The organism is Streptomyces sp. NPDC050842, assembly GCF_044456565.1.
Taxonomy (GTDB): domain Bacteria; phylum Actinomycetota; class Actinomycetes; order Streptomycetales; family Streptomycetaceae; genus Streptomyces.
The window spans coordinates 113,784-170,300 of sequence record NZ_JBITGA010000004.1 but is presented as its reverse complement, the minus strand read 5'-3'; the positions used below and the strand labels follow the sequence as shown (position 1 = coordinate 170,300).

Annotated in this window: 56 protein-coding genes and 5 tRNA genes (1 of these 61 cut by a window edge); 48 read left to right on the top strand and 13 right to left on the bottom strand. The window is 71.2% G+C overall.

What is annotated here, in order from left to right; all coding sequences use genetic code 11:
* From gltX to ACIBG6_RS13895, 7 genes are all read left to right on the top strand, one after another.
* Positions 1-661, top strand: partial view of a glutamate--tRNA ligase gene (gene gltX, locus ACIBG6_RS13925; RefSeq protein WP_399222823.1) — the 3' end only. Its footprint begins 854 nt before the window's first position; 661 of the gene's 1,515 nt are visible here — the last part of the coding sequence; the start codon falls outside the window, past its left edge; the stop codon is at positions 659-661.
* A 116-nt stretch (positions 662-777) separates the two neighbouring features.
* Positions 778-1,500, top strand: coding sequence for an HAD family hydrolase (locus ACIBG6_RS13920; protein WP_399222822.1), 723 nt, complete (start codon positions 778-780; stop codon positions 1,498-1,500).
* Positions 1,501-1,593: 93 nt separating this feature from the next.
* Positions 1,594-1,665 (top strand) — tRNA-Gln (locus ACIBG6_RS13915).
* Positions 1,666-1,706: 41 nt separating this feature from the next.
* Positions 1,707-1,779, top strand: a tRNA-Glu gene (locus ACIBG6_RS13910).
* Between the two features lie 84 nt (positions 1,780-1,863).
* A tRNA-Glu gene (locus ACIBG6_RS13905) sits at positions 1,864-1,936 on the top strand.
* A 14-nt stretch (positions 1,937-1,950) separates the two neighbouring features.
* Positions 1,951-2,022, top strand: a tRNA-Gln gene (locus ACIBG6_RS13900).
* 42 nt (positions 2,023-2,064) lie between these two features.
* Positions 2,065-2,137, top strand: a tRNA-Glu gene (locus ACIBG6_RS13895).
* 169 nt (positions 2,138-2,306) lie between these two features.
* Here the strand turns inward: ACIBG6_RS13895 and ndgR are convergent.
* On the bottom strand, positions 2,307-3,023 hold the full coding sequence (gene ndgR / locus ACIBG6_RS13890) for an IclR family transcriptional regulator NdgR (RefSeq protein WP_017235973.1): 717 nt from the start codon (positions 3,021-3,023) through the stop codon (positions 2,307-2,309).
* 140 nt (positions 3,024-3,163) lie between these two features.
* Between ndgR and leuC the strand changes: the two genes are divergently transcribed.
* From leuC to ACIBG6_RS13870, 4 genes are all read left to right on the top strand, one after another.
* Positions 3,164-4,588 (top strand): 3-isopropylmalate dehydratase large subunit, encoded by a 1,425-nt coding sequence (gene leuC, locus ACIBG6_RS13885; RefSeq protein ID WP_399222820.1) that lies wholly within the window; start codon positions 3,164-3,166, stop codon positions 4,586-4,588.
* Between the two features lie 6 nt (positions 4,589-4,594).
* On the top strand, positions 4,595-5,188 hold the full coding sequence (gene leuD / locus ACIBG6_RS13880) for a 3-isopropylmalate dehydratase small subunit (RefSeq protein WP_399222819.1): 594 nt from the start codon (positions 4,595-4,597) through the stop codon (positions 5,186-5,188).
* A 104-nt stretch (positions 5,189-5,292) separates the two neighbouring features.
* Positions 5,293-5,520, top strand: a complete 228-nt coding sequence (locus tag ACIBG6_RS13875; protein WP_030325570.1) for a hypothetical protein — start codon at positions 5,293-5,295, stop codon at positions 5,518-5,520.
* Positions 5,521-5,663: 143 nt separating this feature from the next.
* Complete coding sequence (locus tag ACIBG6_RS13870; RefSeq protein ID WP_399222818.1) at positions 5,664-6,380, top strand: HU family DNA-binding protein; 717 nt, start codon at positions 5,664-5,666, stop codon at positions 6,378-6,380.
* An 87-nt stretch (positions 6,381-6,467) separates the two neighbouring features.
* Here the strand turns inward: ACIBG6_RS13870 and ACIBG6_RS13865 are convergent, their stop codons facing one another.
* Complete coding sequence (locus tag ACIBG6_RS13865; protein WP_024755919.1) at positions 6,468-6,677, bottom strand: hypothetical protein; 210 nt, start codon at positions 6,675-6,677, stop codon at positions 6,468-6,470.
* Positions 6,678-6,687: 10 nt separating this feature from the next.
* Positions 6,688-7,335 carry a 2-phospho-L-lactate guanylyltransferase gene (gene cofC, locus ACIBG6_RS13860; RefSeq protein ID WP_399222817.1) on the bottom strand — a complete coding sequence of 216 codons (648 nt, stop codon included), beginning with the start codon at positions 7,333-7,335 and terminating at the stop codon, positions 6,688-6,690.
* A 126-nt stretch (positions 7,336-7,461) separates the two neighbouring features.
* Between cofC and ACIBG6_RS13855 the strand changes: the two genes are divergently transcribed.
* The 3 genes from ACIBG6_RS13855 (at position 7,462) to ACIBG6_RS13845 (ending at position 10,428) form a co-directional block, all read left to right on the top strand.
* Positions 7,462-8,214, top strand: a complete 753-nt coding sequence (locus tag ACIBG6_RS13855; protein WP_399222816.1) for a lysophospholipid acyltransferase family protein — start codon at positions 7,462-7,464, stop codon at positions 8,212-8,214.
* Positions 8,211-9,212, top strand: a complete 1,002-nt coding sequence (locus ACIBG6_RS13850) for an NAD(P)H-dependent glycerol-3-phosphate dehydrogenase (RefSeq protein ID WP_399222815.1) — start codon at positions 8,211-8,213, stop codon at positions 9,210-9,212. The genes ACIBG6_RS13855 and ACIBG6_RS13850 overlap by 4 nt, the downstream gene beginning before the upstream one ends.
* Positions 9,213-9,288: 76 nt before the next feature.
* Complete coding sequence (locus ACIBG6_RS13845) at positions 9,289-10,428, top strand: D-alanine--D-alanine ligase family protein (protein WP_399222814.1); 1,140 nt, start codon at positions 9,289-9,291, stop codon at positions 10,426-10,428.
* A gap of 30 nt (positions 10,429-10,458) precedes the next feature.
* Here ACIBG6_RS13845 and ACIBG6_RS13840 read toward each other — a convergent pair whose 3' ends face one another.
* Together ACIBG6_RS13840 and ACIBG6_RS13835 are read right to left on the bottom strand one after the other, a co-directional pair.
* Positions 10,459-10,956, bottom strand: coding sequence for a DUF3515 domain-containing protein (locus ACIBG6_RS13840; protein WP_399222813.1), 498 nt, complete (start codon positions 10,954-10,956; stop codon positions 10,459-10,461).
* Between the two features lie 20 nt (positions 10,957-10,976).
* The gene (locus tag ACIBG6_RS13835) at positions 10,977-11,210 is read right to left on the bottom strand and encodes an Lrp/AsnC family transcriptional regulator (RefSeq protein WP_015036438.1); all 234 of its coding nucleotides are present in this window, start codon (positions 11,208-11,210) and stop codon (positions 10,977-10,979) included.
* A 233-nt stretch (positions 11,211-11,443) separates the two neighbouring features.
* On the opposite strand from ACIBG6_RS13835, the gene ACIBG6_RS13830 reads away from it, so the two are divergent.
* Complete coding sequence (locus tag ACIBG6_RS13830; RefSeq protein WP_317599510.1) at positions 11,444-12,406, top strand: thiamine-phosphate kinase; 963 nt, start codon at positions 11,444-11,446, stop codon at positions 12,404-12,406.
* A 35-nt stretch (positions 12,407-12,441) separates the two neighbouring features.
* A complete protein-coding gene (gene thiD / locus ACIBG6_RS13825; protein ID WP_399223351.1) occupies positions 12,442-13,245 on the top strand; it encodes a bifunctional hydroxymethylpyrimidine kinase/phosphomethylpyrimidine kinase in 804 nt (267 codons plus the stop codon).
* Positions 13,246-13,350: 105 nt separating this feature from the next.
* On the opposite strand, the gene rpmB is transcribed toward thiD, so the two are convergent.
* Complete coding sequence (gene rpmB / locus ACIBG6_RS13820; RefSeq protein WP_003957616.1) at positions 13,351-13,536, bottom strand: 50S ribosomal protein L28; 186 nt, start codon at positions 13,534-13,536, stop codon at positions 13,351-13,353.
* Positions 13,537-13,810: 274 nt separating this feature from the next.
* Between rpmB and ACIBG6_RS13815 the strand changes: the two genes are divergently transcribed.
* From ACIBG6_RS13815 to mutM, 9 genes are all read left to right on the top strand, one after another.
* Positions 13,811-15,445 carry a DAK2 domain-containing protein gene (locus tag ACIBG6_RS13815; RefSeq protein ID WP_399222812.1) on the top strand — a complete coding sequence of 545 codons (1,635 nt, stop codon included), beginning with the start codon at positions 13,811-13,813 and terminating at the stop codon, positions 15,443-15,445.
* 40 nt (positions 15,446-15,485) lie between these two features.
* Complete coding sequence (gene recG, locus ACIBG6_RS13810) at positions 15,486-17,702, top strand: ATP-dependent DNA helicase RecG (protein ID WP_399222811.1); 2,217 nt, start codon at positions 15,486-15,488, stop codon at positions 17,700-17,702.
* 67 nt (positions 17,703-17,769) lie between these two features.
* Complete coding sequence (gene rsmD, locus ACIBG6_RS13805) at positions 17,770-18,354, top strand: 16S rRNA (guanine(966)-N(2))-methyltransferase RsmD (protein WP_317599518.1); 585 nt, start codon at positions 17,770-17,772, stop codon at positions 18,352-18,354.
* 26 nt (positions 18,355-18,380) lie between these two features.
* Complete coding sequence (coaD, locus tag ACIBG6_RS13800; protein ID WP_314620756.1) at positions 18,381-18,860, top strand: pantetheine-phosphate adenylyltransferase; 480 nt, start codon at positions 18,381-18,383, stop codon at positions 18,858-18,860.
* A 110-nt stretch (positions 18,861-18,970) separates the two neighbouring features.
* Positions 18,971-20,029, top strand: a complete 1,059-nt coding sequence (locus tag ACIBG6_RS13795) for an ATP synthase F0 subunit B (protein WP_399222810.1) — start codon at positions 18,971-18,973, stop codon at positions 20,027-20,029.
* Between the two features lie 73 nt (positions 20,030-20,102).
* A complete protein-coding gene (locus ACIBG6_RS13790) occupies positions 20,103-20,810 on the top strand; it encodes a YceD family protein (protein WP_399223350.1) in 708 nt (235 codons plus the stop codon).
* A gap of 2 nt (positions 20,811-20,812) precedes the next feature.
* Entirely contained in the window at positions 20,813-20,986 is a 174-nt protein-coding gene (gene rpmF, locus ACIBG6_RS13785) for a 50S ribosomal protein L32 (RefSeq protein ID WP_015036448.1), read from the top strand.
* Positions 20,987-21,006: 20 nt separating this feature from the next.
* On the top strand, positions 21,007-21,819 hold the full coding sequence (rnc, locus tag ACIBG6_RS13780) for a ribonuclease III (RefSeq protein ID WP_399222809.1): 813 nt from the start codon (positions 21,007-21,009) through the stop codon (positions 21,817-21,819).
* 129 nt (positions 21,820-21,948) lie between these two features.
* Positions 21,949-22,809, top strand: a complete 861-nt coding sequence (gene mutM / locus ACIBG6_RS13775) for a bifunctional DNA-formamidopyrimidine glycosylase/DNA-(apurinic or apyrimidinic site) lyase (protein ID WP_399222808.1) — start codon at positions 21,949-21,951, stop codon at positions 22,807-22,809.
* 32 nt (positions 22,810-22,841) lie between these two features.
* Here the strand turns inward: mutM and ACIBG6_RS13770 are convergent, their stop codons facing one another.
* From ACIBG6_RS13770 to ACIBG6_RS13760, 3 genes are all read right to left on the bottom strand, one after another.
* Complete coding sequence (locus ACIBG6_RS13770) at positions 22,842-23,228, bottom strand: winged helix-turn-helix transcriptional regulator (RefSeq protein ID WP_399222807.1); 387 nt, start codon at positions 23,226-23,228, stop codon at positions 22,842-22,844.
* 81 nt (positions 23,229-23,309) lie between these two features.
* Positions 23,310-24,926: an MFS transporter gene (locus tag ACIBG6_RS13765; RefSeq protein ID WP_399222805.1), complete on the bottom strand. Its 1,617-nt coding sequence runs from the start codon at positions 24,924-24,926 to the stop codon at positions 23,310-23,312.
* A gap of 181 nt (positions 24,927-25,107) precedes the next feature.
* Positions 25,108-26,118 (bottom strand): CAP domain-containing protein, encoded by a 1,011-nt coding sequence (locus ACIBG6_RS13760; RefSeq protein WP_399222804.1) that lies wholly within the window; start codon positions 26,116-26,118, stop codon positions 25,108-25,110.
* Between the two features lie 201 nt (positions 26,119-26,319).
* Here ACIBG6_RS13760 and ACIBG6_RS13755 point away from each other — a divergent pair, with 201 nt between their 5' ends.
* The 4 genes from ACIBG6_RS13755 to ACIBG6_RS13740 all read left to right on the top strand — a co-directional run bounded on the left by ACIBG6_RS13755 (position 26,320) and on the right by ACIBG6_RS13740 (position 32,625).
* Complete coding sequence (locus ACIBG6_RS13755) at positions 26,320-26,601, top strand: acylphosphatase (protein ID WP_399222802.1); 282 nt, start codon at positions 26,320-26,322, stop codon at positions 26,599-26,601.
* 387 nt (positions 26,602-26,988) lie between these two features.
* Entirely contained in the window at positions 26,989-27,207 is a 219-nt protein-coding gene (locus ACIBG6_RS13750; protein WP_024755899.1) for a hypothetical protein, read from the top strand.
* Positions 27,208-27,449: 242 nt separating this feature from the next.
* Positions 27,450-31,010, top strand: coding sequence for a chromosome segregation protein SMC (smc, locus tag ACIBG6_RS13745; protein WP_399222800.1), 3,561 nt, complete (start codon positions 27,450-27,452; stop codon positions 31,008-31,010).
* 181 nt (positions 31,011-31,191) lie between these two features.
* On the top strand, positions 31,192-32,625 hold the full coding sequence (locus tag ACIBG6_RS13740) for a sugar porter family MFS transporter (RefSeq protein WP_399222799.1): 1,434 nt from the start codon (positions 31,192-31,194) through the stop codon (positions 32,623-32,625).
* Positions 32,626-32,673: 48 nt separating this feature from the next.
* Here ACIBG6_RS13740 and ACIBG6_RS13735 read toward each other — a convergent pair whose 3' ends face one another.
* Together ACIBG6_RS13735 and ACIBG6_RS13730 are read right to left on the bottom strand one after the other, a co-directional pair.
* On the bottom strand, positions 32,674-33,645 hold the full coding sequence (locus ACIBG6_RS13735) for an LLM class flavin-dependent oxidoreductase (protein ID WP_399222798.1): 972 nt from the start codon (positions 33,643-33,645) through the stop codon (positions 32,674-32,676).
* 57 nt (positions 33,646-33,702) lie between these two features.
* On the bottom strand, positions 33,703-35,178 hold the full coding sequence (locus ACIBG6_RS13730; RefSeq protein WP_399222796.1) for a cytosine permease: 1,476 nt from the start codon (positions 35,176-35,178) through the stop codon (positions 33,703-33,705).
* Positions 35,179-35,262: 84 nt separating this feature from the next.
* Here ACIBG6_RS13730 and ftsY point away from each other — a divergent pair, with 84 nt between their 5' ends.
* On the top strand, positions 35,263-36,489 hold the full coding sequence (gene ftsY / locus ACIBG6_RS13725; protein WP_399222795.1) for a signal recognition particle-docking protein FtsY: 1,227 nt from the start codon (positions 35,263-35,265) through the stop codon (positions 36,487-36,489).
* A 70-nt stretch (positions 36,490-36,559) separates the two neighbouring features.
* On the opposite strand, the gene ACIBG6_RS13720 is transcribed toward ftsY, so the two are convergent.
* Complete coding sequence (locus ACIBG6_RS13720; protein WP_399222794.1) at positions 36,560-37,213, bottom strand: bifunctional DNA primase/polymerase; 654 nt, start codon at positions 37,211-37,213, stop codon at positions 36,560-36,562.
* Between the two features lie 428 nt (positions 37,214-37,641).
* On the opposite strand from ACIBG6_RS13720, the gene ACIBG6_RS13715 reads away from it, so the two are divergent.
* From ACIBG6_RS13715 to ftsH, 6 genes are all read left to right on the top strand, one after another.
* On the top strand, positions 37,642-39,117 hold the full coding sequence (locus tag ACIBG6_RS13715; protein WP_399223349.1) for a hypothetical protein: 1,476 nt from the start codon (positions 37,642-37,644) through the stop codon (positions 39,115-39,117).
* Between the two features lie 343 nt (positions 39,118-39,460).
* A complete protein-coding gene (locus tag ACIBG6_RS13710; protein WP_329620966.1) occupies positions 39,461-40,807 on the top strand; it encodes an ammonium transporter in 1,347 nt (448 codons plus the stop codon).
* Positions 40,804-41,142, top strand: a complete 339-nt coding sequence (locus ACIBG6_RS13705; RefSeq protein ID WP_015036464.1) for a P-II family nitrogen regulator — start codon at positions 40,804-40,806, stop codon at positions 41,140-41,142. Before ACIBG6_RS13710 ends, ACIBG6_RS13705 begins: the two co-directional genes overlap by 4 nt.
* Positions 41,143-41,162: 20 nt before the next feature.
* The gene (locus ACIBG6_RS13700; protein ID WP_399222793.1) at positions 41,163-43,652 is read left to right on the top strand and encodes a [protein-PII] uridylyltransferase; all 2,490 of its coding nucleotides are present in this window, start codon (positions 41,163-41,165) and stop codon (positions 43,650-43,652) included.
* A 120-nt stretch (positions 43,653-43,772) separates the two neighbouring features.
* Positions 43,773-45,326, top strand: a complete 1,554-nt coding sequence (ffh, locus tag ACIBG6_RS13695) for a signal recognition particle protein (RefSeq protein WP_399222792.1) — start codon at positions 43,773-43,775, stop codon at positions 45,324-45,326.
* A 132-nt stretch (positions 45,327-45,458) separates the two neighbouring features.
* Positions 45,459-47,393 carry an ATP-dependent zinc metalloprotease FtsH gene (ftsH, locus tag ACIBG6_RS13690; protein ID WP_399222791.1) on the top strand — a complete coding sequence of 645 codons (1,935 nt, stop codon included), beginning with the start codon at positions 45,459-45,461 and terminating at the stop codon, positions 47,391-47,393.
* A gap of 15 nt (positions 47,394-47,408) precedes the next feature.
* Here the strand turns inward: ftsH and ACIBG6_RS13685 are convergent, their stop codons facing one another.
* A complete protein-coding gene (locus ACIBG6_RS13685; RefSeq protein ID WP_399222790.1) occupies positions 47,409-48,146 on the bottom strand; it encodes a class I SAM-dependent methyltransferase in 738 nt (245 codons plus the stop codon).
* A 389-nt stretch (positions 48,147-48,535) separates the two neighbouring features.
* Between ACIBG6_RS13685 and ACIBG6_RS13680 the strand changes: the two genes are divergently transcribed.
* From ACIBG6_RS13680 to ACIBG6_RS13625, 12 genes are all read left to right on the top strand, one after another.
* Positions 48,536-49,129, top strand: a complete 594-nt coding sequence (locus ACIBG6_RS13680) for a hypothetical protein (protein WP_030551033.1) — start codon at positions 48,536-48,538, stop codon at positions 49,127-49,129.
* A gap of 178 nt (positions 49,130-49,307) precedes the next feature.
* Positions 49,308-49,751: a 30S ribosomal protein S16 gene (rpsP, locus tag ACIBG6_RS13675; RefSeq protein WP_317602091.1), complete on the top strand. Its 444-nt coding sequence runs from the start codon at positions 49,308-49,310 to the stop codon at positions 49,749-49,751.
* Between the two features lie 2 nt (positions 49,752-49,753).
* A complete protein-coding gene (locus tag ACIBG6_RS13670; protein ID WP_030206382.1) occupies positions 49,754-49,993 on the top strand; it encodes an RNA-binding protein in 240 nt (79 codons plus the stop codon).
* Positions 49,994-50,109: 116 nt separating this feature from the next.
* Positions 50,110-50,676 (top strand): ribosome maturation factor RimM, encoded by a 567-nt coding sequence (rimM, locus tag ACIBG6_RS13665; RefSeq protein ID WP_399222789.1) that lies wholly within the window; start codon positions 50,110-50,112, stop codon positions 50,674-50,676.
* A complete protein-coding gene (gene trmD / locus ACIBG6_RS13660; protein ID WP_399222788.1) occupies positions 50,673-51,494 on the top strand; it encodes a tRNA (guanosine(37)-N1)-methyltransferase TrmD in 822 nt (273 codons plus the stop codon). The genes rimM and trmD overlap by 4 nt, the downstream gene beginning before the upstream one ends.
* A 127-nt stretch (positions 51,495-51,621) precedes the next feature.
* Positions 51,622-51,972 (top strand): 50S ribosomal protein L19, encoded by a 351-nt coding sequence (gene rplS / locus ACIBG6_RS13655; protein ID WP_189510914.1) that lies wholly within the window; start codon positions 51,622-51,624, stop codon positions 51,970-51,972.
* A 68-nt stretch (positions 51,973-52,040) separates the two neighbouring features.
* The gene (lepB, locus tag ACIBG6_RS13650; protein ID WP_399222787.1) at positions 52,041-52,796 is read left to right on the top strand and encodes a signal peptidase I; all 756 of its coding nucleotides are present in this window, start codon (positions 52,041-52,043) and stop codon (positions 52,794-52,796) included.
* Positions 52,789-53,739: a signal peptidase I gene (lepB, locus tag ACIBG6_RS13645; protein ID WP_399222786.1), complete on the top strand. Its 951-nt coding sequence runs from the start codon at positions 52,789-52,791 to the stop codon at positions 53,737-53,739. Before lepB (ACIBG6_RS13650) ends, lepB (ACIBG6_RS13645) begins: the two co-directional genes overlap by 8 nt.
* A gap of 67 nt (positions 53,740-53,806) precedes the next feature.
* Entirely contained in the window at positions 53,807-54,661 is an 855-nt protein-coding gene (gene lepB / locus ACIBG6_RS13640; RefSeq protein ID WP_399223348.1) for a signal peptidase I, read from the top strand.
* Between the two features lie 53 nt (positions 54,662-54,714).
* A complete protein-coding gene (gene lepB, locus ACIBG6_RS13635; RefSeq protein ID WP_399222785.1) occupies positions 54,715-55,539 on the top strand; it encodes a signal peptidase I in 825 nt (274 codons plus the stop codon).
* Positions 55,536-56,111: an NUDIX hydrolase gene (locus tag ACIBG6_RS13630; RefSeq protein WP_399222784.1), complete on the top strand. Its 576-nt coding sequence runs from the start codon at positions 55,536-55,538 to the stop codon at positions 56,109-56,111. Before lepB (ACIBG6_RS13635) ends, ACIBG6_RS13630 begins: the two co-directional genes overlap by 4 nt.
* A gap of 55 nt (positions 56,112-56,166) precedes the next feature.
* Positions 56,167-56,475 carry a DUF2469 domain-containing protein gene (locus tag ACIBG6_RS13625; protein WP_005311352.1) on the top strand — a complete coding sequence of 103 codons (309 nt, stop codon included), beginning with the start codon at positions 56,167-56,169 and terminating at the stop codon, positions 56,473-56,475.
* Positions 56,476-56,517 lie beyond the last annotated feature (42 nt).

The window sequence follows — 56,517 nt, the reverse complement described above, 5'->3', positions numbered from 1 at the left end:
GCGCGGCTTCCTCCGCGAGGGCCTGCTGAACTACCTGTCCCTCCTGGGCTGGTCGTTCTCCGCGGACCAGGACATCTTCACCATCGAGCAGATGGTGTCGAAGTTCGACATCGCCGACGTCAACGCCAACCCGGCGCGCTTCGACCTCAAGAAGGCCGAGTCGATCAACGCGGACCACATCCGCATGCTGGACGTGAAGGCCTTCGCCGAGGCCTGCGAGCCCTGGCTCCAGGCCCCGCACGCCGACTGGGCGCCCGAGGACTTCGACCGCGCCGCCTGGGAGGCCATCGCGCCGCACGCCCAGACCCGTATCACCGTCCTCTCGGACATCACGGCCAACGTCGACTTCCTCTTCCTCCAGGAGCCGGTCTTCGACCAGCCCTCGTGGGACAAGGCGATGAAGGGCGAGCCGGCCGCGCTGCTCACCACGGCCCGCGAGAAGCTCGTGGACGCCGACTGGAGCGACCCCGAGTCCCTCAAGAACGCCGTCCTGACCGCCGGCGAGGCCCACGGCCTCAAGCTCGGCAAGGCCCAGGCCCCGGTCCGCGTCGCCGTCACCGGTCGCACGGTCGGCCTTCCCCTCTTCGAGTCCCTGGAGATCCTGGGCAAGGAGAAGTCCCTGGCGCGCATCGACGCCGCGCTGGCGAAGCTCGCCGGCTGAGCCGCGTACATCCGTCCCCGGGGGCGGCGACCGGAACTCCGGTCGCCGCCCCCAGGGCGTTTCCCGGCCCGGACGAAACAGCCGCGCGGGACGGGGCGCGGCGGTACGGTCGTGGCATGAGCATCCGCGCCGTCCTGTGGGACGTGGACGACACGATCTTCGACTACGAGGGTGCCGACCGCGCCGGCATGCGCGGGCACCTGGCGACCGAAGGCCTGCTCGACGGGTACGACTCCGTCGACCAGGCCCTGGAGCGCTGGAAGGAACTCACGGAACTCCACTGGCGCCGCTTCGAGATCGAGGGCGGCGACTTCCAGGACCAGCGGCGGGCCCGGGTCCGGGACTTCCTCGGGGCGCCGGAGCTCACCGCCGCCGGGGCCGACGACTGGTTCGACCGGTACGTCGTCCACTACCAGGCGGCCTGGGAGCTCTTCCCCGACACCCTGCCCGTCCTCGACCTGCTCGCGGACGACTACCGGCACGCGGTCCTGTCGAACTCCAGCATCCACGCCCAGGAACCCAAGCTCCGCGCCCTGGGCGTCCGCGACCGTTTCGAGGCCGTCCTGTGCGCCGCCGAGCTCGGTGTCGCCAAACCGGCCGCCGAGGCCTTCCACGCCGCCTGCACGGCCCTCGGCCTGGCCCCGGAGGAGATCGCGTACGTCGGGGACCAGCCCGACACCGACGCGCGGGGCGCGGTGGAGGCGGGGCTCCTGGGCATCTGGCTGGACCGCGCGGACATCGGCGGCCGGCCCGAGCTGCGACGGATCACGGACCTCCGCCAGCTCCCCGCCCTGCTCGGCGGGGATACCCGTTTTGGAGCACCGTCCACCTTCGGGTAATGTTCTTTCTGCGCCGAGGGGAACAAGCCGAAAGGCAAGAACCCGGAAAGCGCAAGCCGAGTAAGGTCCTCCCTGGTGGGGACGTTGCCCCGGTGGCCTATGGTGTAATTGGCAGCACGACGGTTTCTGGTTCCGTTAGTCTTGGTTCGAGTCCAGGTAGGCCAGCTCGCAGAGCTCATCTGCAACTCGTGGATGGCATCCACAAAGCCCCCGTTGTGTAGCGGCCTAGCACGCCGCCCTCTCAAGGCGGTAGCGCCGGTTCGAATCCGGTCGGGGGTACAGATCCATCCTGCGGAACACTTGGGTAGCTCCCGGTGAATCCGCGGTGACATCACCCGGCTCATGCCGGGTGGGATCGCTAGGGCCCCCGTTGTGTAGCGGCCTAGCACGCCGCCCTCTCAAGGCGGTAGCGCCGGTTCGAATCCGGTCGGGGGTACGGTGTAACCACCATGGCCTATGGTGTAATTGGCAACACTACGGTTTCTGGTACCGTCATTCTTGGTTCGAGTCCAGGTAGGCCAGCTCGCAGAGCTCATCTGCACCCGCGGATCTGATCCGCAAAAGGCCCCCGTTGTGTAGCGGCCTAGCACGCCGCCCTCTCAAGGCGGTAGCGCCGGTTCGAATCCGGTCGGGGGTACAGAACGAGGAAGCCCTTCCCTTCGGGGGAGGGCTTCTTCGCTGTTCGCGCGCGACTGTCACGCAGGAGAAGCGTGCACAACTCCGGCCCACCGCTGCGGCGTTGAAGCGGTGGGCCGAGGTTGTTCGGGCGGGGCGGCGGGAGAAGGCTGCCAGGAGGGACGGAAGCGTCAGCCGTTGCGGCGGAGCGCCTCGGAGAGACGGGCGGCGGCGTCGATGACCGCTTGGGCGTGCATACGGCCCGGGTGGCGCGTCAGACGCTCGATCGGACCCGAGACCGACACGGCGGCCACGACGCGGTTCGAAGGGCCGCGTACGGGCGCGGAGACGGACGCGACGCCCGGCTCCCGCTCACCGATCGACTGGGCCCAGCCGCGGCGCCGTACGCCCGACAGGGCCGTCGCCGTGAAGCGGGCGCCCTGGAGGCCGCGGTGCAGCCGCTCGGGCTCCTCCCAGGCCATCAGGATCTGCGCCGACGAGCCGGCCTTCATCGTCAGCGTCGAGCCGACCGGGACGGTGTCCCGCAGGCCCGAGAGCCGCTCGGCCGCCGCCACGCAGATGCGCATGTCACCCTGGCGCCGGTAGAGCTGCGCGCTCTCGCCGGTGACATCGCGCAGATGCGTCAGCACGGGACCGGCGGTCGCGAGCAGGCGGTCCTCGCCGGCCGCGGCCGCGAGCTCCGAGAGGCGCGGTCCGAGGATGAACCGGCCCTGCATGTCACGCGCCACCATCCGGTGGTGTTCCAGTGCCACGGCGAGTCGATGTGCCGTGGGTCGTGCGAGTCCCGTCGCCGCGACCAGTCCTGCGAGGGTGGCCGGACCGGACTCCAGGGCGCTCAGGACAAGGGCTGCCTTGTCGAGAACGCCTACGCCGCTAGAGTTGTCCATGCAACGATATTCGCGTCTCACTCTGTGAAACGCAAGTTCAATTTTCCGAGGACCTTGGCACTCTGGAGATGCGGCCGCACAACGGCCCGCGAAACGGGTCTCTAGTTGTGCCGGCGTAGACGTCGGCCGGAGGGAAAGCGATGGGTAGGACACTCGCGGAGAAGGTCTGGGACGACCATGTCGTCCGGCGCGCCGAGGGCGAGCCCGACCTCCTCTTCATCGATCTGCACCTGCTGCACGAGGTGACCAGCCCGCAGGCCTTCGACGGCCTCCGCCAGAACGGCCGGCAGGTGCGGCGCCTCGACCTCACCATCGCCACCGAGGACCACAACACCCCGACCCTCGACATCGACAAGCCCATCGCCGACCCCGTCTCCCGCGCCCAGCTGGAGACCCTGCGGAAGAACTGCGCCGAGTTCGGCGTCCGGCTGCACCCGCTGGGCGACGTCGAGCAGGGCGTCGTCCACGTCGTCGGACCGCAGCTGGGCCTGACCCAGCCGGGCACGACCGTGGTCTGCGGCGACTCGCACACCTCCACGCACGGCGCCTTCGGCGCGCTGGCGTTCGGCATCGGCACCAGCCAGGTCGAGCACGTGCTCGCCACCCAGACGCTGCCGCTGGCCCGCCCGAAGACCATGGCCATCACGATCGACGGCGAACTGCCCGAGGACGTCACCGCCAAGGACCTGATCCTCGCGATCATCGCGAAGATCGGCACCGGCGGCGGCCAGGGCTACATCCTGGAGTACCGCGGCTCCGCCATCGAGAAGCTCTCGATGGAGTCCCGGATGACCATCTGCAACATGTCGATCGAGGCCGGCGCCCGCGCGGGCATGATCGCCCCCGACGAGACCACCTTCGCCTACCTGGAGGGTCGTGCCCACGCCCCCGAGGGCGAGGACTGGGACGCCGCCGTCGCGTACTGGAAGACGCTGAAGTCCGACGAGGACGCCGTCTTCGACGCCGAGGTCGTCATCGACGCCGCCTCGCTGGCGCCGTTCGTCACCTGGGGCACCAACCCCGGCCAGGGTGCGCCGCTTTCGGCGAACGTCCCCGACCCGGCTTCGTACGAAGACGCTTCGGAGCGCCACGCCGCCGAAAAGGCCCTGGAGTACATGGGGTTGACCGCCGGGCAGCCGCTGCGCGACATCAAGGTCGACACCGTCTTCGTAGGCTCCTGCACCAATGGCCGCATCGAGGACCTGCGCAACGCCGCCGGACTGCTCCAGGGCCGTCAGGTCGCCGACGGCGTCCGCATGCTGGTCGTCCCCGGCTCCGTCCGGGTCGCCCTGCAGGCCGTGGAGGAGGGCCTGGACAAGGTCTTCAAGGAGGCCGGCGCCGAATGGCGGCACGCGGGCTGTTCGATGTGTCTGGGCATGAACCCCGACCAACTGGCCCCCGGTGAGCGCTCCGCGTCCACCTCCAACCGCAACTTCGAGGGCCGGCAGGGCAAGGGCGGCCGGACCCATCTGGTCTCGCCCCAGGTCGCCGCCGCCACCGCCGTCCTGGGCCACCTGGCCTCCCCGGCCGATCTGTCCGACGCCACCACCACCGCGGGGGTCTGAGGAACCATGGAAGCTTTCACCAAGCACACCGGCCGGGCCGTCCCGCTGCGCCGCAGCAACGTCGACACCGACCAGATCATCCCGGCGCACTGGCTCAAGAAGGTCACCCGCGACGGCTTCGAGGACGGCCTCTTCGAGGCCTGGCGCAAGGACTCCGAGTTCATCCTCAACCGCCCCGAGCGGCAGGGCGCCTCGGTCCTGGTGGCCGGCCCCGACTTCGGCACCGGCTCCTCCCGTGAGCACGCCGTCTGGGCGCTCCAGAACTACGGCTTCCAGACGGTCATCTCCGCCCGGTTCGCCGACATCTTCCGCGGCAACTCGCTGAAGAACGGCCTGCTCACCGTCGTCCTGCCGCAGGAGACGGTGGACGCCCTCTGGGAGCTGACCGAGGCCGACCCGACCGCCGAGATCACGGTCGACCTGGAGCAGCGCAAGGTCCTGGCCGCCGGGATCGACGCGGACTTCGAGCTCGACGAGAACGCCCGCTGGCGTCTGCTGAACGGACTCGACGACATCAGCCTCACCCTTCAGAACGAAGCCGACATCGCGGCCTACGAGGCGGCACGACCGGCCCATAAGCCCCGTACAATTACGGTCTGAGCAGCGCTTTTCCAAGACTGCGCCCCCCACCGCCTGGTGGGGGGCGCAGTCGCTTGTTGGGACCCTGTCGGGCGACAACTCGCCCTAGATGGCACAATCGGTGCATGGAACGCGACAGCCAACTCGAGCTCTACGAGTCAGTCGCCGCCCGATTGAAGGAAGCGCACACAAGAGTGCGCTCACTGCAAGTCCCGGAGGGCGTAAGGATGGCGCTGTCCCGGAAGCTGCTGGTCGTGACGGCCGCGGCGAAGCACGATCTCAAGGACGCGGCAACGCGTCTGGACCGGTTGATGAAGGACCTCGACGAGGGCCGATTCCCAGAGGACGACTGACACCAGGAACTCCGCGACGGGTCTTTTGCGTTGCGGCACTAGGGTGATTAGCCCGTTTCGTGTTTGATTTGCGGTATATACATGCCTAACGTGCGAAAAAGCTTGAACACTTTCGTTCTGGCAATGTCTCCGAAGGGGAAGACGTGAACAAGGCGCAGCTCGTAGAAGCGATTGCCGACAAGATGGGCGGTCGCCAGCAGGCCGCCGAAGCCGTCGACCACGTGCTCGACGCCATCGTGCGTGCCGTGGTCGGTGGCGACCGGGTCTCGGTCACGGGCTTCGGCTCGTTCGAGAAGGTCGACCGTCCGGCCCGCTACGCCCGCAACCCGCAGACGGGCGAGCGCGTCCGGGTCAAGAAGACCTCGGTTCCGCGCTTCCGCGCGGGTCAGGGCTTCAAGGACCTGGTCAGCGGCTCGAAGAAGCTCCCCAAGGGTGGCGAGGTCTCCGTCAAGAAGGCCCCCAAGGGCAGCCTCACCGGTGGTGCCGCCGCCGCGACCGTGAAGAAGGCCGCGGCGAAGAAGGCCACCACCGCCAAGAAGGCCGCCGCGAAGAAGGCGACCCCGGCGAAGAAGGCCACGACGGCCGCCGCGAAGAAGGCGACCCCGGCCAAGAAGACCACCACCACCACCACCGCGGCGGCGAAGAAGACCACCGCGGCGGCGAAGAAGGCCTCGACGGCGGCGAAGAAGACCACGACCGCCGCCGCGAAGAAGACCACCACGGCCGCGGCGAAGAAGGCCGTCAAGGCCACGGCCAAGAAGACCGCGCCGGCCGCGAAGAAGGCCACGGCGACGAAGGCGCCCGCGAAGAAGACCACGGCGCGCAAGACGACCGCCAAGAAGGCTGCCGCCAAGAAGTAGGACGAGCGGTACCACCCGCCGGGCCGGGCTCCCCATCCAGGAGCCCGGCCCGCGGCGCGTTCGCGTGGAAGGCCAGAAGGCCAGAGGTCAGAAGGTCTGGAGCGTCACCAGCGTGATCCGCAGGCCGGCCCCGGACGTCCCCGGCTCCGCCTCGATCCGCACCCGCTGCCCCGGCCGGAGCAGTCGCAGCCCGCCCGCGTCGAAGGCCTCCGCCCCGAAATCCACCGGGGTGCCGTCGTCGAGCAGCACACTTCCGCTGCGGGTCTCGGAGTCGTACGTGAACGCGGTCGCCTGCATGGACCGCAGCCTATCCGGCCGCCGGCAGCCACTGGGCGGCCGTCCGCGGGCCGAGCCCCAGCGCCCGGGCCTCCGCCAGATCCTCGCCGGTGTCCACGTCCCGGCGTACGGAATCCACCCCGGTCAGCCGGATTTCCACCGCACCCGACGACAAATGGCGCAGTCTCGACGCGCCCCCGAATGCCGGTTCCAATTCCACCCCCGGACCCGCCGAGAGGAATGTCGTACCTATTTCGGCGGCATCCGCGAGAAATGCCCTCGGAAATTTCCGGGCGGTGTCCAGGACCCGGGCCAGCTCCGCGGTCCGCAGTGCCGGCAGATCGGCGTTGAGCGCCGCCACCCGCGCGTGCGGCCGCCGCTCCCGTATCGCGCCGACCCCGTACTCCAGCGCCGCGTTGAGCCCCGCCGCCGGCAGGTCGGGCACGATCCGCGCCCCCAGGGCCGCGAGGGCGGCCCGGGCCGTCGGATCGTCCGTGACGACCACCACATCCCGTACGCGCGCGCAGTTCAGCGCCGCCCCCACCGTGTCCTGGGCGAACGCCAGGGCGAGCCGGGGGCGCAGCAGGGCTCCCGTCGCCGCGGCCAGTCTGCTCTTCGCCAGGGCAAGGGGTTTCAGGGGTAAGACGAGGCACCAGCCGTCGTCCGCGTCACTGTTCATCGGGGCCCATTCTGTCCCGCCCGCGCGGTCCGGCGGAGGCCCCGGGGCGTACCGTGTCCTCGACAGACCAGGAGCACGGGGCGACACTTGACCCCCTGCCAGCCAGTCCCGGAGAAAGGTGTCCGAGTGCCCCGCCGCAGAATCGGCTTCTGGTACCGCCTCGCGGCGGTCATCGCCAAACCCCCCTTGGTGGTTCTGTTCAAGAGGGACTGGCGCGGTATGGAGCACATTCCGGCCGACGGTGGATTCATCACCGTGGTCAACCACAACTCGTACCTGGACCCGCTGTCGTACGCGCATTACCAGTACAACACCGGCCGGGTCCCGCGCCTTCTCGCCAAGGCGGGCCTCTTCAAGAGCCCCTTCGTCGGCATGATGCTGCGCAACACCGGCCAGATCCCCGTCTACCGCGAGACCACCAACGCGCTGGACGCCTTCCGGGCCGCCGTCGACGCGATCGAGCGCGGCGAGTGCGTCGCCTTCTATCCCGAGGGCACCCTGACCCGCGACCCCGACATGTGGCCCATGGCGGGCAAGACCGGCGCCGCCCGCGTCGCGCTCCTCACCAAGGTCCCGGTCATCCCGGTGGCCCAGTGGGGCGCCAACCTCGCGATGCCGCCGTACGCCAAGGACAAGAAGCTCAGCCTGTTCCCCCGCAAGACGCTGACCGTGCAGGCCGGTCCGCCCGTCGACCTCTCCCGTTTCGACGGCCTGGAGGCGACGCCCGAGGTGCTCCGCGAGGCCACCGAGGCGATCATGGCCGCCATCACCTCCCTCCTGGAGGAGGTCCGCGGCGAGAAGGCGCCCGACGAACCGTACGACCACCGCAAGGCCCGCCTCGAACAGCGACGCAAGGCCGCCGAGGGAGGCACCAAGTGACCAAGGCAGCCGTCTTCGGCAACGGATCCTGGGGCACCGCGTTCGCCATGGTGCTCGCCGACGCGGGCTGCGAGGTGAGCCTCTGGGGCCGCCGCGCGGAGCTCGCGAAGGAGATCAACACCACCCGGGTCAACCCCGACTACCTTCCGGGCATCGAACTCCCGAGGGCGATCACGGCCACCGCGGACCCGGCCGAGGCCGCCCACGACGCCGACTTCACCGTCCTCGTCGTCCCCTCGCAGACCCTGCGCGGCAACCTCGCCGCCTGGAAGCCGCTGCTCGCCCCCGACACCGTCCTCGTCTCCCTCATGAAGGGCGTCGAACTCGGCACCGCCGAGCGGATGAGCGAGGTCGTCATGGAGGTCGCGGACGTGCCCGCCGAGCGCGTGGCCGTCCTCACCGGACCCAACCTGGCCCTGGAGATCGCCTCCCGGCAGCCCGCCGCCGCCGTCGTCGCCTGCGTCGACGAGTCGGTCGCGCAGCGGTTCCAGGCGGCCTGCATGACCCCGTACTTCCGCCCGTACACGCACACCGACGTCGTCGGCTGCGAGCTCGGCGGCGCGGTCAAGAACGTCATCGGACTCGCCGTCGGCATCGCCAACGGCATGGGACTCGGCGACAACTCGAAGGCCACGCTCATCACCCGCGGCCTCGCCGAGACCACCCGCCTCGGCCTCGCCATGGGCGCCGACCCGCTCACCTTCTCCGGCCTCGCGGGCCTCGGCGACCTGGTGGCGACCTGCTCCTCGCCGCTCTCCCGGAACAACACCTTCGGCACCAACCTGGGCCGCGGGATGACCCTCCAGGAGACCATCGCGGCCACCAAGCAGACCGCCGAGGGCGTCAAGTCCTGTGAGTCCGTGCTCGATCTGGCCCGCCGCCACGGCGTCGACATGCCGATCACCGAGACCGTCGTCTCGATCGTCCACGAGGGCAAGCCGCCGGTCGTCGCCCTCAAGGAGCTGATGTCCCGCAGCGCGAAGTCCGAGCGCCGCTGACGGACGGGTGACGGACGCGCGCGGGGGGAGCGGGGCGCTCAGCCGTTCGGGAGCCGCAAGGTACGCTCATCGCGATATGAGCGAGAACACCCAGAGCCCCCGCAAGCCGCGCGTGGCCGTCGTCTTCGGCGGTCGCAGCTCCGAGCACGCCATCTCCGTCGTCACGGCGGGCGCCGTCCTGAGCGCCATCGACCGGGACAAGTACGACGTGCTGCCCATCGGCATCACGACGGACGGGCGCTGGGCGCTCACCGCCGACGCCCCCGAGCGCATGGCCATCGCCGACCGCGCCCTGCCGAACGTCGCCGACCTGGCCGAGTCCACGGAAGGCGGCGTCGTCCTCTCCGTCGACCCCGCGAACCGCGAGGTCGTCCTCAGCGAGCCCGGCTCCGTCCCGCGGGCCCTCGGCGAGGTCGACGTGGTCTTCCCGATGCTGCACGGCCCGTACGGCGAGGACGGCACCCTCCAGGGCCTCCTGGAGCTCTCCGGCGTCCCCTACGTCGGCGCGGGCGTCCTCGCCTCCGCCGTCGGCCAGGACAAGGAGTACATGAAGCGCGTCTTCGTCTCCTTCGGCCTCCCGGTCGGCCCGTACGAGGTCATCCGCCCGCGCGAGTGGGACCAGAACCCGGCCGCCGCCCGCAAGAAGATCGTCGAGTTCGCCGCCGAGCACGGCTGGCCGCTCTTCGTGAAGCCGGCACGCGGCGGCTCGTCCATGGGCATCACCAAGGTCGACGACCTCTCGGGCCTCGACGAGGCCATCGAGGAGGCCCGCCGCCACGACCCCAAGATCCTCGTCGAGTCGCTCCTGCGCGGCCGCGAGATCGAGTGCGGCGTCCTGGAGTTCGAGGACGGCCCGCGCGCCAGCGTGCCGGCCGAGATCCCGCCCGTCACCGACCACGACTTCTACGACTTCGAGGCCAAGTACATCGACTCGGCCTCCGGCATCGTGCCCGCCCCGATCGGCGACGAGGCCACCGCCGAGATCCAGCGCCTGGCCGTCGCCGCGTACGAGGCGGTCTCCTGCGAGGGACTGGTCCGCGCCGACTTCTTCCTCACGGAGGACGGCGAGTTCGTGATCAACGAGATCAACACGATGCCCGGCTTCACGCCCATCTCCATGTACCCGCGGATGTGGCAGGAGAGCGGCGTGAGCTACCCCGAGCTCGTCGACCGGCTGATCCAGGCCGCGCTGACCCGCTCCACGGGCCTGCGCTAGCCGTACCGGACCGTGAGATCCGGAGTGCGCCTAGACGCACTCCGGATCGAGGCCGCAGGGGATCGCCTTCTCCACGGAGGCGGCGAGATCGGCGAGCGGTGTGGCGTCGTGCTGATACCGCTCGTCCAGCGTCACCTCGACGTACGTCTCCCGGTACACCGACGTGAAACGGGGTCCGCCGCCCTCCGGACGCTCCAGCATCCAGTTCACGCCGTTCGCCTCGACGGCCTGGGAGTTCGGATCGCTCATCTTTTCGGGCCGGGGGACCCCGCAGCGCAGTACGATCGCACCGTCACCCCACCCGGCGGTCAGCTCGGAGCCCGGCTCAGGATCGCTCCGCTCAAGACCCGCCACGGTGTCGGGCAGCTCCTTCTCCAGCGCCCGGCAGAGGCTCGCCTCCGCCGCCGGGGGGTGGGGAACCGCCACGGACGCCCCGGCGTCCGTCCAGGAGCAGCCGGTGGCGGCCAGCAGCAGGACGGCTGCCGTGACGGCGGCGGGCAGGCCGAAGGGCCGGTGGGAAGACTTCACCGGCCAAGCGTAGACGGGGGCTACAGATGAACGACCGGGCAGGTGAGGGTGCGCGTGATGCCGTCCACTTGCTGGACCTTGGCGACCACCATGCGGCCCAACTCGTCCACCGTGTCCGCCTGCGCGCGCACGATCACGTCGTAGGGTCCGGTCACGTCTTCGGCCTGGAGCACCCCCGGGATCTTGGAGATGGTGTCGGCGACGGTCGACGCCTTGCCCACCTCGGTCTGGATGAGGATGTACGCCTGTACCACGGAACCTCCAGGGCGACCACGAGGATCTTGTGGGAGAAAGGGACGCCACGGTACCGCGTCGCCGCGGGCCACGGGGAGACCCGCGCGTCCCGGGGCACTCGCGTTGTGGCGTACGCACGACAGAAGTTGACGGTCTACTTGACGGTACCCAGCACGGTGACGGCCCGCGACCCGCGGCGCGCCCAGGCACGCCCCCGCCCGCCGGCCGGCACGAAGACACGAGGTGAGACGCGGTGAAGGGCACAGTCGGAGAGCTGGGCGAGTTCGGGCTCATCAGAGAGCTCACGTCCCGGCTCACCTCCACCCCGGCGGTACGGATCGGGCCCGGCGACGACGCCGCGGTCGTCTCCGCACCCGACCGGCGCGTGGTGGCCAGCACGGACATCCTCCTCGAAGGACGTCACTTCCGCCGCGACTGGTCGACGGCGTACGACGTCGGCCGCAAGGCCGCCGCGCAGAACCTCGCGGACATCGCCGCCATGGGCGCGGTCCCCACCGCGCTCCTCCTCGGCCTCGTCGTCCCCGCCGAACTGCCCGCCACCTGGCCCGTCGAACTCATGGACGGATTGCGCGACGAATGTCAGGTCGCGGGCGCGGCCGTCGTCGGCGGCGACGTCGTCCGGGGCGACACCATCACCATCGCCATCACCGCCCTCGGCGACCTCCGCAACCACGACCCGGTGACCCGGGGCGGGGCCCAGCCCGGCGACGTCGTCGCCTACACGGGCTGGCTCGGCTGGTCCGCCGCCGGATACGCCGTGCTCTCCCGCGGCTTCCGCTCGCCCCGCGCCTTCGTCGAGGCCCACCGCAGGCCCGAGCCGCCGTACCACGCGGGCCCCGCCGCCGCGGGACTCGGCGCCACCGCCATGTGCGACGTCAGCGACGGCCTCATCGCCGACCTCGGCCACATCGCCGAGGCCAGCAAGGTCCGCATCGACCTGCGCTCCGGGCTCATCGACATCCCCACCCAGATGAACGACATCGGCCAGGCCGTCGGCGTCGACCCCATGCAGTGGGTGCTCACCGGGGGAGAGGACCACGCCATCGTGGCCACCTTCCCGCCGGACGTGAAGCTCCCCGCCCGCTGGAAGGTCATCGGCGAGGTCCTGAACCCCTCGGCGCTGCCGCAGGTCACCGTGGACGGAGCCCCCTGGCACAGCACGGGCGGCTGGGACCACTTCGGGGAGACGGAGTGACGCCCTCCGGGCAGCCCCCGCTCGGGCCTCCGCTCGTGCCCCCGCTCGGGCCTCCGCTCGTCCTCACCGTCGCCGGATCCGACTCCGGCGGCGGCGCCGGCATCCAGGCCGACCTGAAGACGATGCTCGCGCTCGGCGTCCACGGCATGAGCGTGCTCACCGCCGTCACCGCCCAGAACTCGCGGGGCGTCCAAGGCGCGTGGGAGCTGCCCGAGGAGGCCGTACGGGCCCAGTACCGGGCCGTCGTCGACGACATCGGCGTCCAGGCGGTGAAGACGGGCATGCTGGCCTCCGCCGGGCTCGTCGAGACGGTGGCCGAACTCCTCGCCGGGACGGCGGCGCCCGTGGTCGTGGACCCGGTCGGCGTCTCCAAGCACGGGGACTCGCTGCTCGCCGCCTCGGCCCTGGAATCCGTCCGGACGAAGCTGCTGCCGGTCGCGACCGTCGCCACGCCCAACCTGGACGAGGTGGCGCAGCTCACAGGCGTCCACGTCGTGTACGAGGGCGACATGCGGGTGGCCGCCGAGGCGATCCTGTCGTACGGGGCGGACTGGGCCCTGATCAAGGGCGGGCACCTGCCCACGGGCCAGGAGGCCGTGGACCTGCTCACGGACGGCACCGAGGAACACTGGCTGCGTGCGCCCCGGCACGACAACCGGCACACGCACGGCACGGGCTGCACGCTCGCCTCGGCGGTGGCCTCGGGGCTCGCCAAGGGCCTGGCGGTGCCGGAGGCGGTACGGCAGGCCAAGGAGTACGTGACCGGGGCCATCGCCGCCGGATTCGCCCTGGGCACGGGCATAGGCCCGGTCGACCACGGCTGGCGGTTCAGGAAGTAGCCGGCTCTCCGGAAAGGATTCCGGGTACGGCAAAAGGCCGGTTCACCTAGGTGAACCGGCCTTTCAAGGCAACCGCAGGGGCTGCGCTACGACGGAACGTCGCGATTAGCGCGAGACCTTGCCGGCCTTGATGCACGAGGTGCAGACGTTGAGCCGCTTCGGCGTCCGACCGACCACGGCACGCACGCGCTGGATGTTCGGGTTCCAGCGACGGGACGTACGGCGGTGCGAGTGCGAAATGTTGTTGCCGAAGCCCGGCCCCTTGCCGCAGACGTCGCAGTTGGCAGCCACGGGTCACTCCAAAGACTTCAGATTTACAGTGAAATCCGGCGCACCGGAATCAGGAGTCTGAAGTGGCTTGCCGGGGGATGGCCCGGTGTGAACCGGGCAACCGAAGCAGCATACAACGCCTGCTTCGGTGGAACGAAACTACCATGGTCTGCGCCGACCTCGCCCCGGGCCCAGGTCACTGGGGGTCCCCCCTGCTCGAGCGAAGCCGAGAGCTTGGGGGAAGGACACCCCGGGTCTACCCTGCGGTGAGCTCACCGCCGAAGGAGGACCCCTGTTGTCGCGAGCCCTTCAGCCTTCCGAGGAGCTCGTCGAGCTCGACGCCGAAGCGCTCCGGACCTGGTCCGCGCGGGCGCTTGACGCCCTCGGGCGGGAGCGCGAGGAGATCGACGCGATCAACGTCTACCCGGTCGCGGACGGGGACACCGGCACCAACCTGTACCTGACGGCGGAAGCCGCCCACCAGGCCGTCGAAGCCGTCTTCTCCGCCGCCGAACCCGACGCCGCCGAGACCGTACGGGCCATGGCGCACGGGGCCCTGCTCGGCGCCCGCGGCAACTCCGGGACCATCCTCGCCCAGCTGCTGCGCGGCATGGCGGCCGTCCTCGCCGAGGGACGTGACGGTGATCACCTCGCCCGCGCCCTGGCGGAGGCCGCCGACGCGGCCCGCCGGGCCGTCGCCCACCCCGTCGAGGGCACGATCCTCACGGTGGCCTCCGCCGCCGCACGGGCCTGCACCGGCGGCGGCGGACTCGCGGAAGTGGCCGGAAGCGCCTACGAGGGCGCCACGACCGCCCTGGCGACCACCCGGGGCCAACTGGACGTCCTCACCCGCGCCGGGGTCGTGGACGCCGGCGGACAGGGCCTGGTGACCGTCCTCGGAGCGCTCGTGGAGACCGTGACCGGCCGGACGCCGGACCGCCCGGAGACGGCGCCGCACGGCGTGGTCGTACCGGCCCGGCCCGCCGCGCCCGACGAATGCGGCACCGAGGACGGACCCGCGTACGAGGTGATCTACCTCCTGGAGGCCGAGGACGCGGCCGTGGACCTGCTGCGGTCCCGCCTCGACGCACTGGGGGACTCCCTGGTCGTCGTCGGCGGCGACGGACTGTGGAACGTCCACGTGCACACCGACGACGCCGGAGCCGCCGTCGAGGTCGGCATCGAGGCGGGCCGGCCCCACCGGATCCGCGTCACCCACTTCGCGAGCGCCGCGCCGGAGACGGACGCGGACGCGCGCGGGGCGCGGGCCCAGCGCGCGGTGGTCGCCGTCGTCCCCGGCGAGGGCCTGGCCGGACTGTGCGCCGAGGCGGGCGCCACCACCGTCCAGACGCGGCCCGGCGAACAGCCCGCGGGGGACGAACTCGTCGACGCGATCCGACGGGCCCACGCCCGCGAGGTCGTCCTCCTGCCCAACGACACCGAACTCCGCCAGACCGCCGCCGCCGCGGCCGAACGGGTCAGGGCGGAGGGCATCCGCGTCGCCCTCATCCCGACCCGGGCCGCCGTCCAGGGCATCGCCGCCCTCGCCGTCCACGAACCGGACCGCCGCTTCGACGAGGACGTCGTCGCCATGACCGCCGCCGCCGGTGCCACCCGCTACGCCGAACTCGCCGTCGCGGAGCGCCAGTCCTTCACCTCGGCCGGCGTCTGCCAGGCCGGCGACGTCCTCGGCCTCATCGAGGGCGACGTCGCCGTCATCGGCCAGGACCTCACCGACACGGCCCGCACGGTCCTCGACCGCATGCTGTCGGCGGGCGGCGAACTCGTCACCCTGATCGTCGCCGACGACACCCCGCCCGACCTCGCCGCCGCCCTCGAACGCCACGTCCGCAGCGGCTACCTGGCCGTCGACACGACCACGTACCACGCGGGCGAAGGAGCCCCGCCGCTGCTCATCGGAGTGGAATGACCCGGGTGGGACACCCCGACTGTCGGTGGCGTGGTGTGCAATGGAACGCGTGCCCGCGCTCGACGAACCACTCAAGAAGTCCCTCGGCCCCGCCACCGCCAAGGTCATGGCCGAGGCACTCGACCTGCACACGGTCGGTGACCTGCTCCACCACTACCCCCGCCGGTACGCCGAGCGGGGGGAGCTGACCACACTCTCCGACCTGCCGCTCGACGAACACGTCACGGTCGTCGCGCAGGTCGCCGACGCCCGCGTGCTCACCTTCAACGGCTCCAAGGGACGCGGCCAGCGCCTCGAAGTGACCATCACGGACGGCAGCGGCCGCCTCCAACTGGTCTTCTTCGGCAAGGGCGTGCACAAGCCGCACAAGGACCTGCTGCCCGGCACCCGCGCGATGTTCTCCGGCAAGGTCTCGCTCTTCAACCGGCGCCTCCAGCTCGCCCATCCCGCGTACGAACTCCTCCGCGGCGACGGCGACGGCGACGAGACCACCGCGAGCGCCGACACGGTGGCCGGCTGGGCCGGGGCCCTCATCCCGATCTACCCGGCCACCACCAAACTGGAGTCCTGGAAGATCGCCAAGGCCGTCGACGCCGTCCTGCCGCACGCCGAGGACGCCGCCGACCCCCTGCCGCCCGCCCTGCGCGAGGGCCGCGGCCTCGCCGAGCTGCCCGAAGCCCTGCGGAAGATCCACCGTCCCCGTACCAAGGCGGACGTCGCCGACGCCCGCGACCGGCTCAAGTGGGACGAGGCCTTCGTCCTCCAGGTCGCCCTCGCCCGCCGGCGGCACGCCGACACCCAACTCCCCGCCGTCGCCCGGCGCCCCGTCCCCGGCGCCATCCTCGACGCCTTCGACGCCAAGCTGCCCTTCACCCTCACCGACGGCCAGCAGAAGGTCTCCCGCGAGATCTTCGACGACCTCGCCACCGAACACCCCATGCACCGCCTCCTCCAGGGAGAGGTCGGATCGGGCAAGACGATGGTGGCCCTGCGCGCCATGCTCGCCGTCGTCGACGCCGGGGGACAGGCCGCGATGCTCGCCCCCACCGAGGTCCTCGCCCAGCAGCACCACCGCTCGATCACCGAGATGATGGGCGAGCTCGCCGAGGGAGGCATGCTCGGCGGCGCCGACCGCGCCACCAAGGTCGTCCTGCTCACCGGCTCCATGGGCACCGCCGCCCGTCGGCAGGCCCTCCTCGACCTCGTCACCGGCGAGGCGGGGATCGTCATCGGCACGCACGCGCTGATCGAGGACAAGGTCCAGTTCCACGACCTCGGCCTGGTCGTCGTCGACGAACAGCACCGCTTCGGCGTCGAACAGCGCGACGCCCTGCGCGGCAAGGGCAAGCAGCCGCCCCACCTGCTCGTGATGACCGCCACCCCCATCCCGCGCACCGTCGCCATGACCGTCTTCGGCGACCTGGAGACCTCCGTCCTCGACCAGCTCCCCGCCGGACGCTCCCCGATCGCCACCCACGTCGTCCCCGCCGCCGACAAGCCGCACTTCCTCGCCCGCGCCTGGGAGCGGGTGCGCGAGGAGGTCGAGAACGGCCACCAGGCGTACGTCGTCTGCCCCCGGATCGGCGACGAGGAGGACCAGAAGAAGAAGTCCAAGTCGTCCGCCGAGGACGAGGCCGAGAAGCGCCCGCCGCTCGCCGTCCTGGAGGTCGCCGAGAAGCTCCGTACCGGCCCCCTCACCGGCCTGCGGATCGCCGTCCTGCACGGCAGGATGCACCCCGACGACAAGGACGACGTCATGCGCCGCTTCGCCGCCGGCGACCTCGACGTCCTCGTCGCCACCACCGTCATCGAGGTCGGCGTCAACGTCCCCAACGCCACCGCCATGGTGATCATGGACGGCGACCGCTTCGGCGTCTCCCAGCTCCACCAGCTCCGCGGCCGCGTCGGCCGCGGCTCCGCCCCCGGCCTCTGCCTCCTCGTCACCGAGATGCCCGAGGCCAGCCCCGCCCGGCAGCGCCTCGGCGCCGTCGCCGCCACCCTCGACGGCTTCGAGCTCTCCCGCATCGACCTCGAACAGCGCCGCGAGGGAGACGTCCTCGGCCAGGCCCAGTCCGGCGTCCGCTCCTCCCTGAAGGTGCTCACCGTCATCGACGACGAGGAGGTCATCGCCGCCGCCCGCGAGGAGGCCACCACCCTCGTCCTCGCCGACCCGGACCTCACCGCCCACCCCGGACTGCGCACCGCCCTCGAAGCCCTGCTCGACAAGGACCGGGAGGAATACCTGGAGAAGGGCTGACCCCGGGGCGGCGGCAACCGCCATAAGCTGTTGCGAACGCAATGGCTTACGGAGAACGAGGACACCGATGACCCGCGTGATCGCCGGCACCGCCGGCGGACGCCGACTTGCCGTGCCCCCCGGCACCGGCACCCGCCCCACCTCCGACCGGGCGCGCGAAGGCCTCTTCTCCACCTGGGAGGCGTTCCTCGGCACCCTGGACGGGACCCGGGTCGCCGACCTGTACGCGGGCTCCGGCGCCGTCGGGCTCGAAGCGCTGTCCCGGGGCGCGGTCCACGCGCTCCTCGTCGAGGCCGAGCCCCGCGCCGCGAAGACGATCCGCGAGAACATCAGGACACTGGGCCTGCCCGGCGCCGAGCTCCGGACCGGCAAAGCGGAGCAGATCGTCACGGGACCGGCCCCGGCCGACCCGTACGACTTGGTGTTCCTCGACCCTCCGTACGCCGTCGCGGACGACGATCTTCGGGAGATCCTCCTCACACTCCGCTCGGAGGGCTGGCTCACGGACGATGCCCTCGTCACCGTGGAGCGCAGCACCCGAGGCGGGGAGTTCGGCTGGCCGGCCGGATTCGAGCCACTGCGGGCCCGTCGTTACGGCGAGGGAACGTTTTGGTACGGTCGCGCCGCCTCTACGTGCGAAGACGCACCATGACCGGACCGGAGAGCGAGGGACTCACGTTGCGCCGCGCCGTCTGTCCGGGGTCATTCGACCCCATCACCAACGGACATCTCGACATCATCGCCCGCGCCTCCAAGCTGTACGACGTCGTACACGTCGCGGTGATGATCAACCAGTCCAAGCAGGGACTGTTCACGGTCGACGAGCGGATCGAGCTGATCCGCGAGGTCACCGCCGACTTCGGCAACGTCGAGGTGGAGTCCTTCCACGGACTGCTCGTCGACTTCTGCAAGCAGCGGGACATCCCCGCCATCGTCAAGGGCCTGCGTGCGGTCAGCGACTTCGACTACGAGTTGCAGATGGCGCAGATGAACATCGGGCTCTCGGGCGTGGAGACCCTCTTCGTCCCCACCAACCCGACGTACAGCTTCCTCTCCTCCTCGCTGGTCAAGGAGGTGGCGGCCTGGGGCGGCGACGTCTCCCACCTGGTCCCGCCGCAGGTCCTCGGCCGGCTGACCGAGCGCCTCGCGCGGAAGTGACACGCGGCCACCTCCACTGACGCTCCGTCACCTGGTGTCGGACGGGAGCCGACTGCCCTTACAGTCGTCCCGTCCGTCTCCATCCAGCTGTAGAGAGTGGCGAGCACCCGGTGGACGTGCAGAAGAAGCTCGACGAGATCGTCGCGACCGTTCAGGGCGCCCGTTCCATGCCCATGTCGGCATCCTGCGTGGTCAACCGCGCCGAGCTGCTCTCCCTGCTCGAAGAGGTACGGGACGCCCTGCCCGGCTCCCTGGCCCAGGCCCAGGAGCTGATCGGCGGCCGGGAGCAGATGGTCGAGCAGGCCCGTCAGGAGGCCGAGCGGATCATCGAGGCCGCCCACGCCGAGCGCGGCTCGATCGTCTCCGACACCCAGGTCGCCCGGGAGTCTCAGGGCGAGGCCGACCGGATCCTCGCCGAGGCCCGCCGCGAGGCCGAGGAGGTCCGCGCCGAGGCCGACGACTACGTCGACTCCAAGCTCGCGAACTTCGAGGTCGTCCTCAACAAGACGATCGGCTCCGTCGACCGGGGCCGCGAGAAGCTCCTCGGCCGCGGCCCGGGCCTCGACCAGGACGGTTACGCGGACGAGGACGCCCCCGAGTACAGCGCGGACCCGCAGACCCTGATCAGCCGGGCCGACGAGTACGTGGACGCCAAGCTGGGCGCCTTCGAGGCGGTCCTCAGCAAGACCCTGGAGGCCGTCGGCCGCGGCCGTCAGAAGCTGCACGGCCGGATCGCCACCGACGACCTCGGCGAGCACATGGCCGCCCAGGACGGTCTCGGCGGCACGGTGCACACGAGCGACGCCGACTACCTCGCCGGGCTCGCGGAGCTCGCCGACCCCCAGCCGGTCCCGGTCCCCGCACAGGCCCCCGCGCAGATCCCGGCCCAGCAGCAGCCCGACCCCTACGCGTACCAGCAGCACCAGCAGCCGCAGCAGGACCCGGCGTACGGCTACCAGCAGCAGCCGGACCCGTACGGGTACCAGCAGCAGCCCGACCCGTACGCGTACCAGGGTCAGTACGGCTACGAGCAGCAGCAGCCGCAGCAGCACCAGTACCAGCCCCAGGCCCCGCAGCAGCAGCCGGCCGCCGCGCTCGACGAGACCAGTTTCTTCGACACGAGCATGATCGACCTGGAGCAGTTGCGCCGGTACGAACAGGGGCAGTAAGGGGCACGGGGCCCGGATTGGGCCCTGAGCGAAGCGTCCAGTATCCTGGCTCTTCGGTCGCGCGTATTCCGCGATCCTTGCTGCCCACTTCTGGCAGCCCCCTCACGATTCGAAAGCAGGAAGAGCCCTGAGCGCGCGCCTCGACCACCGCAACCCCCTCGTGTTCGACACACACGAGCTGGGGCGGCGTCCTGGCTCCCTCCAGCGGCTCTCGCGTTCCGTCGAGGCCCCCACGGTCCTCGGCGTCGAAGGGGTCATCGGAGTGCCCGAGGGCGCTCCCGTGGAAATCGATCTCCGTCTTGAGTCGGTCATGGAAGGGGTGCTTGTCACAGGCACCGCCCGTGCATCGGCCGAGGGGGAGTGCGTAAGGTGTCTGGAGCCCGTCGAGCTTGATCTCGACGTGGACTTCCAGGAGATGTTCTCGTACCCCGACTCCGACGACCGGGGCCGCTCCAAGGCGGCCGCGGACGACGAAGCCGAGGAAGACGAGAGCATGACCCCCCTCGAGGACGGCATGTTCGACCTCGAACCCATGCTGCGTGATGCGGTGGTGCTCGCACTGCCGATGCAGCCGGTGTGCCGGGAGGACTGTGAGGGTCTGTGCTCCGAATGCGGAGCCAACCTGAACGAGAACCCGGGCCACCACCATGATGCCGTCGACGCCCGTTGGGCGGCATTGCAGGGACTCGCCGGTTCGCTGGGAACCGATGAGAAGGACAACATGAGCGGCAAAGCCTCTGACGGGGACGTCCGAAGCGCCGCCGAGAAGCAGGAGAAGTAGCCGTGGCTGTTCCGAAGCGGAAGATGTCGCGCAGCAACACGCGCCACCGCCGGTCGCAGTGGAAGGCTGCGGTCCCCACCCTGGTTTCGTGTGAGCGTTGCCAGGAGCCGAAGCTGCAGCACATCGCGTGCCCGAGCTGCGGCACCTACAACAAGCGCCAGGTCCTCTCGGTCTGATTGGGCTGGTGAGAGGCGCAATGTCTGAGTCCCGCAAGACGGACGACAAGACGGACCATGCCTCGTCCCACACGCTTCTGGAAGGGCGGCTCGGCTATCGGCTCGAGTCCGCCCTTCTGGTGCGTGCACTGACTCACCGTTCGTTCGCGTACGAGAACGGCGGTCTGCCCACCAACGAGCGGCTGGAGTTCCTCGGGGACTCCGTGCTCGGCCTGGTGGTCACGGACACGCTGTACACCACCCACCCCGACCTGCCCGAAGGCCAGCTGGCCAAACTGCGGGCCGCGGTGGTCAACTCACGTGCACTTGCGGAGGTCGGTCGCGGCCTCGAACTCGGCTCCTTCATCCGGCTCGGCCGGGGCGAAGAGGGCACGGGTGGCCGGGACAAGGCGTCCATCCTCGCCGACACCCTTGAAGCGGTGATCGGCGCGGTCTATCTCGACCAGGGCCTCGACGCGGCGTCCGAGCTGGTTCACCGGCTCTTCGACCCGCTGATCGAGAAGTCCTCGAACCTCGGTGCAGGCCTGGACTGGAAGACCAGTCTCCAGGAGCTCACCGCGGCCGAGGGCCTGGGTGTGCCGGAGTACCTCGTCTCCGAAGAGGGCCCGGACCACGAGAAGGTCTTCACTGCTGCCGCCCGCGTCGGTGGTGTCTCGTACGGCACCGGCACCGGCCGCAGCAAGAAGGAAGCGGAACAGCAGGCGGCGGAGTCCGCGTGGCGCGAGATTCGCGCCGCCGCGGACGAGCGCGTGGCAGCGGCCAAGGCCGCTGCCGAAGCCGGCACGGGAGAGGTCGCCGACCCCTCTCCGTCCACGAACGGCGCGGAGGCCTGACGGCCTTCGTCCACCGCTTCCCGAGAACCCCGCCCCACGGCGGGGTTCTCGTCTTTCCCGGGGTTTCTCCCGTCTGATACGCCGGTAGGGTTGAAGCGCTGTCGATCGACGTCGTCCGGAGGAGTCCCCGTGCCCGAGCTGCCCGAGGTCGAGGTCGTACGGCGCGGACTGGAGCGCTGGGTCGCCGGGCGGACCGTGACCGAGGTCGAGGTGCTGCACCCGAGGGCCGTACGACGCCATCCGGCGGGCGGCGCGGATTTCGCCGCGCGGCTGAAGGGGCAGCGGTTCGAGGTGGCGCGGCGGCGCGGCAAGTACCTGTGGGTGCCGATGGCCGACACCGGCACCTCCGTGCTCGGACACCTCGGCATGAGCGGCCAGTTGCTCGTCCAGCCGGAGGGCGCCGCGGACGAGAAGCACCTCCGCATCCGGGTCCGCTTCGACGACACGGACGGCACCGAGCTGCGCTTCGTCGACCAGCGCACCTTCGGCGGGCTCTCGCTGCACGACCAGACACCCGACGGGCTGCCGGACGTCATCGCGCACATCGCCCGGGACCCACTGGACCCCGAGTTCGACGAGGACGCGTTCCACCGCGCGCTGCGGCAGCGCCGTACGACCGTCAAGCGGGCCCTGCTCGACCAGTCGCTGATCAGCGGCGTCGGCAACATCTACGCGGACGAGGCGCTCTGGCGGTCCAGGCTGCACTACGACCGGCCCACCGCCACGCTCACCCGGCCGCGCGCGGCGGAGCTCCTCGGGCACGCCCGGGACGTGATGAACGAGGCCCTCGCGGTCGGCGGCACCAGCTTCGACAGCCTCTATGTGAACGTCAACGGCGAGTCCGGCTACTTCGACCGCTCGCTCGACGCCTACGGGCGCGAGGACGAGCCGTGCCACCGCTGCGGTACGCCGATGCGCCGGCGCCCCTGGATGAACCGCTCCAGCTACTTCTGCCCGCGCTGCCAGCGCCCGCCGCGCCTGAGCGCGTGACGGGGACGATCCTGGCGGTCGGGCCGTGACCGTCAGGCGGTGACGGGGGCCGCGCGCTCCGCGTCGTACCTCTCGCGGGCCGCCTCGACCTGCGGCATGCGGCCCTCGACCAGCTGGATCAGACCGATGAGCCGCTCCGCGATCTCGCGGCCGAGCGGGGTGAGCCGGTAGTCGACCCGCGGCGGGTTCGTGGGCTGCGCGTCCCGGTGGACGAGACCGTCGCGCTCCAGTGCGTGGAGCGTCTGCGACAGCATCTTCTCGCTCACGCCGTCGACCCGGCGCCGCAGCTCGTTGAAGCGGAACGTCCCGTCGTACAGGGCGCCGAGGGTCAGGCTGCCCCAGCGGCCCGTCACATGCTCCAGCGTGCCGCGCGACGGGCAGGCCCGCGCGAACACGTCGTAGGCGAGGTCGTCAGTCATGCCTTCTACCGTACTCGCATGCAGCGCTAACCATCTGCTTGCGCTTTCCAAGAGTTAGTTCTCGCCGCGATGTGCCGGTCGCTACGCCGCCGGCGCTCGGGGCTGGGTCGTCGGGATCCGCTGGGTGAAGAAGAGCGCGAGGGCGGCGGCGAAGGCGAGGACGGCGAGGGCGGCCTTCAGGCCGTCGAGCCGGGCGTCGTCGTTGGCGTCCAGCACGGCCTGGGTCACCTCCGGGCTCGTGCCGGCTTCCTCGAGAGCGGTCGTGAGCTGGGCGTCCGACAGGAAGGGCGCGCCACTGCTGAGCTCGACGGTCGCCTGGCTCTTGACCTCGGCCGGTACCGCCGGATTCTGTTCCACGTTGGCCAGGAACGACGACGTGAGTGCGGCGATCATGATCGACCCGGCGAGTGCCGTGCCGATCGAGGCACCGAGGTTGGTGACGGCGTTCTGGACGCCGCCTACCTCCGCGCTCTGTTCCTGCGGCACCGCGGACACCGTGACCGAGCCGAGCTGGGACGCCAGGGAGCCCATGCCGAGCCCGATCAGCAGGAGGGGGACGGTGACGATCTCCGCACCGGCGCCCGCGTCGAGCGCGCCCATCATGACCACCGCGCCGACGAGCAACGCGAGGATCCCGAACCGCACCACCCGCCGCGGGGAGACGTCCGGGAACAAGCGGGGGATCAGTACCGCGGCCGCCAGCAGAGTGAGCGAGAGCGGCAGGAGACGGGCGCCGGTCTTGAGCGCGGACAGGCCCAGCGCGACCGACAGGTAGAGCGGGACGACGAAGAACACGCCCATCTGCACGAGGTACTGGAAGAAGAACATCGTCAGACCGCCGGTGAGCTGCTTCACGCGCAGCATCGCCGGGTCGACAAGCGGCTCCCGGTGCCGCGCCACGAGCCGTGCCTCCCAGCGGAGGAACAGCCAGATCAGCAGCAGGCCCACGAGCATCAGCCAGACGACCGCGGAGACCCCGAGCCACGAGGGCGCGTCGGGCTTCGGCCGCAGCCAGCCCCATTCGTCCGAACGCAGCACGCCGAAGACGAAGATCCCGAGCCCCAGGGCGGAGAGCACGACGCCGACGAGGTCGATGCGGGGGCGTTCGGCGGCCGGGGCGTCGGCGATGCGGCGAGCGAACACCAGGATGGCGAGCACCACCAGCACCTCACCGGCGAAGACCCACCGCCAGGAGAAGTACGTCGTCGCGACGCCTCCGATGAGCGGCCCGAGTGCGATCGCCACGGCCCCCGCGGCCGCGACGAGTCCATACGCGGCCGGGCGGCGCTCCACGGGGAAGTTGCCGGCCACGAGCGCCACGATCGCGGGCAGGATGAGCGAAGCGCCGATTCCTTCGAGGAACGCCCAGCCGAACAGCAGCACCGGCAGGTTCGGCGCGATCGCCGTGACGAGGGAGCCGCAGCCGTAGACACAGCAGCCGATCATGAACGCGCGTCTGCGGCCGATCAGCCCTCCGACCTTGCCTCCGGGGATCATGAACATCGCCATCACCAGGGTGTAGGCCGTGATGGCCCCCTGGATGCCCGTCACCGTCGTGCCCACGTCGTCGGCCACGGTCGCGATCGCGACGTTCATGACGGAGCTGTCGAGCGCCATGAGGAACTGACCGGACGCGAGTGTCAGCAGGACGAGTCGAGTCGAGGCCGAACTCTTGGTGGTACCTGCCCCCGGCTTCATGGGGGGATCGTCCCAGCCGATCCGGAAGGCGGTCGGCGACCCGCTCCGGAATGGGGCCGGTCGGCCCAACGAGGCCGCCACGAAAGAGGGACGGGCCGTCTCGGCGGCCGATGCGGTCGCCGAGACGGCCCGGGGGACCGTCAGGCCACGACCTGCTGACAGATCACGACCCGGGGAGAGCTCAGCGGCCGAAGTCCTGGGTCCACCAGGGGCCGCCGTCGCCGAACTGGACGCCGACGCCCAGCGTCGTGTAGTCGCAGTTCAATATGTTGGCGCGGTGGCCGTCGCTGTCCATCCAGGAGTCCATCACGGCCGCCGCGTCCGCCTGGCCGCGGGCGATGTTCTCGCCGCCCAGGGTCGAGACGCCCGCCTGCTCGGCGCGCGCCCACGGTGTGTCACCGTCCGGGTCCGTGTGGTCGAAGAAGCCGCGCTCCGCCATGTCCGCGCTGAACGCCCCGGCCAGCGCGGCGAGCTGGGCGTCGGCACGGACCGGGGTGCAGCCCACCTTGGCGCGCTCGACGTTGACCAGCCGCAGGACCTCCGCTTCGGCCGCCTCGCCGCGATCGGCCGTGGAGGGCGCGGCCGAGGTCTCGACCGGCGCCTCGGTGGTCGGGGCCGGTCGTGGCACGGACGGCTTCGTCGTGGCCGGCCTCGTCGTGGGCGCGGCCTTCGGCGTCACGGGCTTGGCGCTGCTCGGCGCCTTCGTCGGCGTCGGCTTCGTCGGGGTCACCTTCGTCGGGGTCGGCTTCGGGCTCGGCTTCGCGGAGGTGGACGGGGCGGCCGAGGGCGACGCGGTCTTGCTCGCACTCGCACTCGCACTCTTGCTCTTGCTCGGGCTCGGGCTCGCACCCGACCCGGAGCCCGCCTTGCCGGCCGTGCCGCTGCCCGTGCCGCCCGACTCGCCGTCGGCCGGGGTCTGGGTCGCCCCGCCCTGCGTCATCAGCTCCGGGGCCTGCCGGGACTGGACCTGGCGCTCGCTCGTACCGGCCGATCCCACGGTGAAGGTGTCACCGCCCGGCAGTAGACCCGAGGCGACGGCCACGGCTCCCACCGCGACCGCCGCGGAGGCGCCGAGGAGTCCGGTCCGCACGGGGGTGCGCCGCTTGCGGCGCTCACCCCGGTGCCGGTGGTCCGTACCGGCCGCGTAGTCTTCTGCGGCGGGTGCGGCGCCGGAGCGACGGTGGCGTCCCATCTGCTGCCCTGCCTTCCTCTGGAGCTCCGCCGTTCGCTGCGGATCTTTGCTGGCGTTTGCTGATCTTTGCTGTCGGCGTGCTTCGGGCCGACTGCCGAATGGCGCGCGCCCGAACGGGTGAGGCGCATTCCGTCGGGACTGTACGCGATGAGAAGCCGGGGTGACGTGCTCATCGGCCAATTCGCCGGTTAGCGTGCAGCCATGAGTGACGACGTACGGATGACCGCCTGGGTGCGCGGCCGGGTACAGGGAGTGGGCTTCCGCTGGTTCACCAGGGCAAACGCGCTGGAGATCGGCGGCCTCATGGGCTTCGCCCTGAACCTCGACGACGGCCGGGTCCAGGTGGTGGCCGAGGGGCCGAGTGAGAATTGCCACCGTCTTCTCGACTGGCTCCGCACGGGCGACACGCCCGGCCGCGTGGACGGCGTGACAGAGATATGGGGCACCCCGCGCGGAGGCTATGACGGCTTCGCGATCCGCTGACGTTCACGACGGCCGCCCCTCGTCGGTGACCGGGAGGGGCGCCGCGGGGACGCGCGGTGACGAGGGCGTGAACGGGAGAACTGCCTGGTGGTTGCCAAGAAGTGCGCGCCGTGGAAGGCTGCCCGTGAAGGATGATCGCCACGCCCCGAGGACCCGGGTCGAGAGGTGCCGCCGCGTGCTGAGCGGCCGCCCACTCCCCGGTCGCCCCTTCAAACGGGGCGTGATCGTGTTGACCGTCAAACTTTTTGGTGAGACGCTGGAATCCCCGCGCACCTTAGCTGTTTGGCAGTAAGAACCGGCACGACGCACTGCCGAGCACCGCGGGTGCGAATCCCTCACGACCCACACCGCAATCGGTCGGTCACTCAGTGTGGAGGACCATCCATCATGGCAAAGGCGCTTCTCGGTTACGTCGGCGGCTCCGACCCGCGACTCCTCGCCGAGATGCGACGGCTTCAGCAGCGTGTTCAGGACCTGGAATCCGAGCTGGTACGGATCCAGTCCGAGAACGACACGCTCGCGGCTGCCGCCGCTCATCACCAGGGCGAGTCGCTGCTCGACAGCATCGATCTCGACGTACCCCAGGCGGAGCCCGCGCTCACCTGACAACCGCCCCTAGGGGCAGCAGGTGGGAAACACTCCGTCCGGTATCGCCGACCGGGAAAGTTCACGCCGGCATAGCCGGGCCGGACACGGCACAGCTGGATATGCAAGGGGCGCTTCGGCGTCCCTTCTTTCTTTCACCCGCCGTTTCCCCCACGGCCCACCTCTGGCCCACCCCTCCTCACCCGGTGATCTGCCCTGCACCTTCGCGAGTGAAACGCGCGGGCCCCGGTAGAGTCCCCGGGGTGCACCTCAAGGCCCTGACCCTCCGCGGATTCAAGTCGTTCGCCTCGGCCACGACCCTGCGGTTCGAACCCGGCATCACCTGTGTCGTGGGCCCCAACGGATCGGGCAAGTCCAATGTCGTGGACGCCCTGTCCTGGGTCATGGGCGAGCAGGGCGCCAAGTCGCTGCGCGGCGGCAAGATGGAGGACGTCATCTTCGCCGGCACGACCGGGCGCCCTCCGCTCGGCCGCGCCGAGGTCTCGCTGACCATCGACAACTCCGACGGCGCGCTGCCCATCGACTACGCCGAGGTCACCATCACCCGGATCATGTTCCGGGGCGGCAGCAGCGAATACCAGATCAACGGCGACACCTGCCGGCTGCTCGACATCCAGGACCTGCTCTCCGACTCCGGCATCGGGCGCGAGATGCACGTCATCGTCGGGCAGGGACAGCTCGACTCCGTCCTGCACGCCGATCCGATGGGCCGCCGCGCCTTCATCGAGGAGGCCTCCGGCGTCCTCAAGCACCGCAAGCGGAAAGAGAAGGCGCTGCGGAAGCTGGACGCGATGCAGGCCAACCTCGCGCGCGTGCAGGACCTCACCGACGAACTGCGCCGCCAGCTCAAGCCCCTCGGCCGGCAGGCCGCCGTCGCCCGCCGCGCCGTCGTCATCCAGGCCGACCTCCGCGACGCCCGCCTCCGGCTCCTCGCCGACGACCTGGTCCGGCTCCAGCGCGCGCTCACCGCCGAGGTCGCCGACGAGGCGGCGCTCCTCGCCCGCAAGGAGGCCACCGAGACCGAGCTGCGCGCCGCCCTCGCCCGCGAGGCGGAACTCGAAGCGGAGGCCGGCGCCCTCGCACCCCGGCTCGACCGCGCCCAGCAGAGCTGGTACGCCCTCTCACAGCTCGCCGAACGCGTCCGCGGCACGATCTCCCTCGCCGACGCGCGCGTGAAGAGCGCCGACGACGCCCCCGCCGAGGAACGGCGCGGCCGCGACCCCGAGGACCTGGAGCGGGAGGCCGCCCGCGTCCGCGAGCAGGAGGCCGAGCTGGAAGCCGCCCTGGAGGCGGCCGAACGCGCCCTGGAGGACACCGTCGCCCACCGCGCCGAGCTCGAACGCGCGCTGACGGCCGAGGAGCGCCGCCTCAAGGACGCGGCCCGGGCCATCGCCGACCGGCGCGAAGGCCTCGCCCGCCTGAACGGCCAGGTCAACGCGGCCCGTTCGCGCGCCGCCGCCGCCCAGGCCGAGATCGACCGGCTGGCCGCCGCCCGCGACGAGGCGGGGGAGCGGGCGGTCGCCGCCCAGGAGGAGTACGAGCAGCTCACGGCGGAGGTCGAGGGCCTCGACGCCGCCGACGGCGAACACGGCGAACGGTACGAGGCGGCCCGCCGCGAACGGGCCGAGGCGGAGGCCGCGCTGAGCGCCGCCCGCGACGCGCTCGGCACCGCCGAACGGAGCCGGGCAGCGACCCGGGCCCGGCACGACACGCTCGCCCTCGGCCTGCGCCGCAAGGACGGCACGGGCGCACTGCTCTCCGCCGGCGTCACCGGACTCCTCGGCCCGGCCGCCGAACTCCTCACCGTCACCCCGGGATACGAGATCCCCGTGGCCGCGGCCCTCGGCGCCGCCGCCGACGCGGTCGCCGCCACCGGACCGGCCGCCGCGGCCGAAGCCCTCCGCCTGCTCCGCAAACAGGACGCGGGCCGCGCCTCCCTCCTCCTGACCGGCGCCCCGGAACCGCCCCCCGCCCCCGGGGCCGAGGGCTGCCAGAGCGCCGCCGACCTGGTGCGCGGCCCCGCCGAACTCCTGCCCGCCGTCCGCCGCCTGCTGGCCGGGGTGGTCGTCGTCGACGGCCTCGACGAGGCCGAGCGGCTGGTCCGGTCACGGCCGGGACTGACCGCGGTGACCACCGAAGGGGACCTGCTCGGCGGGCACTTCGCGCACGGCGGCTCCGCCGGTGCCCCCAGCCTGCTCGAAGTCCAGGCCTCGGTGGCCGAAGCCGCCGCCGAGCTCGACGAACTGACCGTACGCTGCGAGAACTTGACCACCGCGCAGCGCGAGGCCGACGAGCGCCGCCGGACCGCGGGAGCGCTCGTCGAGGAGCTGGACGCGACCCGCCGGGCCGCCGAGCGGGAGAGGTCGGCCGTCGCCAAGGAACTGGGGCGGCTCGCCGGGCAGGCCAGGGGCGCGGCGGGGGAGGCCGAGCGGACCGCGGCGGCCGTCGCCCGCGCCCAGGACGCCCTGGAGAACGCCGTCGCCGACGCGGAGGAGCTGGCGGAACGGCTCCTCGTCGCCCAGGAGGCCACCCTCTCCGGAGGCGGCGACGACGAGCCCGACACCTCCGTCCGCGACCGGCTCTCGATCGACGGCTCCCACGCGCGCCAGACCGAGATGGAGGCGCGGCTCCAGGTCCGTACCCACGAGGAACGGGTCAAGGGCCTCGCCGGGCGCGCCGACTCCCTCGACCGGGCCGCCCGCGCCGAACGCGAGGCACGCGCGCGTGCCGAGCAGCGCCGGGCCAGGCTCCGGCACGAGCGGCGGGTCGCGGGCGCGGTGGCCGCCGGGGCCCGCGGTCTCCTGGCCCATGTGGAGGTCTCGCTGGTCCGCGCCGAGCGGGAGCGAGTGGCGGCCCAGGCGGCGAGGGCCGATCGTGAGCAGGGGCTCACGGTGGCGCGCGCCCGCGCCCGGGACCTCAAGGCCGAGCTCGACAAGCTGACCGACTCGGTCCACCGCGGCGAGGTGCTCGGCGCGGAGAAGCGGCTGCGCATCGAACAGCTGGAGGCGAAGGCCCTGGAGGAGTTCGGGGTGGAGGCGGCCGCGCTGGTCGCCGAGTACGGCCCCGACCAGCCCGTACCCCCGTCGCCGTCCGCGGACGGCGAGCCGGCCGCCGAAGCGGACCCCGAGAACCCGGAGACCGGTCCGCGGCCGTTCGTCCGTTCGGAGCAGGAGAAGCGGCTCAAGGCCGCCGAACGGGCGTACCACCAGCTCGGCAAGGTCAATCCGCTGGCCCTGGAGGAGTTCGCGGCCCTGGAGGAGCGGCACCGGTTCCTCTCCGAGCAGCTGGAGGACCTGAAGAAGACCCGGACCGACCTCCTTCAGGTCGTGAAAGAGGTCGACGTGCGCGTCGAGCAGGTCTTCACGGAGGCGTACCGGGACACGGCCCGGGAGTTCGAGGGTGTCTTCTCGCGGCTCTTCCCGGGCGGCGAGGGCCGGCTGATCCTCACCGACCCGGACGACATGCTCACCACCGGCGTCGACGTGGAGGCCCGTCCGCCGGGCAAGAAGGTCAAGCGGCTCTCGCTGCTCTCCGGCGGCGAGCGTTCCCTCACCGCCGTGGCGCTGCTCGTCTCGATCTTCAAGGCCAGGCCCAGCCCGTTCTACGTGATGGACGAGGTCGAGGCGGCGCTCGACGACACCAACCTCCAGCGGCTGATCCGGATCATGGAGGAGCTCCAGGAGTCCTCGCAGCTGATCGTGATCACGCACCAGAAGCGGACGATGGAGGTCGCGGACGCGCTGTACGGGGTCTCCATGCAGGGCGACGGCGTCTCGAAGGTGATCAGCCAGCGGCTGCGCTGACGCACAACTCTTCAAGTGTTGAACCCATGGCCACCCCTGGCGTTCTTAAAGTCATACGACATCGACTATTGACTTCGAAACTTGAAGGCATAGTCTCTGCAACGTTGCTTTTACCTTCACGTGGTGAGCGGCGTGAAGTTGTGCGCCACTGGAAGGGCTTGCCCCCCACCCAGGAGTCCATGTGACCAGCACCGCGCAGGCGCCCACGCCGCCGCCGTCCGAAGGCCGAGCGGCCCATCCTGACCACCTCGGCCACGTCATCTTCATCACGGCCTCCGCCGCGATGGGCGGCTTCCTCTTCGGCTACGACAGCTCCGTGATCAATGGCGCCGTCGAGGCGATCCGCGACCGCTACGACATCGGCTCCGGCACGCTCGCCCAGGTCATCGCCATCGCCCTGATCGGCTGCGCCATCGGCGCCGCGACCGCCGGCCGGATCGCCGACCGCATCGGCCGCATCCGCTGCATGCAGATCTCCGCGGTCCTCTTCGCCGTCAGCGCCGTGGGCTCCGCGCTCCCCTTCGCACTCTGGGACCTGGCCCTCTGGCGGGTCATCGGCGGCTTCGCCATCGGCATGGCCTCGGTCATCGGCCCCGCGTACATCGCCGAGGTCGCCCCCGCCGCGTACCGCGGTCGCCTCGGCTCCTTCCAGCAGGCCGCGATCGTCATCGGCATCGCCATCTCCCAGCTGGTCAACTACGGCATCCTCCAGCTCGCCGACGGCGACCAGCGCGGCGAGATCGGCGGCCTGGAGGCCTGGCAGTGGATGCTCGGCGTGATGGTCGTCCCCGCGCTGCTCTACGGCATGCTCTCCTTCGCCATCCCCGAGTCCCCGCGCTTCCTCATCTCCGTCGGGAAGACCGACCGGGCCAAGGAGGTCCTCGCCGAGGTCGAGGGCCACGGCATCGACCTCGACGCGCGCGTCGCGGAGATCGACCGGGCCATGCGCAGCGAGCACAAGTCCACCTTCAAGGACCTGCTCGTCGCCGGCGGCCGCTTCAAGCTGCTGCCCATCGTCTGGGTCGGCATCGGACTCTCCGTCTTCCAGCAGCTCGTCGGCATCAACGTGGCCTTCTACTACTCCTCGACGCTCTGGCAGTCCGTCGGCATCGACCCGTCGAGCTCGTTCTTCTACTCGTTCACCACGTCGATCATCAACATCATCGGCACCGTGATCGCGATGGTCCTGGTCGACCGGGTCGGCCGCAAGCCGCTCGCCCTCGTCGGCTCCGTCGGCATGGCGATCGCCCTCGCCTTCGAGGCCTGGGCCTTCTCCGCCGATCTCGTCGACGGCAAGCTCCCCGAGACCCAGGGCGTCGTGGCGCTCGTCGCCGCCCACGTCTTCGTCCTCTTCTTCGCCCTCTCCTGGGGCGTCGTGGTCTGGGTCTTCCTCGGCGAGATGTTCCCCAACCGGATCCGCGCCGCCGCCCTCGGCGTCGCCGCCTCCGCCCAGTGGATCGCCAACTGGGCCATCACCGCCAGCTTCCCGTCCCTCGCGGACTGGAACCTCTCCGGCACCTACATGATCTACACGTTCTTCGCCGTGCTCTCGATCCCCTTCGTGCTCAGGTACGTCAAGGAGACCAAGGGCAAGGCGTTGGAGGAGATGGGCTAAACCCCGCTGCCCCTCTCCTCACCCACGGAACTGCCCCGGCCCGAGGCCCTATGCCTTGAGCCGGGGCAGTACGCCGTCGCAGAACAGCCGCAGGCTCCGCCACCCCTCCTCGACCGGCATCCCGCCGCACAGCGGATGCAGCACCAGGCTCTCCAGACCGAGCGCCACGCACGCGTCCGGCGTCACCACCCGGTACACGCCCTCCGCACGCAGCTCCTCCACCGTCGTCGCCGTCGACCGCACCGCCGAGCGGATGTCCTTCGACTGCCAGGAGGCGTACGTCCGCGCCTCGTGGAGGAAGTGCTCCCCGTACTCCGCCCAGGTCCGGTCCGGATCCTCCGACAGGTGCAGCAGCGGCGTCTCCTCGGCCGGCATCATCGTCCAGCCCTCCGTGCCGTACTCGGCGCACCGCTCCCGGTAGTACGCCTCGAGCTCCGGCAGGTGCGCGCTCGGGAAGAACGGCAGCCCGAGCCGGGCCGCCCGCCGCGCCGCCGCCCGCGACGAGCCGCCGACCAGCAGCATCGGGTGCGGCTGGGTGAGCGGCCGCGGGGTGACCCGTACCGTACGGCCCTGATACGTGAACGGCTCGCCCTTCCAGGCCGTCAGCAGGGTCTCCAGGAGCAGGTCCTGGAGCTTTCCGCGCCGGCCCCAGTCGACCCCGCGCTCCTCGTACTCCTCCGGCCGGTAGCCGATGCCCGCCACCGTCACCAGACGGCCGCCGCTCAGCAGGTCCAGGACCGCGATGTCCTCCGCGAGACGCAGCGGGTCGTGCAGCGGCCCGATGATCGCCGAGACGGTCACCGCGATCCTCTTCGTCGCCCCGAAGACCGCGCCCGCGAAGGCGAAGGGGGAGGGCAGCCAGTTGTTCGCGACGCCGTGGTGCTCCTCGGTCTGGACCGTGTCGACCCCGTGCGCGTCGGCGTGGGCGGCCATCTCGACGGCGGCCCGGTAGCGGGCCGCGAGGGAGACGGGCGTCGCCCGCGGGTCGACGAGGTTGAACCGTACGACTGTGAAGGGCATGGGAAGTCCCCCTCCGCTCGTGGGATCCGGCGAAGGGGGACGTTATCTGACGTGGCGTCAGATGGAAACGGTCGCGGTCTCGGTCTCGCGCGCCTCGGCGGGCTCCACCGAAGCCTTCCCGGGAGCGGGAGTACGCGGCAGCACGGCGTACAGCACGCCCGCCACCACGATCGTCGCCGCCCAGCCCAGGCCGTTCTCACCGATCCACGACGAGGCGAGCGGACCCGAGAACCAGTCGACCTTCGTGAACAGCAGGCCCACGAGCAGCGCCACGGCCCACGCGGTCATCGCCTGCCAGGCGTAACCGCCCCGGTACCAGTAGGCACTGGTCCGGGTGGTGTCCATCAGCGCCACCGCGTCGTACGTCCTCCGGCGCAGCATGTCCACGCCGAAGACGCCGATCCACGCCGAGAACGCCACCGCGAGCAGGGTGAGGAAGGAGATGAACGAACCGATGAAGCTGGTCGCCACCACCATCAGCAGGAAGCCGAAGACCAGGCTGATCACGGCGTTCACGCTGACCGCCGCCGCGCGCGACACCTTGATGCCCAGCGTCTGCGCCGTGAAGCCGGCCGAGTACATCGACATCGAGTTGATCAGCAGCATGCCGAGCAGCGCGATCACCAGGTACGGCACGGAGATCCACATCGGGAGCAGCTCGCCGATGAAGGAGACCGGGTCCTGGGCCGAGGCCAGGTCCGGCGTCGACACGGCCATCACCGCGCCCATGAGCACCATCGGCAGGACCACGATCCCGGCGCCGCCGACGGTCGAGCCGACCATCGCCTTCGAGGAGGCCGTACGGGGCAGGTAGCGGGTGAAGTCAGGCCCCGACGGGACCCAGCTGATGCCGCCGGCCGCGATCGTGCCGATGCCCGCGACCATCATCGCCGTCGAACCGGCCGGCTTGTCGAAGACCGCGGACCAGTCGGTGTTCGCCACCAGATAGACCAGGACGAGGACCGAGAAGGCGCCGAAGAGGTACGTGGACCACTTGCTGCACACCCGCAGCGCGTTGATCCCCAGACCCGAGACCAGGAAGGTGCAGGTGACGAAGAGCAGCAGCGTCACCACGATGAGCAGCGTGTTCGACTTCACGCCGAAGAGCAGGTCGAGCACCGTCAGCACCGCGTAGGCGCCGGTCACCGCGTTGATGGTCTCCCAGCCCCAGCGGGCGACCCAGATCAGCGCACCGGGAAAAAGGTTTCCGCGCTGGCCGAACACGGCCCGCGACAGCGCCATGCCCGGCGCACCGCCCCGCTTGCCCGCGATCGAGATCAGGCCGACGATCCCGTACGAGAGGACGGGCGCGGCGATCGCCACGGTCAGGACCTGCCAGAAGTTCAGGCCGTTGAAGACGATCAGACCGGCGCCCATCGTGAGCAGAAGCACACTGATGTTGGCCGCGACCCAGGTCGGGAACAGCTCGCGGACCCGACCGGTCCGCTCGGCGTCGGGGACGGGCTCGAGACCGCGGGTCTCCATCGCGCCGTCGTGCGTCGCGCCTGCGCCTTCGGAGGCGTCGTGGGACATGGGGGTACTCCGTAAAAAGGTGGGGGAGCCATCTAGGTTACGTGCTCCGCCTTTGTGCCCCTCGTGGCCGATACTGGTCGGGTTATGGAACTCATCCTTGCTGTAGTCATCGCTCTGGTCGTCGCGGTCGCCGTGACGAGCGGGCTCGTGATCAGCGGCCGCAAGAAGAAGCAGCTGCCGCCGGCCGAGCCGCCGTCCACCACGCCGACCATCACCGCTCCGCCCGCCGAACCGCACGTCGGCGAGGAGGCGGAGACGCCGCGGGAGGAACCACGCCGCACGGTCGAGGAGGTCGAGCTCCCGACGGCCGATGAGGCCGTCGAGACGCCGGCCGCCGTCGAGGACCCGGTCGTCGCCGCGCCCGAGGCCCCCGCGATCGAGGTGCCCGAGCCGACCGCCGGCCGTCTCGTACGGCTCCGTGCCCGGCTCGCCCGCTCCCAGAACTCGCTCGGCAAGGGGCTCCTGACGCTCCTGTCCCGCGAGCACCTCGACGAGGACACCTGGGAGGAGATCGAGGAGACCCTTCTCACGGCCGACGTCGGCGTCGCCCCCACACAGGAGCTCGTCGAGCGGCTCCGCGAGCGGGTCAGGGTGCTCGGCACCCGCACCCCCGACGAGCTGCGCGGCCTGCTCCGCGAGGAGCTGATCGCCCTCCTCGGCCCCGACCTGGACCGCACGGTGCACACCGAGAGCCCCGCCGACGTGCCGGGCGTGGTCATGGTCGTCGGCGTCAACGGCACCGGCAAGACCACCACCACCGGCAAGCTGGCCCGCGTCCTGGTCGCCGACGGCAAGTCCGTCGTCCTCGGTGCCGCCGACACCTTCCGTGCCGCCGCCGCCGACCAGCTCCAGACCTGGGGCGAGCGCGTCGGCGCCCGCACCGTGCGCGGACCCGAGGGCGGCGACCCGGCGTCGATCGCCTTCGACGCGGTCAAGGAGGGCATCGCCGAGGGCGCCGACGTCGTCCTCATCGACACCGCCGGCCGCCTCCACACCAAGACCGGCCTCATGGACGAGCTCGGCAAGGTCAAGCGCGTCGTCGAGAAGCACGGCCCGCTCGACGAGATCCTCCTCGTCCTCGACGCCACCACCGGCCAGAACGGCCTCATCCAGGCCCGCGTCTTCGCCGAGGTCGTCGACATCACCGGCATCGTCCTGACGAAGCTCGACGGCACCGCCAAGGGCGGCATCGTCGTCGCCGTCCAGCGCGAGCTGGGCGTCCCGGTCAAGCTGATCGGCCTGGGCGAGGGCCCGGACGACCTGGCCCCGTTCGAGCCGGGCGCCTTCGTCGACGCCCTGATCGGCGACTGACGGCCGTACGAGCACACACGTGAGGGCCCCCGCCACGAACCGGCGGGGGCCCTCACGCATGTACGGGCGGCTAGAACCGGGTCCGGTGACAGATGTACGCCAGCGTCCCGAGCAGCAGCCGCGCCTCCGGCGGCGCACCCGCCGTGTCCAGCGTCGGCGGCCGCAGCCAGCGCACCGGCCCGAGCCCGCCCAGATCCGACGGGGGAGCGGTGATGTGGGCGCCGGGCCCCAGACAGTGCAGGTCCAGATCGGCGTCGTCCCAGCCCATCCGGTACAGCAGCTGCGGCAGCTCGGCCGCCGCGCCCGGCGCCACGAAGAACCGCGCCCGGCCGGTCGGGGTCGCGCACACCGGGCCCAGCGGCAGCCCCATGCGCTCCAGCCGGACGAGCGCCCGGCGGCCCGCAGCCTCCGCGACCTCGATGACGTCGAAGGCCCGGCCCACGGGAAGCATCAGCGCCGCGCCCGGGTACTCCGCCCAGGCCTTCGTCGCGTCGTCGAGACCGGCGCCCGCCGGCACCGGTTCGGCGAAGGAGAGCGGATGCGCCCCCGGAGCCGTACACGCCGGATCCCCGCAGGAGCACTGGCCGGAGGCCGCGCGTGCCCCGGGGGCCACGTCCCAGCCCCACAGTCCTGTGTACTCGGCCACCGCTGTGCACTCCGTGGTGCGCACGCGGCGGCGCGCGCCGGACCGCATCTCACGAATGCCGCCGATCGTGAAGCCCATGCCCCCTCCAACGGGTCGAACGCGCCGGTGGTTACGACCCGGAGCGTCGTCGTCACCTTTGGTCACGGTCCGTCGCCGTTTGTGGCGTGCGGTCGTGCGCGGGGTGGTGCGGGCCGCCGCGCGCGCCTCTCCGCGCATCCGTCCGCCGACTCCGGGTTCGTCGCATGTCAAGTGAATCGCGTCCGGCGCGTGGCGAGTTCATTCGAAGGGGTGGCGAATGGTGGCGTTTCTTGAATCGCCCTCACGGGAGGGGTGATCGTAGGGTTACTTTCGGTACTCGAACCCCGGGGCCGCTTGCGCGCACGGGTATGCCGGAGGCAACCCGGTTTCCAGTTCGAAGGAGTGAGAACCCCGGACGAGCGGCCGTGCGAGGCGGCATTCTGATAGGGGTTCGCATGACAGGCAATCAGGTGGATGGGGGCGTTCCAGTGGGCGGCAACGGCGCAGACGGTACGACTGCCGGCAAGCGCCCGAACGAGCAGCTGGGCTCGTGGTTCGTGCGCAGCGGCTGGTCCAAGGGCGAACTGGCACGGCAAGTGAACCGCAGGGCACGCCAGATGGGCGCGCACCACATCTCGACGGACACCTCGCGCGTCCGCCGCTGGCTCGACGGCGAGCAGCCCCGCGAGCCCATCCCGCGGATCCTCTCCGAGCTGTTCTCCGAGCGCTTCGGCTCCGTCGTGGCCGTCGAGGACCTCGGTCTGCGCACCGCCCACCAGTCCCCGTCCGTCTCCGGAGTGGACCTGCCCTGGGCCGGACCCCAGACCGTCGCCCTGCTCAGCGAGTTCTCCCGCAGCGACCTCATGCTCGCCCGGCGCGGATTCCTCGGCTCCTCGCTCTCGCTCGCCGCGGGACCCGCCCTCATCGAGCCGATGCAGCGCTGGCTCGTCCCCACCCCGGTCACCGACATCGAGCGCCCCGAGTCCCTCGCCGACAGCCGCCGCCCCAACCGGCTCTCCGACATCGAGCTCGACCTCCTCGAATCCACCACCGCCATGTTCCGCAAGTGGGACGCCCAGTGCGGCGGGGGACTGCGCCGCAAGGCCGTCGTCGGACAGCTCCACGAGGTCACCGACCTCCTCCAGGAGCCCCAGCCCGCCGCCACCGCCCGACGCCTCTTCACCTGCGCCGCCGAACTCGCCGAACTCGCCGGCTGGATGAGCTACGACGTGGGCCTCCAGCCCACCGCCCAGAAGTACTTCGTGCTCGCGCTGCACGCCGCCAAGGAGGCCGGGGACAAGCCCCTCGGGTCGTACATCCTGTCCTCCATGAGCCGCCAGATGATCCACCTCGGTCGGCCCGACGACGCCCTCGAACTCATCCACCTCGCCCAGTACGGCAGTCGCGACTGCGCCACCGCCCGCACCCAGGCCATGCTGTATGCGATGGAGGCCCGCGCCTACGCCAACATGGGCCAGCCCTCCAAGTGCAAGCGGGCCGTCCGGATGGCCGAGGACACCTTCGCCGACGTCGGTCTCGACGGCGAGCCCGAGCCCGACTGGATCGGCTTCTTCTCCGAGGCCGAGCTCAACGGAGAGAACTCCCACTCCTACCGCGACCTCGCCTACGTCGCGGGCCGCTCACCGACCTACGCGTCCCTCGCCGAACCCGTCATGGAGCGGGCCGTCGAGCTCTTCGAGAAGGACCCCGACCACCAGCGGTCGTACGCACTCAACCTGATCGGCATGGCCACCGTCCACCTCCTCAAGCGTGAGCCCGAGCAGTCCGTCGTCCTCGCCGAGAAGGCCCTCGGCGTCGCCCGGAGCATCCGCTCCGAGCGCGTCAACACCCGGCTCCGCAAGACCGTCGACCACGCCGCCCGCAACTACAGCGACGTCGCCGAGGTCGTCCAGCTCACCGACCGGCTCACCCAGCTCCTGCCCGAGGCCGCCGAAGCGGTCTGACGGCCCCAGGACGGTCCCCCAAGACCCCGGCCGCGCCGGACGTCCCGTACTGCCCGACTCGGCTCCCCCGCCGCAAGGTCACACGGACGCCGACGCGGCCGGTTTGGTGTTCCGGGGGGTGTCCCGCGCGGGATCTCGGGAGGGTACGCCCGGCACCCACCCGTGATCCGGCCGTTCACGGCCGCGTAACACGCCCCACCCCTTCGTCACCGGTGCGAAACATCGTGCGGCATCGGCGGAAACCGCGCTGCGCGAATCTCTGGCCCATAACCGGCCACCCTCACGGCCGCCGCTCTCTCCGGCCCCGCCCCGCACAGGCCGTACCGACGACGAGGAGACGCCGATGGCACCAGCCATCACGACCCTGGCCGCAGACGCCCCCGAGCTGTCTGCAGCCAACACCGGGTTCATGCTCATCTGCTCCGCCCTGGTCATGCTGATGACCCCGGCTCTCGCCTTCTTCTACGGAGGCATGGTCCGCGTCAAGTCCACCCTCAACATGCTGATGATGAGCTTCATCAGCCTGGGGATCGTCACGATCCTCTGGGTGCTCTACGGCTTCAGCCTCGCCTTCGGCACCGACTCCGGATCGATCATCGGCTGGTCCTCCGAGTACGTCGGCCTCAGCGGCATCGGCGTCACCGAGCTCTGGGACGGCTACACCATCCCGGTGTACGTCTTCGCCGTCTTCCAGCTGATGTTCGCGATCCTCACGCCCGCCCTGATCAGCGGCGCCCTCGCCGACCGCGTCAAGTTCACCGCCTGGGCCCTCTTCATCACCCTCTGGGTCACCGTCGTCTACTTCCCCGTCGCCCACTGGGTCTGGGGCTCCGGCGGCTGGCTCTTCGAGATGGGCGTCATCGACTTCGCCGGTGGCACCGCCGTCCACATCAACGCCGGTGCCGCGGCCCTCGGCGTGATCCTCGTCATCGGCAAGCGCGTCGGCTTCAAGAAGGACCCGATGCGCCCGCACAGCCTCCCGCTGGTCATGCTGGGCGCCGGTCTCCTCTGGTTCGGCTGGTTCGGCTTCAACGCCGGCTCCTGGCTCGGCAACGACGACGGCGTCGGCGCCGTGATGTTCGTCAACACCCAGGTGGCCACCGCCGCCGCCATGCTCGCCTGGCTCGCGTACGAGAAGATCCGCCACGGCTCCTTCACCACCCTCGGTGCCGCCTCCGGTGCCGTCGCCGGCCTCGTCGCCATCACCCCGGCGGGCGGCGCCGTCAGCCCGCTCGGCGCGATCGCCGTCGGCGCCATCGCCGGTCTCCTCTGCGCCATGGCCGTCGGCCTCAAGTACAAGTTCGGCTACGACGACTCCCTCGACGTCATCGGCGTCCACCTCGTCGGCGGTGTCATCGGCTCCCTCCTCGTCGGCCTCTTCGCCACCGGCGGCGTCCAGTCCGACGTCAAGGGCCTCTTCTACGGCGGCGGACTCGACCAGCTCGGCAAGCAGGCCGTCGGAGTCTTCGCCGTCCTCGCCTACTCTCTGATCGCCTCCGCCGTCCTCGCCCTGATCATCGACAAGACGATGGGGATGCGGGTCAGCGAGGACGACGAGGTCTCCGGCATCGACCAGGTCGAGCACGCCGAGACCGCGTACGACTTCAGCGGAGCCGGCGGCGGCGCGTCCTCGCGCTCCACCGCCGCCCCCGCCCCGGCCGTCACGGAGAACAAGAAGGTGGACGCATGAAGCTCATCACCGCGGTCGTCAAGCCGCACCGGCTCGACGAGATCAAGGAGGCCCTCCAGGCCTTCGGCGTCCACGGCCTCACCGTCACCGAGGCCAGCGGATACGGACGCCAGCGCGGCCACACCGAGGTCTACCGCGGCGCCGAGTACACCGTCGACCTCGTCCCCAAGATCCGCATCGAGGTCCTCGTCGAGGACGAGGACGCCGAACAGCTCATCGACGTCGTCGTGAAGGCCGCCCGAACCGGCAAGATCGGAGACGGCAAGGTGTGGAGCGTGCCGGTCGAGACCGCCGTACGGGTCCGCACCGGCGAACGCGGTCCGGACGCACTGTAAGCACACGAAGGAGCCGCCGGGTGACGAGCCTCGAAGCGCGTACGCAGAACGAAGATTCGGGACCCGGCGGTTACGCGGCGGCCCGGCTGCTCCTCCTCCACGAGAAGGAGCGGTCCGGGCCGCCGCGCCGTGCCGCCCTCGCCCGGCTCACCGACGACTGGCTGGCCGCGCTCTTCGCCGCCGCCGCACCACCCCGCGGCACCGCCCTCGTCGCCGTCGGCGGCTACGGGCGCGGCGAACTCTCCCCCCGCAGCGACCTCGACCTCCTCCTGCTCCACGACGGCAGCGCCGACAAGGCCGCCGTCGCCGCCCTCGCCGACCGGATCTGGTACCCCGTCTGGGACCTGGGCATGGCCCTCGACCACTCCGTCCGCACCCCCGCCGAGGCCCGCACCACCGCCGGCGAGGACCTCAAGGTCCAGCTCGGCCTCCTCGACGCCCGGCACGTCGCCGGGGACACCGGCCTCGTCGCCGCCCTCCGCACCACCGTCCTCGCCGACTGGCGCAACCAGGCACCCAAGCGCCTCCCCGAACTCGACGAACTCTGCCGCGAGCGCGCCGACCGCATGGGGGAGCTCCAGTTCCTCCTCGAACCCGACCTCAAGGAGGCGCGGGGCGGACTGCGCGACGCCCAGGTGCTCCGCGCGGTCGCCGCCTCCTGGCTCGCCGACGCCCCCCGCGAAGGCCTCGACGCCGCCCGCCGCCGCCTCCTCGACGCCCGTGACGCCCTGCACCTCGCGACCGGCCGGGCCACCGACCGGCTCGCCCTCCAGGAACAGGACGCGGTGGCCCGGGAACTCGGCCTCCTCGACGCCGACACCCTGCTCCGCGAGGTGTACGAGGCCGCGCGGATCATCTCGTACGCCACCGACGTCACCTGGCGCGAGGTCAACCGCGTCCTCAAGGCCCGCTCGGCACGGCCCCGGCTGCGCGCCCTCCTCGGCGGACGCGCCGGCGGCGGCAGGGCGGCCGGCCGGACCGGCGCCGGACGGGTGGGTGGCCCGAAGGCGCCCGTCGAGCGCACGCCCCTCGCCGAAGGCGTCGTCGAGATGGACGGCGAGGTCGTCCTCGCCCTCTCCGCCAAACCCGACCGCGACCCCGTCCTCCCGCTGCGGGCCGCCGCGGCCGCCGCCCAGTCCGGCCTGCCGATCTCCCTGCACGCCGTACGCCGCCTCGCGGCCGCCGCCAAACCCCTGCCCGTACCGTGGCCCGCCGAGGCCCGCGAGGAGCTCGTCACGCTCCTCGGCGCGGGGGAGGCGACCGTGCCCGTCTGGGAGGCCCTGGAGGCCGAAGGGCTGATCACCCGGCTGCTCCCCGACTGGGAGCGCGTGCGGTGCCGCCCCCAGCGCAACCCCGTCCACACCTGGACCGTCGACCGGCACCTCGTCGAGACCGCCGCACGCGCCGCCTCCCTCACCCGCCGCGTCGGCCGCCCCGACCTCCTCCTCGTCGCCGCCCTCCTCCACGACATCGGCAAGGGCTGGCCCGGCGACCACTCCGTCGCCGGCGAGACCATCGCCCGCGACCTCGCCACCCGCATCGGCTTCGACCGCACCGACACCGGCATCATCGCCACCGCCGTCCGCCACCACCTCCTCCTCGTCGAGACCGCCACCCGACGCGACCTCGACGACCCCGCCACCGTCCAGTCCGTCGCCGACGCCGTCGGCACCCTCGGCACGCTGGAACTGCTGCACGCCCTCACCGAGGCCGACGCGCTCGCCACCGGCCCCGCCGCCTGGTCCTCCTGGCGCGCGTCGCTCGTCGCCGACCTGGTCAAACGGGTCGCCGGCGTCCTCGCGGGCGAGCCCCTCCCCGACCCCGAGGCCGCCGCCCCCAGCGCCGAACAGGAACGCCTCGCGATCGAGGCCCTGCGCACCGGCGAACCCGTCCTCACCCTCCACACCGAACCGGTCGTGACGGAACCCGAGGAACCCGAACCCGTCGGCGTCGAACTCCTCATCGCGCTGCCCGAGCAGCCCGGCGTCCTCCCCGCCGTCGCCGGCGTCCTCGCCCTCCACCGGCTCACCGTCCGCGCCGCCGACCTCCGCGCCGTCGAACTCCCCACCGGGATCGGCGCCGGCGCCGTTCTCGTACTGGACTGGCGCGTCGCCGCCGAGTACGGCTCCCTGCCCGAGGCCGCCCGCCTCCGCGCCGACCTCGTCCGCGCCCTCGACGGCTCCCTCGACATCCCCGCCCGCCTCGCCGAACGCGAGGCCGCCTACCCGCGCCGACGCGGCCTCACCGCCCCGCCGCCCCGCGTCACCGTCGCCGCCGCCCAGTCCCGGCTCGCCACCGTCATCGAGGTCCGCGCCCAGGACGCCCCGGGCCTCCTCCACCGCATCGGCCGCGCCCTGGAAGGCGCCGAGGTCCGCGTACGCAGCGCCCATGTCTCCACCCTGGGCGCGAACGCCGTCGACACCCTGTACGTGACCCGCCCCGACGGCTCCCTCCTCCCCGACGAGGAGGCCGTGGACCTGGCCCGCGCCCTGGAGTCGGCGCTGCGCTGACCCCCCGAACCGACCCGCTCCCGCCCACCGGATCCGGTGGGCGGGAGCACATCCTCCGAGCGGCCCGATACCCTGGAGGGCAATCCGACCGCCCCCGACACCTGAGGATCCGCGACCGCCGTGTTCGATACCCTCTCCGACCGCCTTGCAGCGACCTTCAAGAACCTCCGCGGCAAGGGCCGTCTGTCCGAGGCGGACATCGACGCCACCGCGCGCGAGATCCGTATCGCGCTGCTCGAAGCGGATGTCGCCCTGCCGGTCGTCCGGTCCTTCATCAAGCAGGTCAAGGAGCGCGCCCTCGGGCTCGAGGTCTCGCAGGCCCTGAACCCGGCCCAGCAGGTCATCAAGATCGTCAACGAGGAGCTCATCGCCATCCTCGGCGGCGAGACCCGGCGCCTGCGGTTCGCGAAGACCGCGCCGACCGTGATCATGCTCGCCGGTCTCCAGGGTGCCGGTAAGACCACCCTCGCGGGAAAGCTCGGCGTCTGGCTCAAGAGCCAGGGCCACTCCCCGCTGCTCGTCGCCTGTGACCTCCAGCGCCCCAACGCCGTCACCCAGCTCGGCGTCGTCGCCGAGCGCGCGGGCGTGGCGTTCTACGGCCCGCAGCCGGGCAACGGCGTCGGCGACCCGGTCCAGGTCGCCAAGGACTCCATCGAGTTCGCGCGGACCAAGATGTACGACGTCGTCATCGTCGACACCGCCGGCCGCCTCGGCATCGACCAGGAGCTGATGCAGCAGGCCGCGGACATCCGCGACGCCGTCAGCCCCGACGAGGTCCTCTTCGTCGTCGACGCCATGATCGGCCAGGACGCGGTCAACACCGCCGAGGCCTTCCGCGACGGCGTCGGCTTCGACGGCGTCGTGCTCTCCAAGCTCGACGGCGACGCCCGCGGTGGTGCCGCGCTCTCCATCGCGCACGTCACCGGCAAGCAGATCATGTTCGCCTCCAACGGCGAGAAGCTCGACGACTTCGACGCGTTCCACCCGGACCGCATGGCGTCGCGCATCCTCGGCATGGGCGACATGCTCTCCCTCATCGAGAAGGCCCAGCAGACCTTCGACGAGGACGAGGCCGCCAAGATGGCCTCGAAGCTCGCGTCGAAGAAGGGCCAGGACTTCACGCTCGACGACTTCCTGGCGCAGATGGAGCAGGTCCGCAAGATGGGCTCCATCTCGAAGCTGCTCGGGATGCTGCCCGGCATGGGCCAGATGAAGGAGCAGATCGCCAACATCGACGAGCGGGACGTCGACCGCACGGCCGCCATCATCAAGTCGATGACGCCGGGCGAGCGCCACGACCCGACCATCATCAACGGCTCGCGCCGCGCCCGTATCGCCAAGGGCTCGGGCGTCGAGGTCAGCGCGGTGAAGGGCCTGGTCGAGCGGTTCTTCGAGGCCCGCAAGATGATGTCCCGCATGGCCCAGGGCGGCGGCATGCCGGGGATGCCCGGCATGCCCGGCATGGGTGGCGGCCCCGGCCGGCAGAAGAAGCAGGTCAAGCAGGCCAAGGGCAAGCGCAAGAGCGGCAACCCGATGAAGCGGAAGGCCGAGGAGCAGGCCGAGGCCGAGCGCCGCGAGCAGGCGCAGCAGGGCGGCGCCTTCGGCCTCCCGGCGGCGGGCCAGAGCCCGAAGGACTTCGAGCTCCCGGACGAGTTCAAGAAGTTCATGGGCTGAGCGAAGCCATGAAAGGGGCCCGGGGCGGTGTGAAACCGCCCCGGGCCCCTTTTCACTCCTCCGGCCCGCCCGCGATGCCGGGTTTGCCCCGTTCTTCGATACTGGGGCCACTGCCGCCCCGAGGAGAGTCACGTGGCCAACCCCGTACCCCCGCGCGACCGGACCGATCAGCCCTGGCGCTCGGAAGGGGCCCCGCCGCCCCCGCCGGCGAAGCGGAAGAAGATGCCGGGCGGCTGGGGCGGGCTCATCCTCACCGCACTCGTCGTCTACCTGCTCGCCAACCTCGTCCTGTCGTTCTTCAACGAGGGCGACGGCCCGACGATCTCGTACACCGAGTTCGACAAGCAGGTCGCCGCCGGGAACGTCACGAAGATCTACTCCAAGGGCGACGCGATCCAGGGGCAGCTGAAGGAGAAGCGGCCCGTCCCCGACGGCGAGGGCGACTACACCAAGTTCACCACCCAGCGGCCCGCCTTCGCCGACGACGACCTGTGGGCGCAGCTGACCAAGCAGAACGTCACCGTCACCGCCGAACCCGTCGTCAAGGAACGCAGCTTCCTCGCCAACCTCCTCATCTCGCTCGCCCCGATGCTGCTGCTCGTCGTGCTGTGGGTGTTCATCGCCCGCCGGATGGGCTCCGGCATGGGCGGCGCGGGCGGCATGCTCGGCCGCAAGACCCCGCCCAAGCCCGTCGAACTGGAGGGCGGCAAGCGCACCACGTTCGCGGACGTCGCCGGCATCGACGAGGTCGAGGGTGAGCTCAATGACGTCGTCGACTTCCTGAAGAACCCCGACGCCTACCGCGAGATGGGCGCCAAGATGCCCCGCGGCGTCCTCCTCGCCGGCCCTCCCGGCACCGGTAAGACCCTCCTCGCGCGAGCCGTCGCCGGCGAGGCCGGCGTGCCCTTCTTCTCCGCCTCCGCCTCCGAGTTCATCGAGATGATCGTGGGCGTGGGCGCCTCCCGGGTACGGGAACTCTTCGCCGAGGCCCGCAAGGTCGCCCCGGCGATCATCTTCATCGACGAGATCGACACCATCGGCCGCGCCCGGGGCGGCGGTTCGGGCATGGGCGGCCACGACGAGCGCGAGCAGACCCTCAACCAGATCCTCACCGAGATGGACGGCTTCACCGGCTCCGAGGGCGTCATCGTCCTCGCCGCCACCAACCGCGCCGACGTCCTCGACCCGGCCCTCACCCGGCCGGGCCGCTTCGACCGGATCGTCCACGTCAACCCGCCCGACCGGGGCGGACGCGAGGCCATCCTGAGGATCCACACCCGGGAGATCCCCCTCGCCAAGGACGTCGACCTGGAGCACGTGGCCAAGACGACCCCGGGCATGACCGGCGCCGAACTCGCCAACCTCGCCAACGAGGCCGCCCTCCTCGCGGTCAAGCGCGAGCAGAAGGCCGTCACCCGGTCCGACCTCTCCGACGCCCTGGAGAAGGTCCAGCTCGGCGCCGAACGGCCCCTGGTGATGCCGGAGGAGGAGCGGCGCCGCACCGCGTACCACGAGAGCGGGCACGCCCTGCTCGGCATGCTCCAGCCCGGCGCCGACCCGGTCCGCAAGATCACCATCGTGCCGCGCGGCCGTGCCCTCGGCGTCACCCTGTCGACCCCCGAAGCCGACAGGTACGCCTACACGGAGGACTACCTCCGCGGCCGGATCATCGGCGCCCTCGGCGGCATGGCGGCCGAGCAGGTCGTCTTCGGCGTCGTCACGACCGGCGCCGAGAGCGACCTGGAACAGGTCACCGGCATCGCCCGGGGCATGGCCGGCCGCTGGGGCATGAGCGAGCGCGTCGGCCGCCTCACCGCCATCCCGAGCGACGCCCAGCAGGCGTACGGCCTCTCCGCCGCCCCCTCGACCCTCGACACCGTCGACGCCGAGACGCGCCGCATCGTCGACGAGTGCTACGAGAGCGCCGTACGGCAGCTCCGTGACCACCGCCCCCAGCTGGACGCCCTGGCCGCCGCCCTCCTCGCGAACGAGACTCTGGAGGAGGACGCGGCCTACCGCGCGGCCGGCGTCACCCGCGCCGGCAAGGAGGACGGGCCCGGCGTCTGACCCCGCCGCGAGGCCTCACCGCACGCGGGCGAGCACGTACCGGAAGACGTTCGGCATCCACACCGTCCCGTCCGCCCGGACGTACGGGGCGAGCGCCTCCTCGATCTCCTTCTCCACCTGCGACGGCTCGGTCGCCCGCACGGCCTCGTCGAACGCGCCCGTCGACAGCAGGCCGCGCACGGCACTGGCCCCGTCCGCGTACCCGAAGGGGCACGCGACCCGCCCCGCGCCGGCCGGCCGGAGCCCCGCCCCGGCCACCAGACCGTCCAGATCGGCCCGCACCGACGGCGCCCGGTCCGCGAGCCGGTCCGCGACCCGCAGCACCGGCTCCGTGGCGCACCGCTCCGGCGGCCCCCACCCCGCGAGAACGACCACCGCGTCCGATTGCGCCATACGGGTGAGGGCCGTGAGCTCGGGGAGCAGCCCGGCCGTCGCGTGGAACGCGGTGATCACGTCGTACGGGCCGTCGTCCGCCGGTACGTCCGCCGCATCCTCCGCGACCACCACGTCCTCCGGGAGACGCTCCCTGGCCAGCTCCACGCGCGCGTGGTCCCGGTCCACGCCGACCACCCGCGCGCCCCGCGCCGCCGCCATCAGCAGGGCCAGGCCGGTGCCCGAGCCGAGGCCGAGCAGCCGGGACCGCGCACCCACGCCGACGCGGTCGTACACCGCCTCGTAGAGCGGGACGAGCATGCGTTCCTGGATCTCGGCCCAGTCACGCGCGGGGTGGTGCGGGACGAGCGTAGGTGTCATGGAAAGAGCCCCAATCCGTTCCTGGACGACAGCCCCCCGTAGTCAGGGAACTGCGCAACACCGGCCGCGTCCAGTGCTCGCGCCGCACCGATTCGCCCGGGGGAGGGGCGGTGCGCGCCCGCGCACGCCGACCCGGTAATGTCCCTGCAACGCTTCCCGCCCCCGTCCCGGGACGTTTCGGGAGCCCCTCGCGGGGGCGCGCGCACCCCGGCTACGCGCCGGGGCGTATGCGTCACTACGCACCGGCTTGACGCTCCCTGCGCGGCTTCTCCGCAGATCGGCGCACTGGCCCTCGTCAGGACGCATCAACGGCAACTGACGGGTAAGTGCAAAATATTTGGGATGCCCCGGAATGGAACCCGAGGGCGCATCGGCTCGTTGTACACGACGTGAGCACGACACCACCTGTTCTCGCCGCAGAGCTGGCACAGGCGTGGGCCGACATTCAGCGGCACCACCCCGAGCTGCCCGATCTAGCCGCGCCCGAGTCCCTGATCGGAGAGTCCTCGTCCGCCTGCGGCGCCGAGCTCTCCTTCGAGCGACTGCTCCACGAGGCAGTCCACGGCATCGCCGCCGCCCGGGGGGTCCGCGACACCTCCCGCGCCGGCCGCTATCACAACCGCAGATTCCTCGCGATCGCCGAGGAGATGGGGCTCGACCACCCCGAGGAGCCACACGCGAGCAGCGGCTTCTCCCTGGTCACGCTCAACCCGGAGGCGCGGCGGCGATACCGCCCCACCATCGAGCGTCTCCAGCGGGCCCTCAAGGCCCACACCGTCGCGACCGCGGCCGACACGAAGCGCTCCTTCCGGGGACCGGCCGCCCGGCACGGCTCCTCCGGCGGCGGCGTCCGCGTCAAGGCCGTCTGCGACTGCGGGCGGAACGTCCGCGTGGTGCCGTCCGTGCTGGCCCAGGCCCCGATCGTCTGCGGCGGCTGCGGCAAGCCCTTCCGCATCCCGGAGACGGTGGGCGCCGCCGGCTGACCCTCAGGGGGTGCCTGAGGCACCCTCTCGGCGTGTGGCACAATGGACAGCTGTACTCGACAGTCGCATAGGACCCCTCTCTCCTCCGGCTGACGCGTCCATCGGGCATCCGAGTACCGCAACCCCACGTGGCATCTCAAAGTGCCCAACCACGTCAAGACCAGGAGACACCACTCCAGTGGCAGTCAAGATCAAGCTCAAGCGCCTCGGTAAGATCCGCCAGCCGCACTACCGCATCGTCGTCGCCGACTCCCGCACCCGCCGGGACGGTCGCGCGATCGAGGAGATCGGCCTCTACCACCCGACGTACAACCCGTCGCGTATCGAGGTCGACTCCGAGCGTGCGCAGTACTGGCTGTCCGTCGGCGCCCAGCCGACCGAGCCCGTCCTCGCCATCCTGAAGCTCACGGGTGACTGGCAGAAGGCCAAGGGCCTCCCGGCCCCCGAGAAGGCCCTGCTCGTCCCCGCGACGAAGGAGGCGAAGCGCGCCTCGTTCGACGAGTTCGCGAAGACCCTCGAGTCCGGCGACGACAAGGGTGAGGCCATCACCCAGAAGGCCAAGAAGGCCGACAAGAAGGCTGACGAGGCCGAGGCCGCGTCGACCGAGTCGACCGAGGCCTGAGCATGCTCGAGGAGGCTCTCGAGCACCTCGTGAAGGGCATCGTCGACAACCCCGACGATGTGCAGGTCGCCTCGCGCAACCTGCGCCGTGGCCGCGTGCTGGAGGTCCGGGTACACCCCGAAGACCTCGGCAAGGTGATCGGCCGCAACGGCCGCACCGCGCGTGCGCTGCGTACCGTCGTGGGCGCCATCGGCGGCCGTGGGATCCGAGTCGACCTCGTCGACGTGGACCAGGTCCGCTGAACAAGTCGGCCGCATCGGTTGAATGATGTGCCGGCACGGGCCGGGGAGGGCTTACGCCCACCCCGGCCCGTTGTCGTTTGTGTCGTACGAGCTGTGTGACAGGAGAGTGTGGAGCAGTGCAGTTGGTAGTCGCGCGGATCGGCCGCGCCCACGGCATCAAGGGCGAGGTCACCGTCGAGGTGCGGACCGACGAGCCCGAGCTCAGGCTCGGCCCCGGAGCCGTCCTGCTCACGGACCCGGCCTCCGCCGGGCCGCTGACCATCGAGTCCGGCAAGGTCCACAGCGGCAAGCTGTTGCTGCGCCTCGAGGGCGTCCGCGACCGCAACGCAGCCGAGGCCCTGCGCAACACCCTCCTCATCGCCGAGGTCGACCCCGAGGAGATGCCGGAGGAGGAGGACGAGTACTACGACCACCAGCTCATGGACCTCGACGTCGTCCTCGCCGACGGCACCGAGATCGGCCGGATCACCGAGATCTCCCACCTGCCGTCCCAGGACCTCTTCATCGTCGAGCGGCCCGACGGCACCGAGCTGATGATCCCCTTCGTGTCGTCGATCGTCACCGAGATCGACCTGGAGGAGCAGCGGGCCGTCATCGACCCGCCGCCCGGCCTGATCGACGACCGCGCCGTGATCGTCTCCTCCCGCGAGGACTCCGAGGGCTCCGAGGAGGCGGGGGAATGAGGCTCGACGTCGTCACGATCTTCCCCGAGTACCTCGAACCGCTGAACGTCTCCCTCGTGGGCAAGGCCCGCGCGCGGGGACAGCTCGACGTCCACGTCCACCACCTGCGCGACTGGACCTACGACCGGCACAACACGGTCGACGACACCCCGTACGGCGGCGGCCCCGGCATGGTCATGAAGACCGAGCCCTGGGGCGACGCGCTCGACGAGACGCTCGCCGACGGCTACGAGGCCGGCGCCCACGGCCCGGTCCTCGTCGTCCCGACCCCCAGCGGCCGGCCCTTCACCCAGGAACTGGCCGTCGAGCTCTCCGAGCGGCCCTGGCTGATCTTCACGCCGGCCCGCTACGAGGGCATCGACCGCCGCGTCATGGACGAGTACGCGACCCGGATGCCCGTCTACGAGGTCTCCATCGGCGACTACGTCCTCGCCGGCGGAGAGGCCGCCGTCCTCGTCGTCACCGAGGCCGTCGCCCGCCTGCTGCCCGGCGTCCTCGGCAACGCCGAGTCCCACCGCGACGACTCCTTCGCCCCCGGCGCCATGGCCAACCTCCTGGAGGGGCCCGTCTACACCAAGCCCCCCGAGTGGCGCGGCCGGGGCATCCCCGACGTCCTGCTCAGCGGGCACCACGGGAAGATCGCGCGCTGGCGGCGGGACGAGGCCTTCCGGCGCACGGTCGCCAACCGCCCCGACCTCATCGAGCGCTGTGATCCGGCCGCCTTCGACAAGAAGGACCGCGAGATCCTCTCGATGATGGGGTGGGCGCCCGAGCCCGGTGGCCGATTTTGGCGCAAGCTCCCCGACGTGGAAGAATAGGCCGCTGTCGTCCGTCCGGCGCGCGCCCCTGCCACAGGGGGAACGACGCCCGCCTGGGACGCACGGCACCCCAGACATCCGAACGTACCGCTGATGACCTGTGGCATCAGCGAGGAAAGAGACCTCCATGGCCTCCCTGCTCGACCAGGTCAACGCGGCTTCCATCCGCTCCGACCTCCCCGCCTTCCGCGCCGGTGACACCGTGAACGTCCACGTGCGCGTCATCGAAGGCAACCGCTCCCGTATCCAGCAGTTCAAGGGCGTCGTCATCCGCCGCCAGGGCGCGGGCGTCAGCGAGTCCTTCACGGTCCGCAAGGTCTCGTTCTCCGTCGGCGTCGAGCGCACCTTCCCGGTGAACAGCCCGATCTTCGAGAAGATCGAGCTCGTCACCCGCGGTGACGTCCGTCGCGCCAAGCTCTACTACCTGCGTGAGCTGCGCGGCAAGGCTGCCAAGATCAAGGAGAAGCGCGACCGCTGAGCCCCGGCTCACCGCTCACGCGACGCTTGAGGTCCTCGCACAGACGGGCCGGATAGGCTCTGTCCCCGATGGACACCGAAGCACAGCACACGGAGCGCGACCCCTCCACCGACACGGAGGACGGGTCGCGCTCCGCGCGCGTTTCCTGGCGGCGTACGGGCTTCCTCGGCGTCGCCTGCGTGCTCTTCCTGCTGCTCCTGAGCCACTTCGTGATCCAGCCGTTCCTGATCCCGAGCAGCTCGATGGAGCCGACGCTCCGGATCGGCGACCGGATCCTCGTGAACAAGCTGGCGTACCGTTTCGGCAGCGAGCCGCGCCGGGGCGACGTCGTCGTCTTCGACGGCACCGGATCCTTCGTACGGGAGGATCCCGACGGCAATCCGGTCAGCGGGCTCCTGCACGACGCCGCGGCCGCCCTCGGGTTCGCGGAACCCGACGAGACCGACTTCGTGAAGCGGGTCGTCGGCGTCGGCGGCGACCGGGTGGTCTGCTGCGACAAGGACGGCCGGCTCACCGTCAACGGCGTCCCCGTCGAGGAGCGGTACGTGATGTTCGGCGACCAGCCGTCCAGCGTCCCCTTCGACATCGTCGTCCCCGAGGGCACGCTCTGGGTGTTGGGGGACCACCGGAGCCAGTCCAGCGACTCCCGCGACCACCTCGGCAGCCCCGGCGGCGGCATGGTCCCCGTCGACAAGGTCGTCGGACGCGCCGACTGGATCGCCTGGCCCTTCGACCGCTGGTCCACCGTGCCCGGGACGGGCGCCTTCGACGCCGTACCCGCCCCGCCGGCAGGCGGGCACGGCACGGGCCGTCCCCATGGGTAGCCGCGGCCGTCCGCCGGGCGGTCCCGCACGCGGCCCCGCTCACGCCCCCGGTCCCGCGCCGCTGCCGGGACGGGCCGAGCGGCGCAGGCTCGCCCGCAAGGTCAAGCGCCGCCGGCAGCGCTCCGCGATCCGCGAGATCCCGATCCTCGTCACCGTCGCCGTGCTCATCGCGCTCGTCCTCAAGACGTTCCTGGTCCAGGCGTTCGTCATCCCCTCCGGCTCCATGGAGCAGACGATCCGCATCGACGACCGGGTCCTCGTCGACAAGCTCACCCCCTGGTTCGGCTCCCGGCCCCAGCGCGGCGACGTCGTCGTCTTCAAGGACCCCGGCAACTGGCTCCAGAAGGAGGCCGCTCCGGCCTCCGAGGACCCGATCGGCATCAAGCAGGTCAAGCAGGCCCTGACCTTCATCGGACTGCTGCCCTCGGCCGACGACCGCGACCTCATCAAGCGGGTCGTCGCCGTCGGAGGCGACACCGTCCGCTGCTGCGACAAGGACGGGCGGCTCACCGTCAACGGCGTACCCCTGGACGAGCCGTACCTGCACCCCGGGAACAAGCCGTCCACGATCCCCTTCGAGGTGAAGGTCCCGGAGGGCCGGATCTTCGTCCTCGGCGACCACCGCTCCAACTCGGCGGACTCCCGCTACCACCTCGACGAGAAGGACCACGGAACCGTCTCCGAGGAGCAGGTCGTGGGGCGCGCCGTCGTGATCGCCTGGCCCGTCGGGAACTGGCGGAGCCTGGAGGAGCGGGAGACGTTCGCCGCCGTACCGGACGGGCGTACGAGTTCCGAGCCCGCGCTCGGTCTGTCGCATAGTGTGGCCCCGCGCAATCTGAACGGATTGCCCGGGCTCCCGACCCCTGCGGAACTTCTGCTCGTTATGGGAGTGGTGGGCCTGTCCCTGTTCCGGGGCAGGCGATCGCACGGAGTGAGGAGTTGATGTGGGGGATTTGGCCGTCGACGCACGATCCGGACACGATGAGCCCGAGAAGAGGGCCGACGAGGCCATCGGCGACGACGTGACGGGTGACGATGTGACGGATGACGAGCGGGCGCACGACGACGACGGCGAGGCGCCGGGCGGGTCGGGCAGGAGCCCGAAGAAGCCGCGTTCCTTCTGGAAGGAACTGCCCCTCCTCATCGGCATCGCCCTGGTGCTCGCGCTCCTGATCAAGACCTTCCTGGTGCAGGCGTTCTCGATTCCCTCGGAATCGATGATGAACACCCTCCAGCGCGGTGACCGCGTCCTCGTCGACAAGCTCACCCCGTGGTTCGGCTCCGAGCCGGAGCGCGGCGAGGTCGTCGTCTTCCACGACCCGGGCGGCTGGCTGGAAGGCCAGACCACACCCGAGCCGAACGTCGTCCAGAAGTTCCTCAGCTTCATCGGCCTCATGCCGTCGGCCGAGGAGAAGGACCTCATCAAGCGGGTCATCGCGGTCGGCGGCGACACGGTCTCCTGCAAGGAGGGCGGCAAGGTCGTCCTCAACGGCAAGGCACTGGACGAGAGCGCGTACCTCTACCCCGGTTCCGTGCCCTGCCAGGACTCCTTCGGCCCGGTCAAGGTCCCCGAGGGCCGCATCTGGGTCATGGGCGACAACCGGCAGAACTCGCTGGACTCCCGCTTCCACCAGCAGCTCCCCGGCGCCGGCACCGTCGCGAACGACCTGGTCGTGGGCCGTGCCGTCGTGATCGCCTGGCCCGTCACCCGCTGGGCCACCCTCCCGGTGCCCGAGGTCTTCGACCAGCCCGGCCTCGACCAGGCCGTGGCAGCCGCCCCGCTGGGCGCGGCAGGTCTGGCCGGAGCGCTCCCGCTGGTGCTGTGGCGCCGGAAGAAGCGCACGGCAGGGCATACCGCCGAGTAGTGACCCGCGGGTAGATTGCCGTCCCGGACCGTCGACAGACCTCTGGGGTGCGCATGAGCGGAAACAGAAAAGCAGTGGGCGGCCACGGTCGCCTCGGCAGCGTGCTGTCGGGGCTGACCGTGGCCGTCGGCTGTGTGCTCTTCCTCGGAGGGTTCGCCTGGGGAGCGCTGGCCTACCAGCCGTACACCGTCCCCTCCGACTCCATGACCCCCACCATCGCCGTCGGCTCCCGGGTCCTCGCCGAGCGCATCGACGGCGACGAGGTGCGGCGCGGTGACGTCGTCGTCTTCACCGACGCCCTGTGGGGCTCCTCCCCGATGGTCAAGCGGGTCGTCGCGGTCGGGGGCGACACCGTCGCCTGCTGCGACCGGGACGGCAGGCTCACCGTCAACGGCGAGGCCGTCGACGAGCCCTACCTGCGCCCCGGGCCGGGCGGCGAGGTCGTCGCGTCCGGCCGGGAGTTCTCGGTGACCGTCCCCGAGGGGAACCTCTTCCTCCTCGGCGACGACCGCTACACCTCGCTCGACTCCCGCTCGCACATGGAGGAGGCCGGGCAGGGGTCCGTACCCCGCTCCTCGATCGTCGCCAGGGTCGATGCCGTCGCCTGGCCCGCCGAGGGCCTCCTGAAGCCCGCGACGGGCTTCGCCGCCCTGCCCGGCGGGATCTCGACGCCAGGGCCCTTCACGGCCCTCTTCGCCGCGATCGTGGCCGGAAGCGTACTGATCCTGGTGGGGGCCGCGTACGGGCCGGTGGCGCGACTCCTGACGCGGCGACCGGGCGGGACGGGCTCCGGGAAACGGCCCGGGCAGGGATCCGGGGCAGGATCCGGTACGGGATCTGGTCCGCGGCCGGGGGCGGGAGAGAAGGTGGGCACATGACGGACCCTGCTTCCTCCGCTTCCTCTGCTTCCCCCGCTTCCTCTGCTCCCCCCGCTCCCTCCGCTTCCTCCGCCGAGCCGAAGCCCGCCGTACGACAGGTGGCGAGGGTCGTGCTCCTCGACCCCGACGACCGCATCCTGCTCATGCACGGGTACGAACCGGACGACCCAGCCGACACCTGGTGGTTCACCCCCGGCGGAGGCCTGGAGGGCGACGAGACCCGGGCGGAGGCCGCGCTGCGCGAACTCGCCGAGGAGACCGGCATCACCGACGCCGAGCTCGGACCGGTCGTGTGGCAGCGGTACTGCTCCTTCCCCTTCGACGGGCGCCGCTGGGAACAGGACGAGTGGTACTACCTGGCCCGCGTCCCCCGGACCGGGACCGAACCCCGACCCCAGGCCCTCACGGAGCTGGAGACCCGCAGCCTCGCGGGCCTCAGATGGTGGACCTCCGCCGAACTGTCGGCGGCCCGTGAGACGGTGTACCCGACCAGACTCGCCGAGCTGCTGCGCACGCTGCTCGACGAGGGACCTCCGAGTGCACCGGTCGTTCTCGCCCCGGAAATCGTTTAGGGGTGCGGCCGGCTGGCGCACAATAGGTGGACGCACGGCTGAAGGGGAACATGCCATGAGCGCCGAGGACCTCGAGAAGTACGAGACCGAGATGGAGCTGAAGCTCTACCGGGAGTACCGCGACGTCGTCGGTCTGTTCAAATACGTGATCGAGACCGAGCGACGTTTCTATCTCACGAACGACTACGAGATGCAGGTGCACTCGGTGCAAGGTGAGGTCTTCTTCGAAGTCAGCATGGCTGATGCCTGGGTCTGGGACATGTACAGGCCGGCCAGGTTCGTCAAGCAGGTCCGCGTCCTCACATTCAAGGACGTGAACATCGAGGAGCTCAACAAGAGCGACCTCGAACTCCCCGGCAGCTGACTCACCCCTCAACCGCCGCTGAACCACCCCTGAACCACCCCT

Bases quoted from the DNA above. Each gene is read 5' to 3' on its own strand.
- ACIBG6_RS13710 (WP_329620966.1), top strand. From the start codon at position 39,461: ATGGCACCAGCCATCACGACCCTGGCCGCAGACGCCCCCGAGCTGTCT.
- rplS (WP_189510914.1), top strand. From the start codon at position 51,622: ATGGCCTCCCTGCTCGACCAGGTCAACGCGGCTTCCATCCGCTCCGAC.
- ACIBG6_RS13765 (WP_399222805.1), bottom strand. From the start codon at position 24,926: ATGAAGCCGGGGGCAGGTACCACCAAGAGTTCGGCCTCGACTCGACTC.
- ACIBG6_RS13755 (WP_399222802.1), top strand. From the start codon at position 26,320: ATGAGTGACGACGTACGGATGACCGCCTGGGTGCGCGGCCGGGTACAG.
- ACIBG6_RS13625 (WP_005311352.1), top strand. From the start codon at position 56,167: ATGAGCGCCGAGGACCTCGAGAAGTACGAGACCGAGATGGAGCTGAAG.
- ACIBG6_RS13845 (WP_399222814.1), top strand. From the start codon at position 9,289: ATGAGCGAGAACACCCAGAGCCCCCGCAAGCCGCGCGTGGCCGTCGTC.
- leuD (WP_399222819.1), top strand. From the start codon at position 4,595: ATGGAAGCTTTCACCAAGCACACCGGCCGGGCCGTCCCGCTGCGCCGC.
- ACIBG6_RS13875 (WP_030325570.1), top strand. From the start codon at position 5,293: ATGGAACGCGACAGCCAACTCGAGCTCTACGAGTCAGTCGCCGCCCGA.
- lepB (WP_399222786.1), top strand. From the start codon at position 52,789: ATGGGTAGCCGCGGCCGTCCGCCGGGCGGTCCCGCACGCGGCCCCGCT.
- ACIBG6_RS13685 (WP_399222790.1), bottom strand. From the start codon at position 48,146: ATGACACCTACGCTCGTCCCGCACCACCCCGCGCGTGACTGGGCCGAG.
- trmD (WP_399222788.1), top strand. From the start codon at position 50,673: ATGAGGCTCGACGTCGTCACGATCTTCCCCGAGTACCTCGAACCGCTG.
- ACIBG6_RS13760 (WP_399222804.1), bottom strand. From the start codon at position 26,118: ATGGGACGCCACCGTCGCTCCGGCGCCGCACCCGCCGCAGAAGACTAC.
- ACIBG6_RS13630 (WP_399222784.1), top strand. From the start codon at position 55,536: ATGACGGACCCTGCTTCCTCCGCTTCCTCTGCTTCCCCCGCTTCCTCT.
- ACIBG6_RS13735 (WP_399222798.1), bottom strand. From the start codon at position 33,645: ATGCCCTTCACAGTCGTACGGTTCAACCTCGTCGACCCGCGGGCGACG.
- ACIBG6_RS13670 (WP_030206382.1), top strand. From the start codon at position 49,754: ATGCTCGAGGAGGCTCTCGAGCACCTCGTGAAGGGCATCGTCGACAAC.
- cofC (WP_399222817.1), bottom strand. From the start codon at position 7,335: ATGAACAGTGACGCGGACGACGGCTGGTGCCTCGTCTTACCCCTGAAA.
- ACIBG6_RS13720 (WP_399222794.1), bottom strand. From the start codon at position 37,213: ATGGGCTTCACGATCGGCGGCATTCGTGAGATGCGGTCCGGCGCGCGC.
- ACIBG6_RS13705 (WP_015036464.1), top strand. From the start codon at position 40,804: ATGAAGCTCATCACCGCGGTCGTCAAGCCGCACCGGCTCGACGAGATC.
- rnc (WP_399222809.1), top strand. From the start codon at position 21,007: ATGTCTGAGTCCCGCAAGACGGACGACAAGACGGACCATGCCTCGTCC.
- ACIBG6_RS13730 (WP_399222796.1), bottom strand. From the start codon at position 35,178: ATGTCCCACGACGCCTCCGAAGGCGCAGGCGCGACGCACGACGGCGCG.
- ftsY (WP_399222795.1), top strand. From the start codon at position 35,263: ATGGAACTCATCCTTGCTGTAGTCATCGCTCTGGTCGTCGCGGTCGCC.
- ACIBG6_RS13750 (WP_024755899.1), top strand. From the start codon at position 26,989: ATGGCAAAGGCGCTTCTCGGTTACGTCGGCGGCTCCGACCCGCGACTC.
- ACIBG6_RS13920 (WP_399222822.1), top strand. From the start codon at position 778: ATGAGCATCCGCGCCGTCCTGTGGGACGTGGACGACACGATCTTCGAC.
- ACIBG6_RS13865 (WP_024755919.1), bottom strand. From the start codon at position 6,677: ATGCAGGCGACCGCGTTCACGTACGACTCCGAGACCCGCAGCGGAAGT.
- lepB (WP_399222787.1), top strand. From the start codon at position 52,041: ATGGACACCGAAGCACAGCACACGGAGCGCGACCCCTCCACCGACACG.
- leuC (WP_399222820.1), top strand. From the start codon at position 3,164: ATGGGTAGGACACTCGCGGAGAAGGTCTGGGACGACCATGTCGTCCGG.
- ndgR (WP_017235973.1), bottom strand. From the start codon at position 3,023: ATGGACAACTCTAGCGGCGTAGGCGTTCTCGACAAGGCAGCCCTTGTC.
- rsmD (WP_317599518.1), top strand. From the start codon at position 17,770: ATGACCCGCGTGATCGCCGGCACCGCCGGCGGACGCCGACTTGCCGTG.
- recG (WP_399222811.1), top strand. From the start codon at position 15,486: ATGGAACGCGTGCCCGCGCTCGACGAACCACTCAAGAAGTCCCTCGGC.
- ACIBG6_RS13770 (WP_399222807.1), bottom strand. From the start codon at position 23,228: ATGACTGACGACCTCGCCTACGACGTGTTCGCGCGGGCCTGCCCGTCG.
- lepB (WP_399222785.1), top strand. From the start codon at position 54,715: ATGAGCGGAAACAGAAAAGCAGTGGGCGGCCACGGTCGCCTCGGCAGC.